Source organism: Anaeromassilibacillus sp. Marseille-P3371, from assembly GCF_900169665.1.
Taxonomy (GTDB): Bacteria; Bacillota; Clostridia; order Oscillospirales; family Acutalibacteraceae; genus Anaeromassilibacillus.
The window spans coordinates 1883049-1938495 of the sequence record NZ_LT835157.1; the positions used below are offsets into that span (position 1 = coordinate 1883049).

General features: G+C 49.4%; 65 protein-coding genes and 3 pseudogenes (1 of these 68 running past the window's edge). 15 read left to right on the forward strand and 53 right to left on the reverse strand.

Features of this window, described 5'->3' with window-relative positions; translation table 11 throughout:
- Positions 1 to 957: 957 nt before the first annotated feature.
- On the reverse strand, positions 958 to 1470 hold the full coding sequence (locus B9Y59_RS07450) for a GNAT family N-acetyltransferase (RefSeq protein ID WP_054323305.1): 513 nt from the start codon (positions 1468 to 1470) through the stop codon (positions 958 to 960).
- Between the two features lie 510 nt (positions 1471 to 1980).
- On the opposite strand from B9Y59_RS07450, the gene B9Y59_RS07455 reads away from it, so the two are divergent.
- Positions 1981 to 2754, forward strand: a complete 774-nt coding sequence (locus tag B9Y59_RS07455; protein ID WP_085532686.1) for a DUF4261 domain-containing protein — start codon at positions 1981 to 1983, stop codon at positions 2752 to 2754.
- A 28-nt stretch (positions 2755 to 2782) separates the two neighbouring features.
- Here B9Y59_RS07455 and B9Y59_RS07460 read toward each other — a convergent pair whose 3' ends face one another.
- From B9Y59_RS07460 to B9Y59_RS07490, 7 genes are all read right to left on the reverse strand, one after another.
- Positions 2783 to 2992 (reverse strand): hypothetical protein, encoded by a 210-nt coding sequence (locus B9Y59_RS07460; RefSeq protein WP_143255264.1) that lies wholly within the window; start codon positions 2990 to 2992, stop codon positions 2783 to 2785.
- Between the two features lie 77 nt (positions 2993 to 3069).
- A complete protein-coding gene (locus tag B9Y59_RS07465) occupies positions 3070 to 3279 on the reverse strand; it encodes a hypothetical protein (protein WP_085532690.1) in 210 nt (69 codons plus the stop codon).
- 167 nt (positions 3280 to 3446) lie between these two features.
- A complete protein-coding gene (locus B9Y59_RS07470; RefSeq protein WP_085532692.1) occupies positions 3447 to 6833 on the reverse strand; it encodes a glycoside hydrolase family 2 protein in 3387 nt (1128 codons plus the stop codon).
- A 22-nt stretch (positions 6834 to 6855) separates the two neighbouring features.
- Positions 6856 to 7149, reverse strand: coding sequence for a hypothetical protein (locus B9Y59_RS07475; protein ID WP_054323310.1), 294 nt, complete (start codon positions 7147 to 7149; stop codon positions 6856 to 6858).
- Between the two features lie 14 nt (positions 7150 to 7163).
- A complete protein-coding gene (locus tag B9Y59_RS07480) occupies positions 7164 to 7451 on the reverse strand; it encodes a hypothetical protein (RefSeq protein WP_085532694.1) in 288 nt (95 codons plus the stop codon).
- Between the two features lie 14 nt (positions 7452 to 7465).
- Positions 7466 to 8263 (reverse strand): N-acetylmuramoyl-L-alanine amidase, encoded by a 798-nt coding sequence (locus B9Y59_RS07485; protein ID WP_158088978.1) that lies wholly within the window; start codon positions 8261 to 8263, stop codon positions 7466 to 7468.
- 67 nt (positions 8264 to 8330) lie between these two features.
- Positions 8331 to 8882 carry a hypothetical protein gene (locus B9Y59_RS07490; protein WP_085532698.1) on the reverse strand — a complete coding sequence of 184 codons (552 nt, stop codon included), beginning with the start codon at positions 8880 to 8882 and terminating at the stop codon, positions 8331 to 8333.
- Between the two features lie 83 nt (positions 8883 to 8965).
- On the opposite strand from B9Y59_RS07490, the gene B9Y59_RS07495 reads away from it, so the two are divergent.
- Positions 8966 to 9430, forward strand: a complete 465-nt coding sequence (locus B9Y59_RS07495; RefSeq protein ID WP_085532700.1) for a TspO/MBR family protein — start codon at positions 8966 to 8968, stop codon at positions 9428 to 9430.
- A gap of 106 nt (positions 9431 to 9536) precedes the next feature.
- Here B9Y59_RS07495 and B9Y59_RS07500 read toward each other — a convergent pair whose 3' ends face one another.
- The 9 genes from B9Y59_RS07500 to B9Y59_RS07555 all read right to left on the reverse strand — a co-directional run bounded on the left by B9Y59_RS07500 (position 9537) and on the right by B9Y59_RS07555 (position 20310).
- Entirely contained in the window at positions 9537 to 9923 is a 387-nt protein-coding gene (locus tag B9Y59_RS07500) for a hypothetical protein (RefSeq protein WP_085532702.1), read from the reverse strand.
- On the reverse strand, positions 9920 to 10261 hold the full coding sequence (locus B9Y59_RS07505; RefSeq protein WP_242967270.1) for a helix-turn-helix domain-containing protein: 342 nt from the start codon (positions 10259 to 10261) through the stop codon (positions 9920 to 9922). The genes B9Y59_RS07500 and B9Y59_RS07505 overlap by 4 nt, the downstream gene beginning before the upstream one ends.
- Before the next feature lie 514 nt (positions 10262 to 10775).
- Positions 10776 to 13418, reverse strand: coding sequence for a translation factor GTPase family protein (locus tag B9Y59_RS07515; protein ID WP_085532706.1), 2643 nt, complete (start codon positions 13416 to 13418; stop codon positions 10776 to 10778).
- Between the two features lie 850 nt (positions 13419 to 14268).
- A complete protein-coding gene (locus B9Y59_RS07530; RefSeq protein WP_054323318.1) occupies positions 14269 to 15828 on the reverse strand; it encodes an ABC transporter permease/substrate-binding protein in 1560 nt (519 codons plus the stop codon).
- Positions 15825 to 16961 (reverse strand): betaine/proline/choline family ABC transporter ATP-binding protein, encoded by a 1137-nt coding sequence (locus B9Y59_RS07535; RefSeq protein WP_054323319.1) that lies wholly within the window; start codon positions 16959 to 16961, stop codon positions 15825 to 15827. Before B9Y59_RS07535 ends, B9Y59_RS07530 begins: the two co-directional genes overlap by 4 nt.
- Positions 16962 to 17369: 408 nt before the next feature.
- Entirely contained in the window at positions 17370 to 18050 is a 681-nt protein-coding gene (locus B9Y59_RS07540; protein ID WP_054323320.1) for a YczE/YyaS/YitT family protein, read from the reverse strand.
- Positions 18047 to 18475 carry a MarR family winged helix-turn-helix transcriptional regulator gene (locus tag B9Y59_RS07545; RefSeq protein ID WP_054323321.1) on the reverse strand — a complete coding sequence of 143 codons (429 nt, stop codon included), beginning with the start codon at positions 18473 to 18475 and terminating at the stop codon, positions 18047 to 18049. The genes B9Y59_RS07540 and B9Y59_RS07545 overlap by 4 nt, the downstream gene beginning before the upstream one ends.
- A gap of 179 nt (positions 18476 to 18654) precedes the next feature.
- Positions 18655 to 19077 carry a cupin domain-containing protein gene (locus tag B9Y59_RS07550; RefSeq protein ID WP_054323322.1) on the reverse strand — a complete coding sequence of 141 codons (423 nt, stop codon included), beginning with the start codon at positions 19075 to 19077 and terminating at the stop codon, positions 18655 to 18657.
- Between the two features lie 672 nt (positions 19078 to 19749).
- A complete protein-coding gene (locus B9Y59_RS07555) occupies positions 19750 to 20310 on the reverse strand; it encodes a flavin reductase family protein (protein ID WP_085532712.1) in 561 nt (186 codons plus the stop codon).
- A gap of 614 nt (positions 20311 to 20924) precedes the next feature.
- Between B9Y59_RS07555 and B9Y59_RS07560 the strand changes: the two genes are divergently transcribed.
- Complete coding sequence (locus B9Y59_RS07560) at positions 20925 to 21341, forward strand: DUF3788 domain-containing protein (protein WP_085532714.1); 417 nt, start codon at positions 20925 to 20927, stop codon at positions 21339 to 21341.
- A gap of 73 nt (positions 21342 to 21414) precedes the next feature.
- On the forward strand, positions 21415 to 21777 hold the full coding sequence (locus B9Y59_RS07565; RefSeq protein ID WP_085532716.1) for a VOC family protein: 363 nt from the start codon (positions 21415 to 21417) through the stop codon (positions 21775 to 21777).
- A gap of 198 nt (positions 21778 to 21975) precedes the next feature.
- On the opposite strand, the gene B9Y59_RS07570 is transcribed toward B9Y59_RS07565, so the two are convergent.
- The 8 genes from B9Y59_RS07570 to B9Y59_RS07600 form a co-directional block, all read right to left on the reverse strand.
- The gene (locus B9Y59_RS07570) at positions 21976 to 23001 is read right to left on the reverse strand and encodes an LCP family protein (protein ID WP_054323328.1); all 1026 of its coding nucleotides are present in this window, start codon (positions 22999 to 23001) and stop codon (positions 21976 to 21978) included.
- Positions 22998 to 23801, reverse strand: coding sequence for a tyrosine-protein phosphatase (locus B9Y59_RS07575; protein ID WP_085532718.1), 804 nt, complete (start codon positions 23799 to 23801; stop codon positions 22998 to 23000). Before B9Y59_RS07575 ends, B9Y59_RS07570 begins: the two co-directional genes overlap by 4 nt.
- A gap of 36 nt (positions 23802 to 23837) precedes the next feature.
- On the reverse strand, positions 23838 to 24335 hold the full coding sequence (locus B9Y59_RS07580; RefSeq protein ID WP_143255265.1) for a tyrosine-protein kinase family protein: 498 nt from the start codon (positions 24333 to 24335) through the stop codon (positions 23838 to 23840).
- A 57-nt stretch (positions 24336 to 24392) separates the two neighbouring features.
- Entirely contained in the window at positions 24393 to 24527 is a 135-nt protein-coding gene (locus tag B9Y59_RS16415; RefSeq protein WP_143255266.1) for a P-loop NTPase family protein, read from the reverse strand.
- Positions 24528 to 24626: 99 nt separating this feature from the next.
- Positions 24627 to 25307 (reverse strand): hypothetical protein, encoded by a 681-nt coding sequence (locus B9Y59_RS07585; RefSeq protein WP_085532723.1) that lies wholly within the window; start codon positions 25305 to 25307, stop codon positions 24627 to 24629.
- Positions 25308 to 25618: 311 nt separating this feature from the next.
- Positions 25619 to 26224 (reverse strand): GNAT family N-acetyltransferase, encoded by a 606-nt coding sequence (locus B9Y59_RS07590; RefSeq protein ID WP_158088979.1) that lies wholly within the window; start codon positions 26222 to 26224, stop codon positions 25619 to 25621.
- 55 nt (positions 26225 to 26279) lie between these two features.
- Positions 26280 to 26681: a MerR family transcriptional regulator gene (locus B9Y59_RS07595; protein ID WP_054323334.1), complete on the reverse strand. Its 402-nt coding sequence runs from the start codon at positions 26679 to 26681 to the stop codon at positions 26280 to 26282.
- Between the two features lie 214 nt (positions 26682 to 26895).
- Positions 26896 to 27714: a carboxymuconolactone decarboxylase family protein gene (locus tag B9Y59_RS07600; protein ID WP_085532727.1), complete on the reverse strand. Its 819-nt coding sequence runs from the start codon at positions 27712 to 27714 to the stop codon at positions 26896 to 26898.
- A 360-nt stretch (positions 27715 to 28074) separates the two neighbouring features.
- Between B9Y59_RS07600 and B9Y59_RS07605 the strand changes: the two genes are divergently transcribed.
- A complete protein-coding gene (locus B9Y59_RS07605; protein ID WP_054323337.1) occupies positions 28075 to 28305 on the forward strand; it encodes a helix-turn-helix domain-containing protein in 231 nt (76 codons plus the stop codon).
- A gap of 596 nt (positions 28306 to 28901) precedes the next feature.
- On the opposite strand, the gene B9Y59_RS07610 is transcribed toward B9Y59_RS07605, so the two are convergent.
- The 3 genes from B9Y59_RS07610 to B9Y59_RS16765 form a co-directional block, all read right to left on the reverse strand.
- Positions 28902 to 29657 carry a class I SAM-dependent methyltransferase gene (locus tag B9Y59_RS07610; protein ID WP_085532730.1) on the reverse strand — a complete coding sequence of 252 codons (756 nt, stop codon included), beginning with the start codon at positions 29655 to 29657 and terminating at the stop codon, positions 28902 to 28904.
- Positions 29658 to 29789: 132 nt separating this feature from the next.
- Entirely contained in the window at positions 29790 to 30377 is a 588-nt protein-coding gene (locus tag B9Y59_RS07615; RefSeq protein ID WP_054323338.1) for a GNAT family N-acetyltransferase, read from the reverse strand.
- An 81-nt stretch (positions 30378 to 30458) separates the two neighbouring features.
- Positions 30459 to 30716 carry a phosphotransferase gene (locus tag B9Y59_RS16765; protein WP_198945600.1) on the reverse strand — a complete coding sequence of 86 codons (258 nt, stop codon included), beginning with the start codon at positions 30714 to 30716 and terminating at the stop codon, positions 30459 to 30461.
- A 436-nt stretch (positions 30717 to 31152) separates the two neighbouring features.
- On the opposite strand from B9Y59_RS16765, the gene B9Y59_RS07625 reads away from it, so the two are divergent.
- The 9 genes and pseudogenes from B9Y59_RS07625 to B9Y59_RS07660 all read left to right on the forward strand — a co-directional run bounded on the left by B9Y59_RS07625 (position 31153) and on the right by B9Y59_RS07660 (position 37385).
- Positions 31153 to 31707, forward strand: a complete 555-nt coding sequence (locus B9Y59_RS07625; RefSeq protein WP_085532734.1) for an RNA polymerase sigma factor — start codon at positions 31153 to 31155, stop codon at positions 31705 to 31707.
- A 314-nt stretch (positions 31708 to 32021) separates the two neighbouring features.
- Positions 32022 to 32402: pseudogene (locus tag B9Y59_RS16175) on the forward strand (DUF4367 domain-containing protein); the annotation flags it as partial.
- Between the two features lie 15 nt (positions 32403 to 32417).
- Positions 32418 to 33425 (forward strand): annotated as a pseudogene (locus B9Y59_RS16180) (ATP-binding cassette domain-containing protein); the annotation flags it as partial.
- 159 nt (positions 33426 to 33584) lie between these two features.
- Complete coding sequence (locus B9Y59_RS07635; protein WP_054324302.1) at positions 33585 to 34139, forward strand: RNA polymerase sigma factor; 555 nt, start codon at positions 33585 to 33587, stop codon at positions 34137 to 34139.
- Positions 34136 to 34846 carry a DUF4367 domain-containing protein gene (locus B9Y59_RS07640; RefSeq protein WP_085532736.1) on the forward strand — a complete coding sequence of 237 codons (711 nt, stop codon included), beginning with the start codon at positions 34136 to 34138 and terminating at the stop codon, positions 34844 to 34846. The genes B9Y59_RS07635 and B9Y59_RS07640 overlap by 4 nt, the downstream gene beginning before the upstream one ends.
- Before the next feature lie 98 nt (positions 34847 to 34944).
- A complete protein-coding gene (locus B9Y59_RS07645; RefSeq protein WP_085532738.1) occupies positions 34945 to 35175 on the forward strand; it encodes a helix-turn-helix domain-containing protein in 231 nt (76 codons plus the stop codon).
- Between the two features lie 137 nt (positions 35176 to 35312).
- Positions 35313 to 36551: a DNA polymerase IV gene (gene dinB / locus B9Y59_RS07650; RefSeq protein ID WP_442856179.1), complete on the forward strand. Its 1239-nt coding sequence runs from the start codon at positions 35313 to 35315 to the stop codon at positions 36549 to 36551.
- Between the two features lie 11 nt (positions 36552 to 36562).
- Positions 36563 to 36811: a hypothetical protein gene (locus B9Y59_RS07655; protein WP_198945601.1), complete on the forward strand. Its 249-nt coding sequence runs from the start codon at positions 36563 to 36565 to the stop codon at positions 36809 to 36811.
- Between the two features lie 10 nt (positions 36812 to 36821).
- A complete protein-coding gene (locus tag B9Y59_RS07660; protein ID WP_085532742.1) occupies positions 36822 to 37385 on the forward strand; it encodes an SOS response-associated peptidase in 564 nt (187 codons plus the stop codon).
- Positions 37386 to 37422: 37 nt separating this feature from the next.
- Here B9Y59_RS07660 and B9Y59_RS07665 read toward each other — a convergent pair.
- From B9Y59_RS07665 to B9Y59_RS16005, 24 genes and pseudogenes are all read right to left on the reverse strand, one after another.
- Positions 37423 to 37539, reverse strand: a pseudogene (locus B9Y59_RS07665) (anaerobic ribonucleoside-triphosphate reductase); the annotation flags it as partial.
- A gap of 38 nt (positions 37540 to 37577) precedes the next feature.
- Positions 37578 to 37802, reverse strand: a complete 225-nt coding sequence (locus B9Y59_RS07670) for a hypothetical protein (RefSeq protein ID WP_085532746.1) — start codon at positions 37800 to 37802, stop codon at positions 37578 to 37580.
- Positions 37799 to 38542 carry a leucine-rich repeat domain-containing protein gene (locus B9Y59_RS07675; protein ID WP_085532748.1) on the reverse strand — a complete coding sequence of 248 codons (744 nt, stop codon included), beginning with the start codon at positions 38540 to 38542 and terminating at the stop codon, positions 37799 to 37801. The genes B9Y59_RS07670 and B9Y59_RS07675 overlap by 4 nt, the downstream gene beginning before the upstream one ends.
- Positions 38542 to 39324 carry a hypothetical protein gene (locus B9Y59_RS07680; RefSeq protein WP_085532750.1) on the reverse strand — a complete coding sequence of 261 codons (783 nt, stop codon included), beginning with the start codon at positions 39322 to 39324 and terminating at the stop codon, positions 38542 to 38544. The genes B9Y59_RS07675 and B9Y59_RS07680 overlap by 1 nt, the downstream gene beginning before the upstream one ends.
- Before the next feature lie 213 nt (positions 39325 to 39537).
- A complete protein-coding gene (locus tag B9Y59_RS07690; protein WP_085532754.1) occupies positions 39538 to 39771 on the reverse strand; it encodes a hypothetical protein in 234 nt (77 codons plus the stop codon).
- A 31-nt stretch (positions 39772 to 39802) separates the two neighbouring features.
- Positions 39803 to 40129 carry a PF13754 domain-containing protein gene (locus tag B9Y59_RS07695; RefSeq protein WP_085532756.1) on the reverse strand — a complete coding sequence of 109 codons (327 nt, stop codon included), beginning with the start codon at positions 40127 to 40129 and terminating at the stop codon, positions 39803 to 39805.
- Positions 40126 to 40806, reverse strand: a complete 681-nt coding sequence (locus B9Y59_RS07700) for an Ig-like domain-containing protein (protein ID WP_330395912.1) — start codon at positions 40804 to 40806, stop codon at positions 40126 to 40128. The genes B9Y59_RS07695 and B9Y59_RS07700 overlap by 4 nt, the downstream gene beginning before the upstream one ends.
- Entirely contained in the window at positions 40748 to 41044 is a 297-nt protein-coding gene (locus B9Y59_RS16185) for a hypothetical protein (protein ID WP_085532768.1), read from the reverse strand. The genes B9Y59_RS07700 and B9Y59_RS16185 overlap by 59 nt, the downstream gene beginning before the upstream one ends.
- Positions 41045 to 41047: 3 nt before the next feature.
- Positions 41048 to 41335 (reverse strand): hypothetical protein, encoded by a 288-nt coding sequence (locus B9Y59_RS07705; protein ID WP_085532758.1) that lies wholly within the window; start codon positions 41333 to 41335, stop codon positions 41048 to 41050.
- A gap of 13 nt (positions 41336 to 41348) precedes the next feature.
- Positions 41349 to 41636, reverse strand: coding sequence for a hypothetical protein (locus B9Y59_RS07710; RefSeq protein ID WP_085532760.1), 288 nt, complete (start codon positions 41634 to 41636; stop codon positions 41349 to 41351).
- A gap of 15 nt (positions 41637 to 41651) precedes the next feature.
- Positions 41652 to 42389, reverse strand: a complete 738-nt coding sequence (locus tag B9Y59_RS07715; protein ID WP_085532762.1) for an N-acetylmuramoyl-L-alanine amidase — start codon at positions 42387 to 42389, stop codon at positions 41652 to 41654.
- Between the two features lie 122 nt (positions 42390 to 42511).
- Positions 42512 to 42934, reverse strand: a complete 423-nt coding sequence (locus tag B9Y59_RS07720) for a carbohydrate-binding protein (protein WP_085532764.1) — start codon at positions 42932 to 42934, stop codon at positions 42512 to 42514.
- 417 nt (positions 42935 to 43351) lie between these two features.
- Positions 43352 to 43648 carry a hypothetical protein gene (locus B9Y59_RS07730; protein WP_085532768.1) on the reverse strand — a complete coding sequence of 99 codons (297 nt, stop codon included), beginning with the start codon at positions 43646 to 43648 and terminating at the stop codon, positions 43352 to 43354.
- 3 nt (positions 43649 to 43651) lie between these two features.
- On the reverse strand, positions 43652 to 43939 hold the full coding sequence (locus tag B9Y59_RS07735; RefSeq protein ID WP_085532758.1) for a hypothetical protein: 288 nt from the start codon (positions 43937 to 43939) through the stop codon (positions 43652 to 43654).
- A 13-nt stretch (positions 43940 to 43952) separates the two neighbouring features.
- Positions 43953 to 44240, reverse strand: coding sequence for a hypothetical protein (locus tag B9Y59_RS07740; protein WP_085532760.1), 288 nt, complete (start codon positions 44238 to 44240; stop codon positions 43953 to 43955).
- Between the two features lie 15 nt (positions 44241 to 44255).
- A complete protein-coding gene (locus tag B9Y59_RS07745) occupies positions 44256 to 44993 on the reverse strand; it encodes an N-acetylmuramoyl-L-alanine amidase (protein WP_085532762.1) in 738 nt (245 codons plus the stop codon).
- Positions 44994 to 45115: 122 nt separating this feature from the next.
- On the reverse strand, positions 45116 to 45538 hold the full coding sequence (locus tag B9Y59_RS07750; protein WP_085532764.1) for a carbohydrate-binding protein: 423 nt from the start codon (positions 45536 to 45538) through the stop codon (positions 45116 to 45118).
- Positions 45531 to 45887 (reverse strand): hypothetical protein, encoded by a 357-nt coding sequence (locus B9Y59_RS07755; RefSeq protein ID WP_085532770.1) that lies wholly within the window; start codon positions 45885 to 45887, stop codon positions 45531 to 45533. Before B9Y59_RS07755 ends, B9Y59_RS07750 begins: the two co-directional genes overlap by 8 nt.
- Positions 45888 to 45900: 13 nt before the next feature.
- The gene (locus B9Y59_RS07760) at positions 45901 to 46566 is read right to left on the reverse strand and encodes a hypothetical protein (RefSeq protein ID WP_085532772.1); all 666 of its coding nucleotides are present in this window, start codon (positions 46564 to 46566) and stop codon (positions 45901 to 45903) included.
- Between the two features lie 12 nt (positions 46567 to 46578).
- A complete protein-coding gene (locus tag B9Y59_RS07765; protein ID WP_085532774.1) occupies positions 46579 to 47979 on the reverse strand; it encodes a hypothetical protein in 1401 nt (466 codons plus the stop codon).
- The gene (locus B9Y59_RS07770) at positions 47979 to 49124 is read right to left on the reverse strand and encodes a siphovirus ReqiPepy6 Gp37-like family protein (RefSeq protein ID WP_085532776.1); all 1146 of its coding nucleotides are present in this window, start codon (positions 49122 to 49124) and stop codon (positions 47979 to 47981) included. Before B9Y59_RS07770 ends, B9Y59_RS07765 begins: the two co-directional genes overlap by 1 nt.
- Positions 49124 to 49993, reverse strand: coding sequence for a phage distal tail protein (locus B9Y59_RS07775; RefSeq protein WP_085532778.1), 870 nt, complete (start codon positions 49991 to 49993; stop codon positions 49124 to 49126). The genes B9Y59_RS07770 and B9Y59_RS07775 overlap by 1 nt, the downstream gene beginning before the upstream one ends.
- Positions 49994 to 50814: 821 nt before the next feature.
- Entirely contained in the window at positions 50815 to 51537 is a 723-nt protein-coding gene (locus B9Y59_RS07780; RefSeq protein WP_085532780.1) for a Rha family transcriptional regulator, read from the reverse strand.
- 115 nt (positions 51538 to 51652) lie between these two features.
- Entirely contained in the window at positions 51653 to 51829 is a 177-nt protein-coding gene (locus B9Y59_RS16005; protein WP_198945602.1) for a hypothetical protein, read from the reverse strand.
- 152 nt (positions 51830 to 51981) lie between these two features.
- On the opposite strand from B9Y59_RS16005, the gene B9Y59_RS07785 reads away from it, so the two are divergent.
- Positions 51982 to 52446, forward strand: coding sequence for a zinc finger Ran-binding domain-containing protein (locus tag B9Y59_RS07785; RefSeq protein ID WP_085532782.1), 465 nt, complete (start codon positions 51982 to 51984; stop codon positions 52444 to 52446).
- Position 52447: 1 nt separating this feature from the next.
- On the opposite strand, the gene B9Y59_RS07790 is transcribed toward B9Y59_RS07785, so the two are convergent.
- Positions 52448 to 55447, reverse strand: partial view of a tape measure protein gene (locus B9Y59_RS07790; protein ID WP_085532784.1) — the 3' portion only. The gene runs 1005 nt beyond the window's last position; only the last 3000 of its 4005 coding nucleotides appear in the window; its start codon lies beyond the right edge, outside the window — the gene reads right to left on this strand; it ends in the stop codon at positions 52448 to 52450.

The window sequence follows — 55447 nt, forward strand, 5'->3', positions numbered from 1 at the left end:
GTGCGCCCCGCCGTTCCCATTGGAACGCATCGAGGAAATGACCGAACTTATGGCGGGGAGCGGAACCATGGGCTTTTGAACAACGTTCTATGCTTGCCGGGCTGCCGGAGGACTTCCGGCGGCAATGCGGCCGGTTGAGGGAGCGAACCCCCTTGTCCCCCGCGGAGTTGCTGCTGTACAACACGTTAGACGTTCGGGTAGCCTCTCTTCTTGGGGTGTTGCTGTTTGCGGGTTGCAGCTTTCGTTTTCCTATCAAACCCATTTAAAAGTCTTTCGTCAAACAATAACCAGCCGGGCGGTTTCCACATAGGGGACCGCCCGGTTTTTACATCGCAGTCTGTCTTTTAAAAATTTAACAAAAGCGCTTTTATTCGTTTTTAACGTCCCGCAAGGCCCGCCACTTGCAGCGTCCCAAAGGCCGGGCTTCCCCCGGCCCTTCTCAATTGACGCGCCGCAGTCCACCCGATGGCGCTCAAAGCCCGAATTCCTTCGCATTGGATTGAGCGATGCAGTCCCTCGAAACCACTTGAAAAATCACTTGAAACACCCGCAAGGCCCGCCGTTCGTAACGTCCCAAAAGCCGGGCTTCCCCCGGCCCTTTTCAATTGACACGCCGCAGCCCGCCCGATGGCGCTCAAAGCTCGAATTCCTTCACATTGGATTGAGAGATACAATCCCTCGAAATCACTTGAAAAACCACTTGAAACACCCGCAAGGCCCGCCGCTTGTAGCATCCCAAAGGCCGGGCTTCCCCCGGCCCTTTTCAATTGACACGCCGCAGCCCGCCCGATGGCGCTCAAAGCCCAATTCCTTCGCATTGGATTGAGCGATGCAGTCCCTCGAAATCACTTGAAAACCACTTGAAACACCCGCAAGGCCCGCCGTTCGTAACGTCCCAAAGGCCGGGCTTCCCCCGGCCCTTCTCAATTGACGCGCCGCAGTCCGCCCCGATGGCGCTCAAAGCCCGAATTCCTTCGCATAGACTACGGCTCCATGGAGCACTGGAGCGTCCTCGCGCAACTTAACTGCCAAAAAATTTGCCGGGGGCATCCCGTTTGGGACTTCTACACCGAACGAATTGGCTGGAATATAGCCCAAACGCGGATAATACGTTTCACTTCCCAACACCAGTGAATACGAGTACCCCAGTTTTCTGGCGATCCGGTGCCCTTCCAGGACCAAGGCAGTTCCAATCCCCTGTCGTTGGAAGCGGGGCAGAACGGAGAGCGGGGCCAGCGCGAGTACCGTCTCAAAGCCGACCATCGCCTCTGTAAATAGAATATGGCCGGCGATTTCGCCGTCCCTCTCCGCTACCAAAGAGAGTTCTGGCACAAACGCTCGGCTCTTGCGCAGGGCGGCAACCAAATCCTGTTCATTTCCGTCACAATGTTCCGCCTGCGCAAACGCTTGTTTCACAAGGGCATAAACGATTTCGTAATCCTCTTTTGTCTCCTGTCGAATCCATGCCATGGGCTATTCTCCTTTTCCTACTCATGCTCTGTATTCTGTATAGACGAACAATGTTTCCCCCATATACAGATATCCGAACCAACGTCAAGCATGTCCCTTTCGATTTTCCTGCCCTCTGCCTCTATGGTAGGAGCCAATGGGACTATGCTATCACAGCCTGACCCTATTTACAAGGTAGCGTATCCTTTGAGGTCCTTTAAATTGGCTTTACCAGGATATTTTGCCCCCTACAGCACCCAAAAAGTGAACGATTTCATGCGTTTTCGTGACTTTTCTTGCAACCTGTGGTATGCTGATGAAAAAGTCTGTCGGGAAAAAACGCTGTGGGGCAGGCGTCCATCGGGACGAGGCGCCGCAGGGCGCGCGGATTAGGAAAGCCGCCGTTCCACGATCGATCGTTCCATTGGGAAGGACCGGTACAGGTAAGGGGACGATTCTCGCTGTGCGAACGCCAACAGGCACGGCGCCGTGCGCCTGTTTTACCGGACGGCAATTTGGAGGGAAAATGGAATGGAAAATGAACAGCAAATCGGCCCATTTGCGGCATTTGTACTGTTGAGCAGTGCCACTTGGGATGTAGAAAAGTGCCGGACAAATCTCGCTGAGGACTGGGGGATCGCATTTTCCGACGATGCTTGCGATCGTTCACGAGGCAACCTGGTCTTTGACGTGGATGGTATGACCGTAGTAATCGGCCTAATGACCACACCGGTGCCTGGCGGCGAGGCAGAACACAATGCAGCGACCAACTATCTGTGGCCCGATGCGGTAGAGACGACGAAGAAGCACCGTGCTCACCTCTTGGTGGCGGTGTTGGGCGGTGGTCACAAGGCTTTGGAGATTGGGACCCTTTGGGTCAAAATTGTTGCGGCCTGTTGTAAGCAGGACAACGCCCTGGGGGTCTATGCCTGTGGAACCGTCTTTGAACCAAAGTATTATCTTGCCGCCTCACAAGCCATCCGGCAAGGGGAACTTCCGATTTACAACTGGGTTTATTTTGGACTTTACACGACCGACGCGGGTACCAGTGCCTACACCTATGGATTGAAACCCTTTGGCAAGGACGAGATGGAGGTGTTGAATACCCAAGCGCGCCCCAGTGACCTGCGGGATTATCTCTTCGACCTGGCGTACTATGTACTTTCCGAGGATGTCCGCCTAAACGAAGGCGAAACGATCGGCTTTTCGGAAGAGCAGAAGTTGCCGATCATCCGCAGCGAGAGCGCCGTGATGGACGGTATGACATTGAAAATTGGCTATCCAGAGGATTACAGTTCCCATTAAGGGGTTCAGGGAAGTTCTCACGCAGGATTCAAATTGTTTCGCTCTCCGGCGGGAAAGTCCCCACTCCTGCAAATGCCGCGTCTCGCCGGAAATTCCCGGAAGTGCAAAGAGCCGTGCCGCGCTCTGCGCTGGAAAGCGCGCCCGGTATGCGTGCCTCACCGCTTTCCAGCTTCCCGGGCTGTGCCCTTGCAGTGCGAACCACTTTCTGCGCGGCCTCTGTCGTACATCGTGCGTCCACTGGGAAAGCCCTTCCCCAGCTCTGCGGCCGTTTCGCCTTTTCTCCGGAATTTCGCGGGTGCTTCTTCACACTTTCCATTAAGGAATGGATTTATTCCTTTTCTGGACTCCCACTCCTGCAAACGTCGCGTCTCGCCGGAAATTCCCGGAAGTGCAAAGAGCCGTGCCGCGCTCTGCGCTGGAAAGCGCGCCCGGTATGCGTGCCTCACCGCTTTCCAGCTTCCCGGGCTGTGCCCTTGCAGCGCGAACCACTTTCTGCGCGGCCTCTGTCGCACATCGTGCATCCACGGGGAAAGCCCCTTCCCCAGCTCTGCGGCCGTTTCGCCTTTTCTCCGGAATTTCGCGGGTGCTTCTTCACACTTTCGGTACAGCACATAAAAACGCCTTTGGAACAGGCAAGCTCTGCCCGTCCCAAAGGCGTTTTTGCAAGGGTTCTTTTTTCCCACAATTTCCTTTTAAAGCTTTTCGATCCAGAATTTCGAAAGGGTCGCATGCAGCAAACGGGTCTTGTCCGGACGATTCATCAGGTAAACTTTCCGGACCTCCTGAAATGGCTTGAGCGCCAGCATGTCAAATGGCGTATCGGTTGCAGATCCGCCCTGCTTCGCAACCAATACTTCGCTCAACACAATGGAGCCGTTGTCGTTTACCACCGTTCCGTTAAATAGTGCTGTAGCAGCATCGTTGCATGTGATGTCCATAGACATATGGGTCATGTTGAGCATGTACTGGTAATCGTTGTATAGGCCGCCGTGGTCGCTGTCGCGCTCTATGCGCAGTTGCGCAGCCGTAGGACTGTTGTAGTAGCAGTCCAGGGTGACGGTCCCTTCCCCGTCCACCGTTTGGAAAAAACGCGAGCGATCCCATGTGCTGGCAAATTCGGAATACTCCAAGTGCATTCGGAACCCATTTGGGCAGTCGCCCAGATCAAAGCCCTGGATGGTCACCAACTCTTCGGATGAGCCGGAGTCGATGGTCTTGAGCCCTCCCTCGACAAATCCGGAGGACGTGTCCCAAGCAAAGCCCTCTAGGGTACACACCGCGTTCCCAACCGAGTCGGTCACCTGCGGATTGTCGTTTGAACCGGCGGTAAAATCGAAATAGCAGAGGTACTCCGGTTCCTTTTCCGCCGTCACCGGGATGTGCAACGCACAGTTGTTCCGGTCGAGCGTGAAGGTGAGTGTGCCATTCCCCTCCTCCGTTGCGGTCACCGTAACCGTTGTTCCCGAAGTGGATACCGTGCCTGCTAGTCCGTCGAGCTGTGCTGTATAGTCCTTCTCCGCATTCGCCGTACTGGGGACATACGAGAGATGGATTTCCTGCGCTTGTCCCACCAGAAGCTCCAATTGGGAGACATCCGCCGTGATGGATTCCGGCACGATCTTCTCCGGCACTGCACGGGTGGAGAATGTGACGGTATCGGAAACCGTTTCTTCGCCGCGCACGCCTTCCACGCGGTACTCCTCGGATGCATCCTCGAATACAACCGCATCAAACTCCCATACACAGCCGCACCTGGTGGGGGCGTCCATGGTCTGAACCGCCTCCCCGTTGCGAAAGAGGGTGAGGGTCTCGCAGTTTGAATAGACTTTCATCCGGATGGAATCCGTCTCCCTCTGGGAGAACCGGCGGCTGGTGATGTAGCAGACAGGAGCCTCTGACCACGCAGCTTGATAGAGATAATAGACGTCCTTTTTGGTCTGCCGGTCGCGGGTTACCAGCCCTTTGTCGTTGAGGTGGGGAGTGCCGCCCTCGTTGCGGTTATCCGATGCAAAGTCGTACAGAGCCCACACGGCGGTGTAGAGCAGCCAGGGGCGCGCCTGTATTTGTTCCAGGTACGCTTCATGGAACAGATTGGCGTATTCCTCATCGTGCCGTGCACCGCCGGAACCGGTCTGTGTGGTCTGCATCGGGTTGTCCGAATGCGTGTGGGGATTGTTGCCTGCGCCATACTCGCCGACCGCCCAAGGAACTTGCGTTCCAGCGCGGTAGGTATCCATCTCCGTCCCGAACTCTTCAAAGACGCCGCCATACCAGCCTTTATATTCATTCATAGCGATGAAATCCGCCTGCCAGTCTCCGGGCTTGGAACCGTCAAAGGTCGGCCCATAGGCGGTAAAGCCCACATAGCGGGTGGGGTCCAGTTCCTTCGCCATCGCGTAAAATGCATTGTTCCATGCGACCGCCTTTTCTGCGGAAAAGCCGCCCTGCGGGCTGCCGCCGGAACTCCAATGCGAACCGTTGAGTTCATTGGAAAGGCCCCAGAATACAATGGACGGATGGTTGTAGTAGTTTCGAATCATACTGCGCAGATTTTGCTCGATGCTGTCGAAGTATGCATCGGAGGCGTCGGGCCCCAGGTGATTGACCCACGGGATTTCCGTCTGTACGATCAACCCCAGCGCGTCGCATCGTTCGAACGCATAGGCATCGTGTGGATAATGGGCGAGGCGCACGAAATTGCATCCCAGCGCCGCAAGGTCGGCGTAGTCGGCGTCGAATTGTTCCTCCGTCAAGGCGGACATCGCGCCGGGATAATCCTGATGCAGCGCCACCCCGCGGAGGGGATAGGGGCGGCCGTTGAGCAGGAACCCCTGCTGTGCATCCATCGAGAAGAAGCGGAATCCAATGCATACGCTCTGTTCGTCCACCCGATCGGGCGCAAAAAGCGCAACCTTGACCGTATAGCGGTAGGGGTCCTGAATGCCGTCCCAAAGGTGCGGTTCGGTGATTTGCCCCGTGTAGGAGACATCCTGAACTGTGTGGGCCGGGACTTCCACCGGGATGGTTTCACCGGCCACAGCGTTCCCCTGCGCGTCGTACACCGCTACGGCGACCGCCGCATGGATGGCACAGCCGGACCGGTTGTTGACCGCTGTATGAACCGTAAAGGCGGCGGCCTGCCGGGAGACCTCCTCCGGGGTCACGTGCATCCGATCGACGCCGTACGCCTGCGGGTCAAGGGAGGCCCGTCCGACGCGGCAGAGAAAGACCTTCTCATGAAGCCCATTGTTAAAATTGAAGTCCGCAGAGACGGGGATTCGCTCTTCGGACGGAGTGTTGTCGCAGACGATCAAAAGTTCGTTGTTTCCTTGGCAAAGGTATGGGCTGATGTCCACAAGATTGGGCGTATAGCCGCCGGGATATACAGAACACAGATGGCCATTGACATAGAGTTCGCTGGCCTGCCCGGCCGCATGGAATCCGAGTACAAAGTCGATGGCTGCTTGTTCCCGGCCGACAAAGAGGGCTTTTCGGTAATAGGTTTTGCCGCGGTACATGGAGCCGCTCATCCCATCGGACGCATTGCAGGTGTGTGGGGCGCTGATGGTCTGCCAGTCGGAACAGTCCTTTGAAAAATCCCATTCCCCGCTGAAGTCCACGATTTCACAGGGCACAGCGCTGCGGCCGAACATTTCCTCTACCGCGTCGCGGATGGCCTCTATGCGGGCTTCATACGCGGCAAACTCCGAGGGAAGCGGCGAGGGAACCGCCTCCGCCGGGCCGATGCTGCATCGGACGCGAAGCAGCAGTTGATCCGATTTTTTGACCCGCCCATCCGGGGCGGCGGCGCGCAGTTGTACGTAGACCGCTCCATCGTCCACAAGATACGCCTGCTGAATGGGGACCCGCAACAGCAGGTCCCCATTGAATGGTTCGGGTTCTACCGCCCAAATATCCTTCTGTTCCTTGCGCTGTACATCCAAAAAAAAGCTCCATCCTTCATACTCTAAGCCGTTCATCCGAATGTACAGCGTGCGGACCCCGTTTTCCCCTGCATAACCGATGTCGCAATCCGCATCTGTCGCAGTAAACGTCCAATCCTCGTTTAAAAGAATCATTTTGTTCCTCCTTTATCGATCATCAGGGCGATTTTTGTCTTTTCATCGAGCGCATTGCATCCACGGCGCCGTTGCTGGCCAAACTGACCAAAGCCGCATTCAGCGGCACCAATGCCCAAACGGTCCAAGGTTGAGCCCATCCACCCGTGGCAGCCGTCGTGACCACCAGCAGAACCACCGCGATGATGTAGCTGAGCCATTGTGTTGGCAGCTTCCCTACGATATTTTTAAGCATCTGTGTGAACAGACCCGTACAGGCGGTTGCGCCCGCAAACGTTGTAAGTGTGCCCCAGCTCCAAAAGCTCTCCAAATCCATACAAACACCTCCTTTCACAAAAGCAGGGTTAAAAAGGCCCCCACAAGGCCTGCCGCCACAGCGCCGATCGCTGCACCCACCAGCTTATCCCACCACTTTCCCGGCCGTTTGGTCAGAGCGCTGACATTTTGCTTGATTTCCCGGATGTCCGCTTGTACGCCGGTGACCTCCTGTTGCGTGGCGGCCATTGCGGTGGCAAGATCGTGTATATCTTTGATGTCACTCTCCAAGCGGTCCAGACGATGATGTGCAGACCGGGCGCTGTCCAACGCTTGGATGGCAAGATTGTTTTCCTGTTCCATGTATGTGCACCTCCTTATACAATTTGGGCGACAAACCGTTTTACGGGGCGCCCGCCGGGCACAGTAGTGTAGATACCGGAGGCGTCGCCGGGCTTGCCGATCGGCACAATCGCCGCCAGCTTGTCCGCGCCGCGATTGATCGGCACGATGGTCACCACGTCGCCCGTACCCGCTGTCACAATGAGCTGGTTTGCATTTGTCCCACTGAACTTTGCGGTGTAAAAGTCCCCCCGTTTGATCGAAACCGTGCCGCTCGTATCGCTCCTGATCTCCACCTGCCGTAACCCCTCTAAGATCGCATCATAGGGGAATTGGGCGCCCGGGCAATTGGGTTTAGTCACCGGATTGATTTCACAGTGTCCTATAATATATTCCCGCGACACGGGAATGGTGACGCCGTAGAGGCGACGGACCTCGGCAATGATGTAGCGGTGCAGTTCAATGCTCGCTGCAAGCTGTTCCGCAGTGAGTTCTCCGCCGCTCACGCAGACGTGTTCAATGCTGATGGTGTAATAATTGGCGTTGGTGCAGCGGTTTCGGACAGTTGCCAGTGCCGATCGGCCATAATAGCGGCTGTCCGACGGCGTTGTGCTGGTCCCATTGGCCCAGGCGGCGCGGTCAAGCGCCACCAGCTGATACACGGTGCCGTCCTTGTCCACAACAAAGTGGGCCGATACTTCCCGCGCAGGGTCGCAGAGCACAGCGAGTGCGCCCGCTGCCGAGCTGCCCGCGGTGATGTGGTTGACAATCCGATCCGGTTTCCAGCCGTACCGGCTCCCGTGATTGGGGCTTGGATGCTGTTGAATGGTCATGCATGTTCCTCCCTGTGTTTGATAACGTTTCGCCGCCCGCAGTGCTGCAAGCAGCTGAATGTATAGATCACTGCGCATTTGGCGCAGTTGTATGGTGCGGCGGTCCTCCTCCCTGCACGCCGCAAGACGGGCATTCAGGGCGGCGATCTCCGCCTGATACTGTGTAATGCTCTCTTCGAAAATAGTCCTCACCTCCAAAGCCGAACTTTAGTTCTTTAAAATCGCGCACGGCCGCGCGTTTTTGCGCCTCTGACAGCTGAACCTGGGCGAGTGCCTGTTCGTGTAACTGGATGGCCTCTTGCTGCGTGGTCTGCAAATATGCAGCGAGCTCCTTCCAGGTTTCTCCCAACAGATAACGCCTGCCCAAGACTATCTGAAGCCGTCTGTCCGGCACGGTCTTGATGGCGTCGACGGCCTCCTGTTTGACCGCAAGCAGCTCGTCAATCTGTCGGTTGATCTCCTCATCCATAGCGCGATAATGGCGTAGCGCCTGGCCGGTCATTCCCTGGATGCGTATGGCACAGGCGCGCCAAATGGACTGGATCTCACACAAGCGGTCGATCCTGCGGTCCACCCGGAGGTAATGCTCCAAAAAAATCCTCTTTTCCTGCATCTCCAATGGTGACTCCTCCCTTTTCTGTCGTTGTCCCGCACATGATTCCACCGTTTTTTTCATACAATACCGTTAAAGGAGTTGATGTAATGAAAATCCGATGGAAAATGCTGATTCTTCAGCTGGTCATCAGCCTGGGCGTTGCCGGACTATCCGCCCTTTCCACCATGAATTCCATGGAACTCTATCAATCGCTCAACCAGCCGCCGCTTTCCCCGCCGGGATGGCTTTTCGGTGTGGTCTGGACGATCCTGTTCACACTGATGGGTATCTCCGCGTATCTGGTATCGGTTTCAGACTCCAAGGATAAAACGCCCGCACTGCGAATCTATGGTATTCAGCTGGCGGTCAACTTTTTCTGGTCCATCCTGTTTTTCTGCTTACAAGCCTATTGGTTTGCATTTGTGTGGCTGATTCTTCTGTGGGTGCTGATTCTCGCCATGATCGTGTCGTTTGCAAAGGTGTCCTTCCCTGCTGCAATGTTACAGATTCCTTATCTGCTCTGGGTCACCTTCGCGGGGTATCTCAGCCTAGCGGTCGCTTTGCTCAATTGACGGCTGTTTTCCCTTTTCAAAAGGCTGCCCGCACTGGCAGGCTTTCGGAAAGGGCAATCCGCCGGCCGGCCGGATTTCATTCAACCGCCTGGCAAAGCCCGATCGGTTATTCGCAGGTATCCGCACTCGTTCCCGCCAGGAAGTCCGCCATGTGCTTTGCACAATAGGCGTGCCGGATCTCGCCGCAAAGCCTTTCCTCCAACCCGCCCTGATCGGTCAACATACTGCGTACCAATGCTGCGCGGTCCCGTCCGGAGAGCTGTTGCCAAAAAAACTGGGCAAAATCCTCCGCACGCGACCCGCTGCACGCATACGCCGTTTCCCATCTGGCCTGGCAATCCCCGCAGATCTCCTGCCCGCCCGTTTCTCGCAGGGAGTCCTCCGGCACAACGCGCCGGCATACGTCGCATCTCCCCCAGCCGATTGGCAGATAGCGCTCCGGTCCTTCGCACCGGTCGCGCTGCTGCTGGGCGGTTGCAAGCCCCCAGATCATGAATCCCTCCCGAGCAGCCAGTCCACAGATACATACAGCGCATCCGCCAGCGCCACCAGTTCAAAATCCAGAACCTGCCGCGTCTGCCGCTCCATATTGCACAGGCATGTGGGATGCATCTCCACACCGCTCGCGTGGACACGCTCCAATACCTCCTGCCTGCGCATTCCCTGTGCAATCCGAGCCAGTTTGATTCGTTTTCCCGCTAGATTGTTGATCCGTTTCATCCCGAATCCCCCCTGATCTTCCAATGTATTCGGCTGTGCATGGGCGGCGCTCTCCTGACCGGTCGAGTTTCGTTTTGCGGACAAAAGGCGCCTTTCGCACGGTCCAGTCATATTTTCCTTCTGCGCATTGCTTTTGCGTAAAAGAAATCTTATTAGTACGCTACCAGTATAGTACGTTTGTTCGCAAATTGCAAGAGGAAATCGAAAATTTGTTCCTAATTTTTTGTGAAAAAAACTGGCCTGCTATATGCGGCCAGTTTCTTTCTTTTCTATTGTGGGAATGAGGCGCGGCTTCTTTGGCGATAGCCGCCCCTTTTTCTGAAGATCTGTGCAGGGCGATAGCGGGCGGACGCCGGCCGCAAGGTTGCGGCAAAAGGGGAAACGCACGGCTATTCCCCTCCTTTCAGACAGCACCTGCCCACCGGATATCGCCTGCCCCCTAACTTCCCAAAAGTCTGCTGCTGTAACGGAACGGGGACTTTCAACGGCTGTCGCTCTTGCGCGCCCCTATACCCATCGGGTTCCAAAGCGCCAAACTCCCTATTAAAACGCCCGGCGTGTTGCCTTTTACCGCCTGCGCCCATCGGGTTCCACACACCGGAACCCAGCGCCAGGGCCTTTCGCTTTACGTCTTTTCCAAAGCCTTGTCCATAGCGGCCTTGACCGTCAAAGTGCGGCGGTGACGGTTGTTTTCGGTCAATATCTCCCGAATCTGCCGGTTCGTAAAGCCGATCTCTTCCTGGAACGCCCGGGCAGAAACGCGCAGCGCCCCATGCCCCAAGATGATGAGCTGTTCCGCTGCATCGGAGGTAGCCACCCGGACGCGGTATTTCTTCGCAATCTCATAGGTAGCTTTTTCGATATAGGCGTCCGCGGTCTCGGCCTCTTTGGTATATACCACATAGATGTTGTGGTAGCGGCTGACTTCGCCCAAACCGCCCGGAACCTTGTAGGCGTCAAATACCAATATCACCTCGCATTTGTGAAAACCCTGGTAATTGCTGAGCAAGTCCATCAAGACCTGGCGGGCTGCATCGAGGTTATCCTTTGCGAGATCCTTGAGTTCGTCCCAGGCAAAGATGATGTTGTATCCATCCACCAGCAAAAACTCCGGCCGTTCGTCCCGCGGGGGAACCGGCCAGAGCTCGGCTGCACCCGCTGCTTCACGTTCTGAGCGAGGGCGGATGGACCGCGGCTTGATGGCTCCATAGGTGCGTTCAAAGATGGTTTGCAGTTCTTTGTCCTGCTCCAAACCTCCTGAATACACCACCGCCTGTGGAATATGAGCGGCAGACGCCTGCGTCTGTCCCGGCGCGTTCCAATCGAACCCCTCCAGATGCATGTGCTCGCGCACCTGGTCCCACTTCACCACAAAGCCCGCGCCATGGCTGCAAAAGACCGAATCCGCGGGGTTGTCCAGATCCTGCTCGCTGTTGTAACCAATGGCCTCGATGACCTCGTCGGGGTTGTGGCACACTTCATAGCCTTTGAGCGTACAGAAAAGCCGCCCCTGCCCGCGGGTGTATGCGGCGACCTCCGCCGCATAGTCGCGCATATTTGCCACCGGCGCCGAGCCGGTCAACACCACGTCACTCCCCGCCGTCTCCGGCGGAGAAACCGTCCCCGCCATGCGCTGTACATCCGACATCGCGCGGCCCACATAGGCAGCGGGCATTTCCAGCCGGAAATCATACCATGGTTCCAACAAAAGGCTTTTTGCACACATCAATCCCTGCCGCACCGCTCGATAGGTGGCCTGCCGGAAATCTCCGCCCTCCGTGTGCTTTTCATGGGCGCGGCCAGCTATGAGCGTGACCTTCATGTCTGTAATGGGGGAACCGGTCAGTACGCCCCGGTGCACCCGTTCCTCCAAATGGGTAAGAACCAGCCTCTGCCAGTTGCGGTCCAGCATGTCCTCGCTGCAATCCGTGCCGAATTGCAGGCCGCTGCCCCGCTCGCCGGGTTCCAGCAGCAGATGAACCTCTGCATAATGGCGCAGCGGCTCAAAATGGCCCACCCCTTCCACCGGCGCGGCGATCGTCTCGCGGTACACAATGTTCCCGGCGCCGAAGTTTACATCCAAGCCGAAGCGTTCCCGGATGATCCTCTGCAAGACCTCCATCTGCACGGCGCCCATGAGTTGAATATGGATTTCACGCAACTGTCCATTCCAGACGATATGCAGCTGAGGGTCCTCCTCCTCAAGCTGGCTCAACTTCTGCATAGCGGTGTGCGGGTCATATCCATAGGGCAGCAACACCTGATAAGTCAAAACCGGCTCCAAGATGGGCGAATCCGAGGAAAACTCTGTGCCCAGGCCTTCTCCGGGATAGGTCCGGCCGAGCCCCGTCACTGCACAGACCGTCCCTGCGGGGACCTCATCCACCGCCTGAAATTTCGCGCCGGAATAGATGCGAATTTGATTGACCTTTTCCTCCCAGATCTTTTCCTCCGGCAAACTCGCCCGGCGGTTGCTCAAAAGCGCCCGCACTTTTAGGCTTCCACCAGTCACCTTTAAATACGTCAGGCGGTTGCCCTGCGGGTCCCAGGCAACCTTATAAACTTTCGCGCCAAACGCCTCTGGATACGCAGGGCAGCGCGCATACCGCGCCAAGCCCTGCAAAAAGGCGTCTATGCCGTCCAGTTTGAGCGCCGAACCGAAAAAGCACGGAAACAGCCTGCGCCGCGCGATCAACCCGGCAATCTCCTTGTCTGCAATTCGCCCATTTTCCAGATATTGATTGAGCGCGTCCTCATCGCACATGGCGACGCTCTCCCAAAATCCTTCCCCGTATGCCCCGCTGAAGTCCACACAGCTGCTGTCCAGGCGCTCCTGCAACTCGGTCAACAGTGCGTTGCGGTCCGCTCCATCGAGGTCCATTTTGTTGACAAATAGGAACGTTGGAATCCGATACCGCTTGAGCAGATGCCAGAGCGTCAGGGTGTGCCCCTGCACGCCGTCAGTCCCACTGACGACCAGGATTGCATAGTCCAGCACCTGCAATGTCCGTTCCATCTCGCTGGAAAAGTCCACGTGCCCGGGTGTGTCAAGCAGTGTAATCTCCCAATCCTCCAACGGCAGGATTGCCTGCTTGGAAAAAATGGTAATTCCTCGCTCCCGTTCCAGGGTATCCGTGTCCAAAAAGGCGTCCTGATGGTCCACCCGCCCGAGCTTTTTCAAACATCCGCAGCGATAGAGCATCCCTTCCGAGAGGGTGGTTTTTCCTGCGTCCACATGTGCCAGAATCCCAACGGCCAATTTTCTCATGAATCCATTCTCCAATATGATTTAATCTTGCCGGCTATACACAGGCGACGCCCTGCCGTATGCGCATAGCCGGGAAATTTCCGCGCGACCGCTATGGTGGGGAACACCCGCCAAGCTCCGTCTTACAGAGTTGCCATTCAAGGATGCAAACTTCTTGAGCCATCCAAAAAGCCCCCGCCTCAGCCCCAAAATCAGAACCGAAGGCGTTCTGTCCTCCTTCAAACGTAGAACCGCGCGGCTTTGCAGAGCATGTTGCCGCGCCCCATCCATTCTGCCGTCGGGAATGGCAGACTTTTGCCGTCCCGCTTTCGTTTCCAATGTAAAATGATTATAACACATTTCGTCCCCGGAGAAAATGCAGTAGAGCTCTGATGAAGAAAAATTGCTAATGGCGTTCTCCCGCGCCCGGTAAGACGCCGTCACCCCTCTGGAGCAACCGGATGCATAAGAAGGCCCCCTAAAAGCCCATTACCGGCAGGCGTTTCCAAACGCGTGGAACTGGATTCCCTGGCATCCCTTGCCCCACAGCCCGTAAGCGGGCAACCGCCGTTCAAACGGCAACCTTCCATCATCGAAAGATGGTTGTGGGCAACTCGCTTCATTCGATGCTTGAAGCAAAAGCTTTTTTGCGGGATACCTCCACCGGCAGAACGGGTAAATTTCCTAACCAAAAACGCCATACAGAAGGCCGCAGAAAGGCTGCCTTCCGTATGGCGTCTCTTTAGGGATACCACCCGTTGAAGATCGGTTGTGATGGGAGGGGTTCGACATACTTCACGCGGAATGGCTCCTTAAAATGTCGAATCACGGGAAACCCTTTCCTCAGCAACGGATGTTCTTCACACAGCCTTTAAAAGCCGTGCGCCTTTAAGAATTCCTGAGCTACTTCCCGTTCGGTTCTTTGCAGCTCGTCAATCTGATAATTCATCTCCTGCATGGCCTCTTCTGTGAGCAGGGGTCCGAGTTCGTCAAACACCGCCTTGAGTTCCGGATACATCTCATAGATTTCCTCCCGAATCACCGGCACCGGATAATACGGCGGGAAGAAGTCCTGGTCGTCCTCCAAAACCGTCAGGTCGAACTTCCGGAGCAGGCCGTCTGTGGAAAAGGCGTCGATCACGTCGCTCTCCCCGCTCATAATCGCCGTATAGCGCGGAGAGCCATCGATTCCGATCTCCTCTGCAAATTGGAGCCCATATGCTTTTTTCAAACCTGGAAGCCCATCCTCGCGGTTCATGAACTCCAAAGTCGGGGAGATGCGCGCCTGACCGTTGATCTTGGTCAGGTCGCTGATGGTCTGAAGCTGGTGCGCCTGCGCATAGGCGGGCAACACGGCAAGGGTGTAGGTATTGTTGAAGGCCATCTGGTCCAACACGACCAAATGGTATTGATCCTGGAATTCCTCCCGGACGGTTTCGAACACAGTCTCCACATCCGAAACCGGCGGATGCCCCAATGTCTCTGTATAGGCGGTTCCGGTGTACTCGATATAGGCATCCACTTCCCCGCTCTTCATGGCGTTGAACAAAACCTGGGTTCCGCCGAGGTTGGATTTTCTCTGGACGGTGAGATCGGTTTTGGCTTCGATGGCCTGGGAGGCAAGTTCGCAAAGCAAGCGTTGTTCGGTGTAGTTTTTCCCGCCCACAACAATGGTGTCCCCGGTGGGCGTTCCCACCATGCTGCGAATACCCGAAAATGCGAGCAGGCCGGCCAACAGGACCCCACAGGCTGCCAGGAGAATCTTTTGATGGGTGCGGCGCTTTTTGCTGTCCGCGTTGCGCTGGCTGACCGGGGTGACAAATTTTTCCACTTGACCGAGTAGAAAATCCACCAGCAGCGCCAGCAGGCAAGCCGGGATGGCTCCAGCAAGGATTTGAGCATTGTTGACCGTGCTGATGCCGGAGAACACCAGGTAGCCCAGGCCGCCGCCGCCGATAAAGGCCGCCATCGTCATCAAGCCGACTGCGGTCACCGCAGAGATGCGGATACCCGCCATCATCACCGGAAGCGCCAGCGGAATTTGTACTTTAAAGAGGATTTCCGGCTTTGTCAGCCCGATTCCCTTCGCCGACTCCATCAATTCGGGGGAAATCCCCTGTATGCCGGTGAATGTATTCTTCACGATCGGCAACAGGGAATATAGCACCACCACAATGACGGACGGCAGAACGCCGATCCCAAGAAACGGGATGGCAAAACCGAGCAGCGCCATACTGGGCACCGCCTGAATCACGCTTGCAATGCCCAACACCAGCTTGTTCAACCCCTTTGTATAGCTGATGAGCAGGCCGAGCGGTACCCCGATCACAATCGCCAGCCCAACGGCCAGGCAGGTCAACTGGATGTGGTCCAGCAACAGGGAAAGAATCTGTTCCCGATTCTGAACGATGTACGTGAAAAAATCAGTCATATGTGCAGAGCCCCCTCTCCATCCGTATCCAGGAATTGCGTGCTCATGGTGGAGACCAGGCTGCTTTTGGTAATCAAGCCCTCCAATTTTCCATCCGCATCGACGACCGGCATATTGGAGGTCGTCGCGTTTTGCAAGGCCTTTAGGACGCTGATGATGTCGGAATCTGGGCTGGTGGAAAGCAGCGGCGGATGCATAATGTCTTTGACATAGCCGTAGTTGTTTTCCCTCTGGCGGACGTCCTTGGACTGTACCACGCCGAGCAATGTGCGGTTGCGGTCGACCACCATGAGGCTGTCCACCTTATTGGAACGCATCTTTTCCACAGCGCGCACCAACGGGAGGTTTGGCGGGCAACTGACCGGTTCGGTAATCATAATATCCCGCACCTTGATAAAATTGGGCGATTCCCAGATGCGGTGTTTTCCGACAAAGTTGCTCACGTAGTCGTTGCACGGATGTTTTAAGATTTCCTCCGGCAGGCCGTACTGTAAGATCTCCCCCTGGTACATCATGCAGATCTTGTCCGCAATTTTGATGGCCTCCCCCATATCGTGCGTGACAAAAACGATGGTCTTTTTAAAATCCTCTTGGAGGGTGACAAGCTCATCCTGTAGCTGGGACCGCGTCAAGGGGTCTAACGCACTGAACGGCTCGTCCATGAGAATGATCTCCGGGTCTGTTGCAAATGCGCGCGCCACGCCGATGCGCTGTTTCTGCCCACCGGATAGTTCCGTGGGGTAACAATCCAGATACGCCGGGTCCATATTGACCATTTTCATCAGTTCCAGGGTACGCGCAGCAATCTGTGCGCCGTCGCGTTTCTCCAAACGTTCAATCAGCTCGATATTTTGGCGGATGGTCATGTGAGGAAACAAACCGGTGGACTGGATGACATACCCCATGCTCCGCCGGAGGCGAATCACGTTTTCCTCCATAATATCCCGCCCATTGATGAGAATCCTCCCCGTGGTGGGTTCCAAAAGCCGGTTAATCATCTTGAGCGTTGTAGTCTTTCCGCAACCGCTCTCCCCGATCAAAGTGACCAGCTCTCCGGATTCGATGGTAAAATTCAGCTCTTTTAAAATGGGGCGGTTCTCAAACGATTTTGTGACATGTTCAAATTGAATCATAAAGTACCTCCTTTGGATGGGCTATCCATGATTCTATAGGACATATACATAAAGAATTGTATCATACGCTCCATGAAAAACGTGTTAGAATTCCCCGGCTTTTATTAAGACGCTATAAAGGCGGGGGCCAAAAGGGCCTGCATCACAGGAATGGGAACCGTACTGTGCATTTTTTGAGGCCATTCTCAGCAAAAAGAGGGTGTCCCAAAACTACGAATTTTTCGATTCGTAGGAAGGGGCGCCCTCTTTGTGTTTGGAAAAATATCTGCGTTTCTAAAAAAACGAGGGTATCCCTTCCGTCATTTTATGACTTTTGGGACACCCTCCTTCCCCAGTTGTGGGAATGGACCAAAACTTTCAGCCGTCCGTCCTCCCCGAGCCAGCCCCTCCGGTTACCGGCTGAAACCGTCACTGTCCAACTGCCGCTTCCGCAGTACGGTCCGGAACAGCAAGCGCGCGAATCTTTTGTACGGCCTTGACATGTCGGTTGATCCAATTGACGCATTTGCCAACAGCGACAGCGGAGACGACGGTGCCAACCCCCACGCCGTTCAATTTGTGAAAGAAGGCCAACGACAATAAGGCGGCAATCGCGATCAAGGATACATCGAAATAGACCTTGACCGTGCCAAACGTTCGCCGTGTTTTCTTTGAAAGAGCGCGGACAACCCCCTCCCCCGGCACAACCAGGACGTCCGGCGCCACCTCGATGCAGATTCCGAACGCAAGAATCAGGCAACCGATTCCCAAGCTGAGCAGCCGGAGCCAGAGGGCCTGCGGTTGAAAAAAGGACAGCGCCCCCATGCTCAGATCGATCAGACCGCTGAACAGCAGGTTGACCAGAATCTGGAGGAACTGTACTGGGTGGAAATCCCGTTTGAGCAGCAGCACTTGGAGCAAAATAAAGAGCAGGTTGAACAAAAAGGTACACATCCCAAAGCTGATGCCCGGAAATTGCAGGCTGAGTACATAGGGCACGCTGGAAATCTGCGAAGTGCCCAGTGCACTTTTGGTTATAAATGCAATCCCAAAGGAATTGACGGCGACCCCTAGGACAAAATACAGATAACGCAGTGCCAAGCGTTTCATCGGGTCCCCTCCTCCAAATTGGAAAGAATCGTCCGCAGGGTTTGCAGGAACGTTTCCTGCCTGTCGCGAGAAATCCCCCGAAAAGCCGCTTCATCGGTTTGCGCACAGATCTCTTTGACCTTCACCGCCAGCGCCTGCCCTTCCTCCGTGAGATGGATATGGGAGGCGCGCTTATCCAGGGGATGCTCCTTTTTATAGAGCAAATTCTGCCGCTCCATGCGAAGGAGCAGATTGGCAATCGTGGATTTATCGATCACGCATCCCTCGCCGATCTCTTTCGCAATCGCGCCGTCGTGTTCCAGCAGGTATTCCAAAATCTTTGGCTGCCCTGGATACAGCCCCAACGCCAATACCTTTTGGGAGATGGCCTTATTGCTGTAGTGAAACCCGCGCAGGAGTAAAAAATGCAACTCTGCTTCCAACATAATTACGGTTCGTCTCCTATATTTTTTCCAATTCTATCCTTCATTTTCTTCTATTAGTTTTAATTCAAACTATATAACAGTATAAATACATTCAACGGATTTTGCAATACTCTCTGCAAATTTTCTCGAAAACGGACAAACCGGGCTGTTGGGATAACCCAACAACCCGGTTTTCTGCTTTAAGGAAGCTTGTCATATTCCTCCGGGGCGAGAAATTCCAACCATTCGTTGGACGCCCCTTCCGCCGGAATCTCCACCGCCAAGTGCTGAAACCAGCTGTCCCTGGCTGCTCCGTGCCAGTGCTTGACCTCTGGAGGGATGTTCACAACGTCGCCGGGGTGCAGTTCCCGCGCGGGCTTTCCCTCTTCCTGATACCATCCCCTGCCACCGGTCACCAGCAAAATCTGGCCGCCCTTGTGGTGGATGTGGTATGCATTGATGGTCCCCGGCGCAAAGGTTACATTCCCAATGGACACCCCCTGCGTGGTCAATCGGTTTAGATAACATTCGCCGGTAAAGTACGGCGCAAACGCCCGGTTCTCCTCGCCAATGGGAAATACGGCGCCCCCGCCCAACTCCTGTTTCATCCGTTCTTCTTGCATCGTCCTATTCTCCCTTCCGCGGATTTCTTTGGCGAATGCATGCATTCGCTTTTTCTAATAAATAGCATACTCCTTGGAGTAAACTCTAAGTCAAGCCCCTCTTTGCAAATTTTATGCAGACACAAAGGAGCTTCCCGCCTGGGAATGTCCAGATGCAGTTGCGCGGCGAATATAGAGGGACAAACCGTTCCAGCTTCATAACCCCTGCCCATATTCCATAGGTTCCGGCCAGAACCGACAAAACGCCCTGTCTCCGGCCAAATAACCGGGTACAGGGCGTTTGGGGTGATTCGGGAACCCTCCGCAGGGTCAGTGAAGGAACCCCGTAAAAGGCGTTCACTTCCAGCATTGCGCGAAGCGAACGGTTCACAACAATCCTTCAATGATAGAAGGCCGCCGTTAGAATGGTGACTGCCCGTTTACGGGCTGTGGGGCAAGTGATGCAAGCGGAATAAAATCCCGTAGATCGGGAGACGCTTGCCAACAATCGGTCCTTATAGGGCTCCTTACACCTCCGGCTTGGCCGGTGGGATGGGCCCAATAATAAGGGATTCGTACCGTTCGCCTGGATGCCCTTTTTCTAAAAATCCGGTTCGCTGTTCGGAACGTTCCCTTTTGAAAAAGCTGTCTCATATGCCCGCCAAATGGACAGCTGGACGAGTCAAATCGCGCTTACTTCAGCCGGGCGCCATCTTTAAACGCATTGCCTACCTTTTCTCCCAGTTTGAGATATGCATAGTTGACCGGGTCAAACGAAATCGGGCACAGCTTAGACGGGTCGATCTTTCCCTCGTCGTTGAGTATGGATTCCTCCGCGCACACATTGACAATCTCTCCAATCAACAGCTCGGATTCCTCATCGAAGCGCACCAGCTTACACTCCAAAGCCATCGGTAGCTCATCAATCAGGGGCGCATCCACGAATTCGCTCTTGGTTGTGTGAAGTCCTGCCCGGGCGAGCTTGTCCGGCACATTGTTGCCCGAAACGATTCCAACATAGTCCGCCTCCACAACGTGTGCGGCGTCGGCCATGCTGACGGTAAACGCTTTGCGGGCAAGGATATTTTTCACTGTCTTGTGGGCAGCGCTCAGATAGAGCGCAATCTGCTTGGTGTCGGCGATGCCTCCCCAGGCGGCGTTCATTGCGTCGGGGGTACCGTCCTCCCCATATGTGGCGATGATGAGAACGGGTTGCGGGTACAGAAACGGCTTTGCGCCAAAATTCTTTCTCATGGAAAACCTCCTGTTATCAAATACATTTCCTATAGTATACAATTTGTCCGCAAAAAAATCGAGGGGATTCTGGTATTTCTTTCTCCACCGGGCGAAAATTTGCCGGTACCGCGGTCCAGCCGTTTCATCTAACGCCCCAGGGGCCTGCAACAAGAGAGTCCTTCAAAAGCGCCCTTTTGTCCTCCCTTGCGTGTGTCCCGAATTCCTCTATTTCTTCCATGAAGACGGTCAAAAAATGGAGGACATCCGTATAAATAGAACATTTACCCGTAAAATATCCAAAGAAAAGGAACCCATTTCCAATAAAATTGCAACCAGTAAAAGAGCCATATTAACGGCTTACACAAGGGAATAGAATCATATGGAAAAAAGGCACTTGAAATAAAGTGCTTTTTTCTATGGTGAAACAGCATCGTGTTCCATTTCGGCATGATTCCCCAAAACGTATGAGCGTATGATTTGTCAAGGGGGCGTTGCGGAAACAATGCTTTCGTACCCTTTCCAAAGCATAGGCGGATCAGTAGCTTTTCAAAAACAGAAAAGAAATGACGGTATTGAACGATCATGATATAATGTGCATAAAGATAAATAGGGGTTTACGGAGGGAGAAAACGATGCTTGATAAAATACCCAATGCAGAGGAAATGACTGCTTTGGTCGGGCAACCATTATATGATGCATGGAATAAGTTGTGCGCTTTCATTGATGAAAAATATGAGATGGAATGCCTGTGGAATAAGGGCGGTAAAGCATGGACCTATGAGTATAAATACCGTCGAGGTGGTAAAACACTTTGTGCATTATATGCCAGAAAAAATTGTGTGGGTTTTATGATGATCTTGGGAAAAGATGAGAGGGCAAAGTTTGAAGCCGAACGAAATCATTATTCTAAACAAGTCCAAGAAATCTACGATGCAGCAAACACTTACCATGATGGTAAATGGGTAATGTTTGAACCGATCGACCCAGCAATGTTTCCGGATTTTATGAAATTATTAAGCATTAAAAGAAAGCCCAACAGAAAGGCATGACTTTCTGTTGGAATGAGAAGGTAAAACCCAAGTTTATAAAACTTGATAATTTAAATTTGGTGGGATAACGACAATGAAATTAAAGAACATTTTGATTGTTGTAAAAGATATTGAAGCATCCAAACAATTTTATCACGACTTGTTTGGTCTTAATCTGGTACTTGATAATGATGGCAATATGATTTTGACAGAAGGTCTTGTACTCCAGGATGAAAAGATATGGAGAAAGTTTCTGGGAAAAGATGTTATTCCAAAAAGCAATTCATGTGAGCTGTATTTTGAAGAACAGGATATAGACGCATTTATTGAAAGGTTGGAAAAAATGTATCCCTCAATTCAATACGTCAATCGGCTTATGACACATAGCTGGGGACAAAAGGTAACCCGTTTTTACGATTTAGATGGCAATCTGATTGAAGTGGGAACACCTATGTAATGCGACCATTCCCCGTTTGTGTGGCGAATGATTCATAAGAACTTGTTCATTTCCACTGACAAATACGATGTAAGGTAAAACAATACCAGCAGCAAGCTTCATTTCGCTAGAAAGAAGGGCGATCCGCCTACAGCGGTAGCCCTTCTTTTGCCGTGTGCTTGCCTACAACCTTATTGGAATGTTCCCCGCTCCTTCTGACTAATGAAGCGCTTCCTTTCTCCCGGAAGCGTGGAGAGGAAGATATTCCTCCTGCAAAAGGCTCCGAATCTTCGGAAGGTCCGGCACCAACACATACATTCCTCGAATCATGGCGCTGTAGTATGTCTGGTCGGCGGGAATGCGGTACGAGGAGAGTTCCATGGAGCGGAATACGGGGAACATCTGAAACAGCAGGGAAAAAATCTGCGCATCCGTCAAATCTGTGGTGAGGGATGGTAAAATCGCATTGGCGAGGTCCTTCATCTCTGAAAGGCTCAAATGTTTAATCTTTCGAAAGGCCGCTTCCAGGATGTTTCTCTGCCGTTCCGTCCGTTGAAAATCGCTGTCAATCTTCCGAATTCTGGCATATTCCAGCGCCATTTTCCCATCCAGATGATTCATCCCCGCAAAGGTTCCTCTGCCCAAATGTTCCGCCTCAGCAGCAGTCAGAACAATATCCACGCCGCCCAGCACGTCGATCACCTTTTCGAAGCGCTCAAAATCCACCTCGATGTTGCCGTCGATCGTAATGCCAAAATTTTCATAGATGGTGTCATCCAGGAGGGGGAAGCCCCCAAAGGCGTAAGCCGCGTTGAGGCGGTTGTCCGAATATCCACCGGGGATTCGGACATAGAGATCCCGCATGAAGGAAATCAGAGAAACCTGTTTTGTGTCCGGATTGATGCTGCACAGGATCATGGTATCGGAGCGTTGGCGCCCCTCCCCCTCCCGGCGGTCCTGCCCCACCAACATCAGGTTGACCAGCGCATCGTCCTCAATTTGCTCAATCTCCTCCCATTCGACGGCCTCGGGGTCCAAAACAATCTGCGAGCTGGCTTCCGGCGCAGTGGGCGGGTCCACCTCGAAGTCCTCATCCTTCGGGGCAACCGTAGACAGGGTGGATTCGTCCACCCGGTTGATTTTATTCAGGTAATGCTTGGCAATCAGTCCTCCCGAACCGACCAGAAGAAGCAGTACCAAGAGAATGCTGCCGGCAATCCACATGGTTTTCTTTGGGAGCTTCAATATTCCCACACCCTTTCCTTTTCTCGGCCCCTGCCACGGGCCTTTTTAACGCCAATCAAACGGGATGGGGCCTCCCATAGGACCCCTTTGTCCTGTAAGATTCGCAGGGGATTTCGTTCCAGTAGGAGCGGCGTACAGCCCTCGCCATCCTTCCAGTCCAACGTCCGGCGCAGTTCCATCAGGTCCGGGGTACGGTAGAGGGACCCATGCGCATCCGAAGCGATGACAGCGGCCAGACGATGCCGTAAAATGGCATCCGCTGTCCGCTGGATGTGCTTTCCAAACCGTCCCAAAATGCTGCCCTTGTTGATTTGGATAACAATGCCCATCCGATACCAGTCGTATATACAGGAACGATCCTGCATCACGCAATGGTAACGCTCTGGATGCGCTAGGATGGGCTTATACCCGGCGTTCAATAGGCGGTCCATCTGCCGGTAGATTTCCATTGCATCCACCTCAAAGGCAAACTCCACCAACGGGTATCGAGTGTGATTGAGACAGATCAATTGCCCGGAATTCAATCGTTCCAGTACATCGTCTGTCGCAAAAATCTCCATCTCCTCGACCACGCGAAGCGGGATGTCCTGTTCCTCCAAAAGTTCCCGCAGGTGTTGAATCCTGCGCCGGTAACGTGCATCCCAGATGGTTTCAAAGAAGCCGGGCATATTGCTGTGCGGTGTCGCTGCAATGGCAAAAGTGCCGCTGTGCACCGCCATACTTGCCATCCGAAGGGCTTCGCTCCATGTCTGTGCGCCGTCGTCCAGCCCCGGCAGAAGATGTATGTGTAAATCGATCATATCCTATTTCTCCAGGCGCCCGGCGCCCTTTTGTTCTCAGGTCTCACGGTCTTTCCCTGTGGGGCGCTTTTCTTCGCCGTAGACCTTATAATGGCCATACGTTCTATATTTCCCATATCTACCATATTTTCCGTAGCTATAAGGAGAAAATACGCCGGAAACACCATTGAATACATATCCAATGATTGGAAGGTCCCCTGCCTCCAATTCAGCGACAGCCTCTAAAATTTGTCCCTGGCTGGCGTGGTCCTGTTTGACGACAAACAATACCCCATCCGCATATTCCTCCATCAAGAACACATCTTCGAAGGCGCCGCAGGGCGGTGCATCCATTACGATGTAATCCACCTGGAACTCAAGCTGGGCCAGCATCGCCGGCATCTTTTGGCTCAGAACCTTGGCAGGATTTTTAACCGCTTGATTCCCTCCCAAAAAGAATACATGCGTCTGTTGGTCAAAACAGAGCAGATCATCAATCGCACATGTTCCCTGTAGGGCGTCGTCCAAACCATGCTGTGTGCGGAGCTGTTTCATGTAAGTGCGTAAGTCCTGCTTCCGGAGGCCGGCGTCGATCAAAAGGACCTTTTTCCCCTAACGCGCCAGTTCCGCCGCCAGATTCAGGGCCACAACGGATTTTCCTTCGCCCGGCACAGCGTTTGTCGCCAAAAGCGTCTTACCGCCCAAATCCTCCAGCGCTTTTGTGACGCGCAGTTGCAACGTCTCCATATTCTCTGACGCTTCGATTCCAGATCGGGGAAGGGGCCGTATGTTTTTTCCGAACCTTCTGCACGACCACCGGTAGCTCGGCCAGGCAGGGAAGGTTCATCATTCGTTGCAGTTCCCCGGCCTTATGAACGGCATGCCCATCAAAAGGGAAGAGATTAACAGCGGCCGTTTGTTTCTCTTCTTTTTCAACACTTCGCGTAGGGAATGGGTTTTTCGCTCATAGGGGATGCTCCCCAAGATAGTTCCATCCAGTTGTTTTTTGGCCAGCCCACGCTTTTTCACCGTGAACCGCAGGTAGGAGGTCAACACGATCAAAGCAGCTACCACTCCTGCCGCTGCCAGTGCCCCCATCCGGCGTAGTTTGGACATCTGCAGCGGATTGGGCGGACTATAAGGAATGGTTGGGCTTTTCAGCGTATCCAGCCGCGCATTGGAAAACAGGTAGTCCGATACGCGGTTGTACTTATCCAGAGCCGATTGAGCCATTTGGTAAGCGTGGCGCGGGGAATCCGAAGTCACGGTCAAAAGCATCAGGTTCGTCTCTGAAACCAGTTCGATCGAAATGGTCCCTTCGACCGATGCGACTCCCATATCCTCCGCGATGAGCTTTCGCAGTGCGTCGCTCTGAAAAACCTCACCAAACACCGCCGCCATCTCCTTCGCGGTATTCAGCGAGGTGTAAGAGCCCCCATTATCCCACACCCCTATACAAAATAGATTGACATTATTATACTTGCATATAAAGTCGTTGTAATAGACGAGAAAAGTAATCTTTACCAATCTCTTCCTTTTAATGAATACTATATATAACACAAAATAAAAGTGATAAACCAGTAAATAGAATTCATTTCATCGCTTATAGATCTGTGAAATTCGCCTCCTGAATGAAGTGGCTATTTCCGACTTTTCCAATCCTTGCAACTTCTCTCTATTTTTCAAGTAAACAGAATATCTCTTATCTTCTAAAAGAAAAAATCTCTCTACTATGAATTTCATAGTAGAGAGATTTTTTAAAAAGGAAATGGTCATTCATGCTATATCCAAAAACTGTCCCTAAAAAAGCTCCTGAACAAAAACATTGCTCTCACATTTCATGAAAAAGCGGTTTCATATACACCATAGAGAAAGACCCAAAAAGGCCGATCTTTCTTGTAAGGGTTCTCATGTGCTTGTTGTGCAAGACAACGCAAACCATGCGTATCATAAAACCGATAATTGCAGCCAGTATCCGTATAGAGAAAAAAAGAGCGACTGTTGAAATACGCCCGAGCACGTTCAAATAGAGCCGAACCAATTCCTCTTCCTTGCCATTTGGGCGCGACTGCAAACAGCGTAATCTCCCCGTCAAATGTATAGCCACTTTTCTCCAAAAGTGCTGTGCACAGGCCGTCGTACTCTTCCATCCGACGCCGCATGGAAAGGATCTCCATACCTTGTTGCTCTTCTTCCGAGGCCATATTCGGAAGCAAAAGGTATGGACTTGTTGTCTCTCTATATGCGAGAAATCCAGCTACTTCTCCATCCCATATGGCCACTTGCGCCCCTGTGGAATGGCCCAACGTCTTCCAAAGATATTCCCGAGACATGAACCGTCCCGCCTTCTTCCCACCACACAGAGCATCCATATTCCACACACGCTCGACGATCTGCGCCATTGTGTCCAGATCACTGTCCTGCATTGCACGAAACTGCAACATCGTATTCCTCCTGATGCGAATTCTTCCAGCCCTTACAGATAGCAGTTGAAAGTTGTTATCCCTTTTGTTTTTCCTCATGAATGCGCCGAAGCTGCTGCTCCTTGGTCATCAGCCCCTGCTCATAACGCTCAATTTTCATATTCAACCGATCTAAAGACCTCTGCATGTCTGCCATACGGACAAGCAATTGCTCCCTCTGTTCTATCAACAGCGCTTTGCGTGCATCAAGGGTATCGTCCCCTTGTTGGAACAAATCTACATATTCTATGAGTGCTTCAATCTGGACCCCGGCTGCACGCATACATTTCATGAGTTCAATCCAGCCACAGGATTCCTCGTCATAATCTCGGAGGCCCCCCTTTGTGCGGGGGACGGGCGGAATCAATCCAATCCGTTCATAATACCGTAAGGTATCGGCAGATATATCGAACTTTTTGCTCACTTCCGCGATGGTCATAACCATTTCCTTTCCATCAAATCATTTCCAAGCAATCTGAATGTTCTCAGGTTTCGATGTGCAGCGGTTTTTGCCAAACCGGCAGGAGGCCTGTTCCATCAACAACCCAACACAGTCAACCTGAGACCATTCAAAGAAACATAACGACTCCACAGCGAGTTTTCCGTGGTTGTACACTTCTAAATTGGGTGTAGCCCACAGCCACTTTTCGTTTTCAAGTAGATTTTGAGAACGACTCCTCTGACGGCAAAGAGGCGTCTTTTTTAAAGTCCTTCTCCTCGACCTTATCCGCTGCCTCATAAATACACCGTATCGCGTTGAGGCTACGCGGATAACCAATATATGGTAAGCACTGGGAAACTACTTTGATTAAAAACCTCTTATCGTTTCCTATACGCAGATTGGCAACCGCATGGCTGACCAGTTGGGATTCACAGCCTCCCTGTGCAAGCAGGAAACAGAAGGTAATCATTTCACGTTGTTTATAATCCAATCCTTTACGGGTGTAGTAATCTCCAAAACAATTCTCCGCAAGCCAACGGTTGATATGACGGCTCTCCTCCGGACCACGATTTTGGAAACCACGCATATCCTCACCAAAAATATCTACCTGCGCTTGATTTCCCGCCTCCAAACGAGTTTGCCACGTGGTGGTGGACAAATTCTCTAGAGGAAGCGGCGTATCGTCAACAATTAAGCGTTCATTTACAACACATAAGAATGGATAAACACGGCCCATCCCAAGATACGCCACCGCCTGATAGACGATCTCCTTTATTTCCACCGGCGTGACACCAAACTTTCGTGCTACAGGCAGGTAATCGCGGAAGGCATCCAAGCTTTGACTCCCCAGCAACGTAGCCAAAATGGCCATAAGCCGGCTGTGGACATCTAAATCGCTCTGATAAAGTACCTCATGAAAGGCAAAGTGGCAAAACCGTTCAAAGAATTCTGGGTCGGTTTTTTGTAAACTGGCAAACGGTTCAGCAAATATCCTCTCTTGATCCTGTTTCAAATCCACTGGATGTGCCATTGTAGGCATCTCCCTTCATTTGTTTATATCGGTCATAGAGAGCCTTTCCAACAGAAGACTCTCTTCCCTACTAAAACTTTATCACTTGGAGTGCACTCCATGTCAAGATAAAATTTATATCCATTGGATCTGAAAAAACCTTGACCGAAAAGCCGCTCTTGAGCGGATTTTTGGAACCCCCGCAAGCCCCCTGCAATCGCTATTCAATGTTTAAACCAATGGCCCAAAGAATCCATCTATATGTACCATATATTGAGTATATCGTATTACAACATCCACTTATATACTATATAATAAATAAAGTATAATATAGATTCTATTTAGAAATTAAAATATTCTTCTTAAAAAGGAGGAATATTTATGTCGTTTAGAACACACTTTGGGCATGACATCTATCACATTCGCATGGACAAGCTAAAATGGACACAACAACAGATTGCCGATGCTGTATTCATATCTCTCCGTGAATATCAGAAGATCGAAAAAGGAGAGATTTCACCTGGCTCTGAAATCTTTCTTCGTCTGGTCTTTTTCTTGAACGTAAATATCGAGAATTACCGGCAGGACCTATTCAATTGGTCTCCTCTGTAATAAATCCATAGAATGAGCCTCGCATCATACTCCCACACAGTTTCAGGGCTTAAAAACGCTCTTCATACCGTGCGCACGCGGAAATCCCCACAAAAGCGGCCTCCCGACCGTCAGAGACCCGCCAGAAAAAATTTCCCATCATCGGTGTACTTCTGGTCCTCAGCGGCAAGAAAACGGGAACCCAAGCACAATACTTTAGCCAATGATATCTTCTAACGTTTTTGAAAAAGACCCTCTTTTTACCATATGACTTTGTGAAACAAACTATCATATGGTTCGCTTTTTGCCCAGGCATTGTCCTAAAAATGCTGTTGTTGCTGGAAAAGTTAGACATTTGGGGTAGCGGAAAAACAGGACTGTGACTGTGTAACAAGGAGCAGCGGGCATCGAGTCGGTTGTATCAGCAAGCAGGATGGCTACGCGGATATCCGCCCCCATCCACTCACCCGTTGGCGGGAAAAGGATTCCGAAGTTTTGAATACATTCCTGAAAAACAACAGGGCATCGGGCAATCCTCCAGGCCGATTGATCCGGTATTTGTCGCATGCTGGCCATTGCGGTGGGGCCAACTTATCTATTCCCCATTTATAAGTTCGTTAGCTTACAGTACACTCAAATAAAAACATCTCGCATTCGTCGTTGATAGCTTGTTCTTTTTTGAAAGAGGAATATGTTCGAATAGCCGTAAACCCGATTTCAGTTAAAAGTTGTTCCATCTCTCCGAATTTGTAAAGATGTGTTTGAAAATCCATCAACTCGCTTTTTAATAATCTCGCGCCATCGTATAATTCATAAATACCCGGAGAAAATTGCGTCTGACCTGATTCATCATAATAATTTTTGCTTCTTAATGTCAAATCAAGCCCTTCTTTTGTTTTTACTGCAATAGAAAGCTTGTAGTCGCTATCATCAGGACATCTGTTGGCCACAGTATCAACTGCAAAAACCAATTTGCCTTTCTGGGCTAACATTCCTTTTAACTTCTTCAAAATTTTTTTGCACAAGTGAATATCCGTAAATAACGAAACTGAGCCAGACGATATAAAAATATAATCAAACGGCTCGTCGGGTGAATACTCTAAAATATCCGCCTGAACTACATTTGCATTAGGCGCTTTTTGCTTTAATTTGTCCAACATTTCACCGGACAAATCTACCCCGCTAATATCAAATCCCTGCTTCATAAATGGAACAAGAAAACGTCCGCTACCGCAAAGAGCCTCTAAAATCTTCTGCTCTTTTTTCGCATAGGAAACGTAAAAATCCAATTCCTCTTTTGGTGCTTGTCTATGTAAAATTTCGTACATTTCGGTACATAAGCTGCCATAATAATTTTGCTTTCGCTCTTTCATCGTACTACCTCGAATATGAAATATTAACGTCCTGAATGGACAGAGCTAGAAAACCTTAACTTGTGGGTCATTCATTCTAGCCATCGATGGGCTCGGCTAACCCTGCTGTTTAATGGACCATATAGGTTGATCTTATATATCCATTTCCACAAAATGTACAGCAGATGTGTCCCAATATTTTTTGTAAACCCGTTCTAGATTTCCATCAAGATTTAGCTGATACATTCTGAATGTGACTAGTAGATCCTTTGGTTGCCATTGTTCCTCATATGAATATTGATATTTCATTCCTACATTTCTCATCACGCCGCCACTCCGGGGGTTGTTTCTGTCATGGGTAGCTGTGATATAAGGAAGTCCGTCTTTTTGTACCCGCTCTATAACGGCTTTTCCGGCTTCTGTAACGATGCCTTGATGCCAAAATTCCTTCCGCAGTCCATAGCCGAAATCATGGTGTTCTTCCATATCCACTTTTATGTAACCAATCGGATCATTATCTGTTTTTAGACAGATCGCATACGCATATGCCTGTGGCTTGGCATATTTCACAGCATACTGTTCCTTAAAGAACGGATACGCTTCTTCAATGCTATTTAGTGGAAACCAGGGCAAAAACCTATTCACTTCTTTATCGCTATAAATCTTAAACAGGGCTTCCATATCATTTTCTGTAAATTTTCTTAATATCAGCCGTTCCGTTTCGAGTGTAGGTGTATTCATATCCTTCCCTCCATAATTAACGCTTCTATCATATTCTTCAAATATGTATCGGGCGTTATCAGATGTTCTTTTATTTGTGTCCTAGTAAGTAATCAGGGTTTTCCATAACGCCCATCCCCTTGCCCGGTCAATTGTTTTTCTATCCAACCTCTTTAAAAAATCATTACGACTGCTATGATCGAAAAAGATCCATGCCATCGCATAGTCACAGGCAGGATCGCCGATTCCCATCATTCCAAAGTCAATGACGCCGCAAAGATGGCCGTCCTTTCCCAGAAGGTTCCCCGGCGCAATATCTCCATGAAGCTCGGGTGGTATTTGTTTTCCTCCATATCTCACGTGAAGCTGCAATAGTCATTTAAGTCCTGTCCTTGTATAAGCGCTATCTCGCCTACATGAACCTCTATATTGCCGATCGCTTTTCAGAGTTCTCATGCGCTGTCCACCCGAAACGCGAGCGAAAGCAAAAGAAAAATCCGAACCTGAAACGCAATATATGTCCAGGTTCAGCCAGTGTGACTGTAACAAAATAGATATCCAGTAAAAAATCGATTATACCGAAAAAAGCCGTATTTTGATTTCTCAAAATACGGCTTTTAACTTGGCGGAGAAGGAGGGATTTGAACCCTCATACTAGCCGATAAAGACCGCATTTACGTTAGCTTATTTATTTTTGTGTTGCATTTCGTGTTGCATACTGTGTAATAATTGCCAATGACAAATTCCTACTATTATAGTATGCTTTTTGTATCATTTATAGTAAGGAGGAATCCGTGTGTGGATTTTACTCACCGGCCCCAGTGATGAGCAAAACCCATATACAAACAAAGTTAGGGACGCATATCACAAATATATGGGTCTCGCTACACTGGCTGCAAATAGGATATTACATAATTTGGAGGATGCCAGGGATGCAGCAATGCAGGCTTTTGTCCGCGTTTTAGAGCACCCCGAAAAAGTGTTTGATGGCCGATCTGATGAGCATATTAAAAACTACATCGTGATTATTGCGCGTAACACCGCTCTTAATATGGCAAAGCATAACCATGTTATCCCGACTGCGCCTCTTGAGGACGATGCTAAAACCGACAGCTCATCAACCGACGCAAAACTTGAGGCTAAAGCATTAGCACGCAATATCATTGCAAGTCTCTCCGAGACAGAGAGACGAATATTATCCTTAGAGATTATATATGGCGAGTCAATACAGGAGATAGCAGACGATTTACAAAAGACCCCTTGGGCCGTCCGCAAGCAAAGGAGTCGTACAATTAAACGCATAAAGGACTACTGCTATCACCAAAATATAAATCCTCTTGAGTATATATAGATAAAGGAGGGTTTACATTGCAAAAAATATCTAATAGGAATATTATACGTTTTCTTAAAAAATATCAAGACATTATTATACAAGCCGAATTAGCCGATTTACCTACAGCAGAGGATTTATCGCATATCTATATCCCAGCCGAATTCGATCGACGCATGGAAGAACTCATTGTCAAATATATTCAACCGCAAAAGCTGTCTCATCACACAGGCCGCCGGATAGCTGTAGCGCTATTAGCTGCTCTTATCGCTGCTACGGTTACAGTTATGTCGGTAAGTGCGGCGCGTGAATGGTTCTTTAAGGTTATTTCGCAGATGTTCCCAACGCATACGGAACTCCAATATGGACCAACTGAAGAATCGCAAGAGGATGAACCTTTTGTAGCATATGCACCAAGCTATATACCGGAAGGCTATGAATTAAAAGACGGACCGCGTGTGAGGGAACAGGCGCGCTTAGTGCAAATTGGATACAAAGGCTCTGGCAGCAAAACTATCCGATACACGCAATCTTTTAACGGGGGATCGAGCATCGATACAGAGGGTTCTCATACAGAAACGGTCGAACTGAATGGCCGTGATGCTCTGTATATTCAGAAAGAAGATACAAAAATGCTATACGGACAAATTGACAACGCTATGTTTTGGTTATATGTCCGCGACCCCGACTTGGCAAAAGACGATGTACTGAAAATCGCAGATAGTATCGNTGGAAAAAAACTGCGAATTGTAGGGGCGGCTCAAAATAACCTAAAGAATGTAACCGTAGATATTCCCTTGGGAAAATTTGTTTGTGTGACAGGGGTATCCGGGTCCGGCAAGTCCTCTTTAATCAATGAGATTTTATATAAGTATTTGGCTTCTAATTTGAACGGCGCGAAGTGCCGTCCGGGTGTCTTTAAGCAGATTAAGGGGATAGAGGCGCTGGACAAGGTTATAGAGATCAATCAGGCTCCGATTGGACGTACACCGCGCTCTAATCCGGCGACCTATACGGGGGTATTCACCGATATAAGGGAGCTTTATGCGTCGACGCAGGATGCCAAACTGCGCGGCTTCACGTCCGGCCGTTTTTCGTTTAATGTCAAAGGCGGCCGTTGCGAAGCATGCCAGGGCGATGGTATTATTAAGATTGAAATGCATTTTCTGCCGGATGTATATGTTCCCTGTGACGTATGCAAAGGGAAACGTTATAACCGTGAGACTTTGGAGATTAAGTATAAGGGCAAAAGTATTTACGATGTATTGGAGATGACGGTGGAAGAAGGCTTGGAATTTTTCTCCAGTCTTCCTCGGATTGCACGAAAACTCCAAACGTTGCAAGACGTTGGCTTGGGGTACATCAAAATCGGTCAACCGGCAACAACGCTGTCGGGTGGTGAAGCACAGCGCGTCAAGCTGGCAACAGAACTGAGCAGGCGTTCCACCGGACGGACGATTTATATCCTGGACGAACCGACTACCGGCCTTCACATTGCAGATGTTCACAAACTGATTGATGTACTGCAAAAATTGGTGGATGCTGGAAATACGGTTGTTGTGATTGAACACAATCTTGATCTTATTAAGACTGCGGATCACATTATCGATTTGGGGCCTGAAGGAGGAGACAATGGAGGAACCATTGTTGCCACAGGAACACCGGAGGAAGTCGCAAAGATTGAAAGCTCTTACACGGGGCAATACCTCAAGAAAGTATTGGATAGGCGTTCGTTCTGATTGTTTTAAAAGGCATCCGGACTCTTTTTCTGAGTCCGGATGCCTTTTTATACTCTTTTTAAGGGCTTTATAGAGGAAGAATGTAGAAATTTGTCTTTTTTCAAGGAGATTATGGTATAATTAGTGCAAGAAAAGAGGAACCAATGGGAGGGGGATTTTATGCTTGCGACGCTGTTGTTGCTAATTGATTCGGAGGAAGACCAACGAAAATTTGAAGAACTGTACCATCAATACAAACAGCTGATGTTTTATGTGGCCAGGGATTATTTTCACAAGGAATCTGCCATAGAAGATGCGGTTCAAGAAGCTTTTATCCGCATTATTAAAAATTTTTCGAAAATAGGAGAAATAAATTGTCCCCAAACGAAACATTTTATCGTTATAGTTATTAGAAGCACTTGTATCGACCTATTACGAACAGGAAAAAGAGAGGGGGCGGCAATTCCTTGGGAAGAGGTTCCCGAGACAGAGGAACCGGAAGATCGCAGACCGGGTGTTCAGTTAGAGGAGAAAGAAGCGTATGAACAGCTCTTGGAGACGCTTCGTTCTTTACCACAGACATATCGAGATGTTATGACTTTGCGGCATATACAGAAATTGTCGCTCGATCAAATTTCCAGCATTACGGGTTTTTCCGTTGATTATGTAAAGAAGATTTTACAAAGAGGAAAGAAAAAACTGGCTAAGGCGCTGGAGGAAAAGGAGGTTATATGACTGGTTTAAGCGACGAGCTTTTAGAACGTGCTTTGATGGACCTTGCACGTGAGGAGCTAGATCATTTGCCATCGGACAAAGAACTACAAAATCAGTACCAGATTTCGAAGCGTTTTGACAGAAAAATTGTTCACCTGATCCGTGATGAACGCCGCGCACCGTGGATGCGTAGTCTTGTGCGTTATGCAAAGCGCGCCGCTGTATTCTTCCTCGCTCTGTTGATTGCTGCGGGAACAACGATTATGACAGTAAGTGCGGCGCGTGAATGGTTCTTTAAGGTTATTTCGCAGATGTTCCCAACACATACGGAACTCCAATATGGACCAACTGAAGAATCGCAAGAGGATGAACCTTTTGTAGCATATGCACCAAGCTATATACCGGAAGGCTATGAATTAAAAGACGGACCGCGTGTGAGGGAACAGACGCGCTTAGTGCAAATTGGATACAAAGGCTCTGGAAGCAGAACGATCCGATACACGCAATCTTTTGACGGGGGATCGAGCATTGATACAGAGGGTTCTCATACAGAAACGGTCGAACTGAATGGCCGTGATGCTCTGTATATTCAGAAAGAAGATACAAAAATGCTATACGGACAAATTGACAACGCTATGTTTTGGTTATATGTCCGCGACCCCGACTTGGCAAAAGACGATGTACTGAAAATTGCAGATAGTATCGTTCCCCTGGAGGAACAAAATTAACTATCTTTTGACATTTTTAACATTTTTCACAATATGAACAATTATCCGTAGAATGATCGTACATATTCGAATATTCTTCTTTTAAAGGAGGAATATTCATGTCATTTAAAATGCACTTTGGACACGACATCTATCACGTTCGCACAGACAAGCGCAAACTGACACAGCAGCAGGTTGCAGATGCCACATTCATCTCTCTACGAGAATATCAAAAGATCGAGAAGGGAGAAATCGTACCCGGCTCTGAAATTTTTCTGCGTCTTGTCTTTTTCTTGAATGTAAATATTGAGAATTACCGACAGGACGTACTTAATCGTCCCCCTTTATAACAAAAGCCCGTAGGACCTCTGTAGTTAGGGGTCCTACGGGCTTTATTGGTTCCAACATTTACCGCTTGCATTCGACCGAACAGACATTCTATAATAAAAATACAAACAATCGTTCGGAGGCGGTTCATTTGGAGCGTGTGATCTTACATTGTGATATGAACAACTTCTATGCAAGCGTAGAATGCCTCTATAACCCTAAATTGCGTGGGAAACCGGTCGCGGTAGCTGGAGATGTTGAGCAGCGACATGGGATTGTACTCGCTAAAAATTACGAAGCTAAACGCTATGGCGTGTCCACGGGGCAACCGCTTTGGAAAGCAAGGCAGCTTTGTCCGGAGATTGTATTCGTCCCTCCCCACTTTGACCGCTATCTTCATTTTTCTGCGCTTGCCAGGGAAATCTATGAGGAATACACTTGCCAGGTGGAAAGCTTTGGTCTGGACGAATGTTGGCTTGATGTTACAGGCAGTCAAAAACTTTTTGGCTCCGGCCAAGCGATTGCGGACGAACTTCGGCGGCGTATCCAATATGAACTGGGAATTACGGCTTCCGTGGGGGTCTCATTTAACAAAGTTTTTGCAAAGCTCGGCAGCGATTTGAAAAAGCCCGATGCAACAACTGTCATTACACGGGAAAACTATCGCGATGTCGTTTGGCCGCTACCCGTGTCCGACCTGCTATATGTAGGCCCCGCAACTACACAAAAATTACATCGCTATGCCATTCACACCATTGGTGATTTGGCAAATTCTCACACAGATTTTTTAAATGGATTATTGGGAAAAATCGGCCTCATGCTTTTGGGGTTTGCAAACGGTTGGGACCATTCTCCGGTCACTGACGCAGGGGTTTATCCAGCGGTTAAATCCATAGGAAATTGCACAACGGCGCCAAAAGATCTGGTCACGGAGGATGCTATAAAAATCACCCTGTTCCTCCTTTGTGAAAGTGTGGCAGAGCGGCTTCGGGAACAAAATTTTCAATGTAATACCGTACAGATTTCCATTCGTTACGCAGACTTATGGTCTTGTGATCGTCAAAAAAAGTTGGATTTTCCCGTTTATAATTCAGAAAGTATCTATCAGGCAGCCTATACGCTTTATCAAAGGCATCACCTGCCGGATAAAGCCATACGCAGCCTGGGAGTGCGCGCCTGCAATCTTTCGTTGGCAGAGCACATCCAGATTTCTTTTTTGCCCGAAATAGCCCGTGCGCAGAAGCAGGAAAACCTGGAACATGCCATCGATGATATTCGGCGGCGATTTGGACATTTTAGTATTCAAAGAGGCTTGGCTTTGACGGACCGGGAACTGTCTGCGCTCGATCCAAAGGCGGAGCATATCATCCATCCGATTGGGTTCTTACACCGTGGATAGAGGGATATACGATGGAAACACGAAAGATATATGTGGAAGTGGATGCGCATTTTGATGTTAATGGACAGCTTTTCCCTACTGCAATCACATGGGAAGACGGAAGGCAATTCGCAATTGACCGTGTTTTAGATGCGAGACGGGCTGCAAGCTTAAAAGCAGGCGGCATTGGCGTGCGGTATCGGGTGCGTATTCTCGGTAAGGAGCGATATTTGTGGTATGAGGGGCCCGGTTGGTTTGTAGAGGCTCCCGCCTCATGTTAGGAGGATTACTATGTGCGGACGATATACGTTGTTTACGGACGAGGAATACCAGGACATTCGGAAAATCATCGATGAAATAGAGCGCAAGCATGGAAGTGGCTGTGTCAAAGTAGGAGAAATCTTTCCCACCAATTCCGCTCCTATCCTGCTGGATACCGGCGCGGGCGTGACGCCCGATGTGGCCAAATGGGGGTTTCCCTCCTTCCGTGGCAAAGGCTCAATCATCAACGCGCGGTCGGAAACTGCCGCGGAAAAACGTTCCTTCCGCGAAAGCTTGATGATACGACGTTGTGTTGTACCAAGCACCGGTTTTTATGAGTGGGATTCACAAAAGCAAAAGCACCGATTCCAACTCCCCGGTTCCGGCTCTCTATACATGGCGGGACTTTATAACGACTATCAAGATGGCCGCCGCTACGTCATCATGACCACCGCAGCCAACAAATCCATTATTAACGTCCACGATCGGATGCCCGTAATTGTACCAAGCGATAAAATATACGACTGGATTACAAATACGGATGTGGCCTTCGGAATAATGAGAGGAGCCCAACCAATACTACAAATAATGTAAAAAGGTGCAGCTATCCAATTCGGATAGCTGCACCTTTTCATTTTCCGATTCCATGCTTCACCCGATCATGCTCTTCCGCGCGCTTTGCATCGTTGAAACGGTCAGTTGTCCCCACCAAATAACCGGTGATCCAGCGGATACGCTCGAAGGACACGCCCTGGCCCACGAGACCGGATTTATCTGCTTTTGGTGTCATATCTGTGTCTCCTGTCCGGTGACGATGTTGTAGGCGGCGCGGTACACATCCTCTTCTTCGGTTTCGATCGGGATGTCGGTTTCTGTGTACGTCCGCCCACTGTTAATCAAATCGATTGCATCTGCATAGCGCGCCCCGCCTCGCTCGATGTAACAGCCGATGTCAGAGTATGTGTGCATAAATTGTTTGCCTCTGATGGTAATCGCCTCTGTTTTAATCATGCTGCAACCTCCATAGTAGCTATGATATTGACAATATCTGGATAATCCTCAATCGCCCGAAATTGATCGGCATATTTTGTCCAGTTTGTTGCAGATTTATATGTGTCAACAAGCATTTTGGGGACATAAAAATATCCCTCTCCAGAATATAGAGGCCCATTATAAAAGACGGTTGTTGATGCAAGACTGCATACATTTTCCGATCTGATAATAAAAGTCTTTAACACACTACATCCCTGGAATGCGTTATTGCTAATTTCGCTCGCCGCACCAAGATCGACTATCGTTAGATTTTTGCAATTTCTATAAGCGCTGTTCCCTATTTCTGTAGCCGATGGCAAGCTTATAGATGTTATCTTTCCGCATTCGTAAAACGCGTTATTCCTTATATTTGTCGCTTTTGGCAAAATTATCGACAGCAAATTTTCCGCATACTGAAATGCAAATTTTCCTATCGTTAATGCATTAGGCAAATTTATGGATTCTAAAGATTCTGAGTGGTAAAAAGCATAATCTCGGACTTTTGTTACATTTCCGGTGTAGTTTACGAGCGTCCCCTCCACTATTTCTACGGATTTATCTTCTCCACCGCTTCCTCCACTCTCAATCTGTGCTATTTTCCCCGCATAGCTGGAAAACGGATCGCTGTCCGATACGGTTACGCCCTTTGCGGTAATCGCCGACTTTATGGCGCTCTTTGTCTCCATAAGCTTGCTGAGCTTGTCTGCAATGCTCCCCATCAGACCACCTCCCCGTTGATCTCATCAAGCAAGGCGCTGATGTTCCCGACTTCTTCCTCCGAAGCCGCTCCAATCGCTTTCCGCACGTCTTCTGGAGCTGTCCAGTACGGTGCGCCGCTGGTCCCTTGCCGTAAAAACGATCCGGCGGTTGTGGGAAATGCGAGCTGTGACAATGTAGTAGTTCCTGACGGATAGATCAGCCGATATGATGACCAACTTGTTTTTCCAGTTCCGCCTTTTGACACGCTAACGGAACTACTCAAATCAGAAGTATAGGGTTTATTCGCGCCAACTGCAATCCAATATGTACCATCATACTGCAAAAGCTGTGGGTCTCCCGAAGATAACCATGTAGTTGTATATCCGGATACTACTGAGCTGTTTGTGTAACTATAGCGGCGCCGAATACCTTTTGCACCCAATCCATTGATATTTAGCGTAGGTGTGGAACTCGAGCTCACCCTATGCGGGATAATTGTAATTAGCATACCAATAGTTAGTTCTGTGATGCCATCTATCGTGGCCGTAAATGCACTTCCAGTCCCCGCTGTTGTAACAATAGGGATTGCCGCGCCCGCCTGCATAGTCCCTGTCACAAGCCCGTCTTTGGTAATCGCCTTTTTCCCCTCCGCAATGTCTGCGGCGGTCGCATCCGCTTGTGCCTGCGCGGTCTGCCATCCCTCTATAGCAGCATCTACTTCCGCGCCTGTGTGCGTCAGTAGATATGTCCCTGTGTTCTCTTGTCCGCCGGGACCCGCTGCCCGTGTCATATTGTTTTCCAAGATAATAAACCTCCTATCGCTTGATCGATCTCCCTACCAGTATATGGGATTGTATAGTCTCGTTTGTCCGCTGTGTGGAGTTCTAAGCCGGCTTTATCACAAAGAGTCGCCCCGGAAGACTCTTGCAATACTCCGTATTCCTCTATGCCAATCAAAACCAAATACCCCTGACCGGTTGATACAGGATTTGGAGTGATCTGCGCAGACGTAATCTTAACGGACATCCAGTATCACCCTTACCTTCCGTGTCTCTGGCGGTATCTCATAGGTGATTTCCAGCGTATAAGCCCCTGTTTCTTGTGGCTCTACTAAAACGCTTATACGCCCTTTCTCTACCTCACAGGTCCCTTCCTGTTCAGGCTTTCCCTTCAAATTCTTTGTAAGCGTCCATTCTGCGTGCGGGATAACCACGGGTCCAGGCTGTCCGCTTCGGACTTCCAAGTCCACATACTTGTCCTCCCCCAATATCCAGTTGCGTTTATACACTGGTAGCACAACAACACCCCTTTTTGATCGTGACTAGATACCTTTCATCCATTAGTTCTGCCTGCACCCGTTCTGACAATAAAATTACCCTATAGGGGTCTTCTTCCAGACAGACGCACACTAAGCGGCTGTTCTGCATATACAGGACGCCGGACCAATAGGTTTGTTCCGCCGCGGCGTTTTCTGCCCAAAACTCACACGCGTATTGCCCGTCGGTCAGGTCGGCGGGAACCGACGCTTGCCAGTCCCCGCCCTCCACTTGCCTCAAGATCAGGTTGTATTGGTCGGCGTGTCCCCACACCTTTACTGCACTACTCATACAACCGTTACTCTGATTGTATACGTTGCACCTGCATCCACTGGATTCGGTGCAATTTCTACTTTGGTAATCTTCGGCGCGGTTGTGTTGAGTGTAACCGTCCGTGTAATCGCAGTTGTTTTTCCTGCACGATCGGTTGCCGTTACAACAATGGTATTCTCTCCCTCTTGTAGGGTAACCGTCTTGCTCCAGGTGCCGGAACTCTCAACCGTAACCGCTCCTTGGTCAACTTGATTGAGTTTAATCGTAATGATTACCGGCCCGCTGGTTACGTCGCTGGTCGTACCGGACACGGTAAGGGCCGTCTTGTTGGTGACAAGATTATCCTGCGGGCTGGTTACATCCAAAGTTGGCGGCGTAGTGTCAACCGTAATACTGCGAATAACCGTATTCGCCGCATTGCCGTCGTTATCCGACACATTGACTGTGATCGTATGCGCGCCATCTCCCAGGGCTTTCTGTGGCGTGTATGTTATATCGTAGCCGTTTTCCGCCTCTTGTACAGACATCCCCGGCGAAGTGTTCCCCACGGTTGCCCCACTGTCGATTTTTAGCGACAACGATGTAATGTCGATTCCGCTGTCATCGTCGCGGATCTGCGCTTTGATTACCGGTGTATTATTGGTGATTAACGCATCCGCCCCCCGGGGCAGTAATTGTAATTGTGGGCTTGTTATGTTCCTTTACAACCAGCCGCAATGCTTCGCCAATTTCCCCTTCGGTCGATGCACTTGCCTCCCCGGTATTTCCTGCGTCGTCCGTCGCTTTCACCGTCACATCGTAATAGTGGCCGTCCTCATTATATGACGATTTATCTGGTGCAACCAGCGAAGCGGTCCATTTCCTGGAATCCCCATCATATGTAAGGCTATGCTCCTGCCCGCCGATCATTACTTTTACTGTTTGGACAGCCATGCTTTAGCCACCTTTCTTTGTCCGTACGATCGCCTGATACGCGCCGTTGCTTGCCAGGCTGACCAAGGCCGCATTCAGCGGCACCAGCGCCCAGACCGTCCAGGGCTGTATCCAGCCGCCCGTGGCTGCCGTTGTGATTACCAGCAGCACCACAGCGATGATGTAAGACAGCCACTGCGTCGGTAGCTTAGCCGTCACACTCTTCAGCATTTGGGTAAGCAGGCCCGTACAGGCTGCTACACCCGCGAAGGTCGCCAGAATTTCCCAACTCAGAAAGCTATTGAAATCCATATGTAATCCTCCTTTAAAGTATCTGGGCCAAAATTGCCGTTACGATTCCTGTTGCTGCCGCGCCGATCGCCGCCGCAGCCAGCTTGTCCCACCAGGTTCCGGGGCGAGCGGTCAATTTTGATACGCTTTGCTTGATCTCCCGGATGTCCGCCTGTACGCCGGTGATTTCCTGCCTGGTTGCAGCCATCGCCGCGGCGAGGTCGTGGATGTCCTTGACTTCATCTTCTAGGCGGTCCAAGCGGTGATGCGCCGATTTTGCACTGTCCAATGCCTGGACTGCGATGGTGTTGTCTTGATCCATTGTGGTATCGCCCCCTTATACAACCTGCGCAACAAACTGCTTAACCGGCTGCCCACCTGGTACTGTGGTGTAGATACCTGTCATATCTCCGGGTTTTCCAATCGGCACAATCGCTGCCAGCTTGTCCTCACCGCGATTGATTGGCACTATGGTCACTACGTCGCCTGTGCCCGCTGTCACAATGAGCTGGTTTGCATTCGTACCACTGAACTTCGCCGTGTAGTACCCTCCACGTTTGATTTTTACCGTTCCGCTGGTATCACTTGTAATAGCCACGTTTTGTAATCCCTCCAAAATTTTATTGTACGGAAAATCCTTGCCCGGGCAATTGGGTTTAGTCACCGGATTGATTTCACAGTGTCCTATAATATATTCTCGCGACACGGGAATGGTGACGCCGTAGAGGCGACGGACCTCGGCAATGATGTAGCGGTGCAGTTCAATGCTCGCTACAAGCTGTTCCGCAGTGAGTTCTCCGCCGCTCACGCAGACGTGTTCAATGCTGATGGTGTAATAATTGGCGTTAGTACAGCGGTTTCGGACAGCTGCCAATGCCGATCGGCCATAATAGCGGCTGTCCGACGGCGTTGTGCTGGTCCCATTGGCCCAGGCGGCGCGGTCAAGCGCCACCAGCTGATACACGGTGCCGTCCTTGTCCACAACAAAGTGGGCCGAAGCCTCTCTTGCAGGATTACAAAGCGTAGCAAGTGCGCCGGATGCTGTACTTCCTGCGGTGATGTGGTTGACGATCATGTCCGGTTTCCAGCCGTTGCGGCTTCCGTAATTCGGGCTAGGATGTTGTTTGATGTTCGTTTTGCATTCCCCTTTCTGATATACAAGCTCTTACGTTCCCAATTTTGCTTATAAAGCCAAATTTACGATTCCTTTTGTTCTGTCCATTGCGTAGGCGGTTCCCAAACATTGGCGTCTACGTTGCTAATCCAGTGTTTCCCGTTGTGGCTAACCTTTGCACCCTTTGGATATGCGTCTGTACTTCCGGTTGGTTGTCTCCATTCCGGCCACTCAATTGCCGGATCATCAATCCTAACCCACAAAGACGGTGCTGCATCTGGTTTCCAACTTCCTTGCGACGTGTGTTCCGTCAAACAGCGATATAGCAGCCCCTCATACTGGACGCGATCTCCGATAGAATATGTATGACTGTTACTGTCCCAAAGAGGGAACATCCATGCCCGGTCATATGCCTGCTCATCGGATAAGGCCACCGCCGCTTCTTCGATCTGCGCCCGCTTGGCTTTTGCTTCGGCAATCAGTTTATTTCTGTCAAATTCAGCCATTGTTTGTTCCTCCCATTAAAATAGAAATTGCTTTCTGTTGTGCTGCAACTTGCTCCTGCAACTCTGTAATTTGTGTATCCACGTTTTTCGCCATAGTCACTTTGATCTGGCCGCCCTCATATACGGTTCTCACCAAAACCGTATATCCTTCAATGGGAGCGCCATCATCAATGGTCATCGTCTGTGCCTTTTCGGTGTTACAAAAGCTCTCGCGCAGTTGGGGGTCTTGGTAGGTTTCCGCATTAAAGCAAAACCGGATAGCCTTACAACGCTGCCCGTCAATATATTCCTCCGTTCCCTGCGCGCCTAACAAGGCGAGTGTCGTTTGANGTTGCCCCACTGTCGATTTTTAGCGACAACGATGTAATGTCGATTCCGCTGTCATCGTCGCGGATCTGCGCTTTGATTACCGGTGTATTATTGGTGATTAACGCATCCGCCCCCCGGGGCAGTAATTGTAATTGTGGGCTTGTTATGTTCCTTTACAACCAGCCGCAATGCTTCGCCAATTTCCCCTTCGGTCGATGCACTTGCCTCCCCGGTATTTCCTGCGTCGTCCGTCGCTTTCACCGTCACATCGTAATAGTGGCCGTCCTCATTATATGACGATTTATCTGGTGCAACCAGCGAAGCGGTCCATTTCCTGGAATCCCCATCATATGTAAGGCTATGCTCCTGCCCGCCGATCATTACTTTTACTGTTTGGACAGCCATGCTTTAGCCACCTTTCTTTGTCCGTACGATCGCCTGATACGCGCCGTTGCTTGCCAGGCTGACCAAGGCCGCATTCAGCGGCACCAGCGCCCAGACCGTCCAGGGCTGTATCCAGCCGCCCGTGGCTGCCGTTGTGATTACCAGCAGCACCACAGCGATGATGTAAGACAGCCACTGCGTCGGTAGCTTAGCCGTCACACTCTTCAGCATTTGGGTAAGCAGGCCCGTACAGGCTGCTACACCCGCGAAGGTCGCCAGAATTTCCCAACTCAGAAAGCTATTGAAATCCATATGTAATCCTCCTTTAAAGTATCTGGGCCAAAATTGCCGTTACGATTCCTGTTGCTGCCGCGCCGATCGCCGCCGCAGCCAGCTTGTCCCACCAGGTTCCGGGGCGAGCGGTCAATTTTGATACGCTTTGCTTGATCTCCCGGATGTCCGCCTGTACGCCGGTGATTTCCTGCCTGGTTGCAGCCATCGCCGCGGCGAGGTCGTGGATGTCCTTGACTTCATCTTCTAGGCGGTCCAAGCGGTGATGCGCCGATTTTGCACTGTCCAATGCCTGGACTGCGATGGTGTTGTCTTGATCCATTGTGGTATCGCCCCCTTATACAACCTGCGCAACAAACTGCTTAACCGGCTGCCCACCTGGTACTGTGGTGTAGATACCTGTCATATCTCCGGGTTTTCCAATCGGCACAATCGCTGCCAGCTTGTCCTCACCGCGATTGATTGGCACTATGGTCACTACGTCGCCTGTGCCCGCTGTCACAATGAGCTGGTTTGCATTCGTACCACTGAACTTCGCCGTGTAGTACCCTCCACGTTTGATTTTTACCGTTCCGCTGGTATCACTTGTAATAGCCACGTTTTGTAATCCCTCCAAAATTTTATTGTACGGAAAATCCTTGCCCGGGCAATTGGGTTTAGTCACCGGATTGATTTCACAGTGTCCTATAATATATTCTCGCGACACGGGAATGGTGACGCCGTAGAGGCGACGGACCTCGGCAATGATGTAGCGGTGCAGTTCAATGCTCGCTACAAGCTGTTCCGCAGTGAGTTCTCCGCCGCTCACGCAGACGTGTTCAATGCTGATGGTGTAATAATTGGCGTTAGTACAGCGGTTTCGGACAGCTGCCAATGCCGATCGGCCATAATAGCGGCTGTCCGACGGCGTTGTGCTGGTCCCATTGGCCCAGGCGGCGCGGTCAAGCGCCACCAGCTGATACACGGTGCCGTCCTTGTCCACAACAAAGTGGGCCGAAGCCTCTCTTGCAGGATTACAAAGCGTAGCAAGTGCGCCGGATGCTGTACTTCCTGCGGTGATGTGGTTGACGATCATGTCCGGTTTCCAGCCGTTGCGGCTTCCGTAATTCGGGCTAGGATGTTGTTTGATGTTCGTTTTGCATTCCCCTTTCTGATATACAAGCTCTTACGTTCCCAATTTTGCTTATAAAGCCAAATTTACGATTCCTTTTGTTCTGTCCATTGCGTAGGCGGTTCCCAAACATTGGCGTCTACGTTGCTAATCCAGTGTTTCCCGTTGTGGCTAACCTTTGCACCCTTTGGATATGCGTCTGTACTTCCGGTTGGTTGTCTCCATTCCGGCCACTCAATTGCCGGATCATCAATCCTAACCCACAAAGACGGTGCTGCATCTGGTTTCCAACTTCCTTGCGACGTGTGTTCCGTCAAACAGCGATATAGCAGCCCCTCATACTGGACGCGATCTCCGATAGAATATGTATGACTGTTACTGTCCCAAAGAGGGAACATCCATGCCCGGTCATATGCCTGCTCATCGGATAAGGCCACCGCCGCTTCTTCGATCTGCGCCCGCTTGGCTTTTGCTTCGGCAATCAGTTTATTTCTGTCAAATTCAGCCATTGTTTGTTCCTCCCATTAAAATAGAAATTGCTTTCTGTTGTGCTGCAACTTGCTCCTGCAACTCTGTAATTTGTGTATCCACGTTTTTCGCCATAGTCACTTTGATCTGGCCGCCCTCATATACGGTTCTCACCAAAACCGTATATCCTTCAATGGGAGCGCCATCATCAATGGTCATCGTCTGTGCCTTTTCGGTGTTACAAAAGCTCTCGCGCAGTTGGGGGTCTTGGTAGGTTTCCGCATTAAAGCAAAACCGGATAGCCTTACAACGCTGCCCGTCAATATATTCCTCCGTTCCCTGCGCGCCTAACAAGGCGAGTGTCGTTTGATCGGTAAAAGTTAATGTCATGGTTTCCTCCTATTCAAGCCACCCATACAATTGGATGTTTAGCAAGCATATTATCTTTTAAAGTATCTGTGAATTTCACCCACATCGTAGAGTTGCGATGAGCGGTAGTCATTATTCCTTTTAGGCGGAGTTGTGATACTTCCATATCATGGTCTAAAATTACTTTAAAGTTTCGTGTAAATCCAGTCCATGTTTTACCTGAAGGAAAATCATCTGATGTGACCGTTACTTCTCCAATTGTTATCCCGCCAATATCAAAAGTAAAAAACACCTCAAATGAACTGTTGCTTCCCTGTTTCTCAAAGGATAATCGTACATTGTTGAATATTAATTCATTTCCTTTATGAGCGGAAATCGGGGGATCAATGTCTAAAAATAAATAACCGGCCTCGTCGTAAACGTGTGTCGAACCTTTAGAGGAAGTTCTTAATACCCATTGATGTACATTTTGTATAGCTGGATCTTTCTCCCACACTGAAACCATATTTTTATCTACCGAGACCCGATCAAAAGTCAAGTTTACAGGTTCTTTTATGTTTTCATACACCAACCGACTTACTTTATCTTCCCCCGTATGCCACCCCTCTGCTATTTCCCGTACCACATTGTCCGGTGTGGTAACCATAATCGGGCTTAATTCCTTCAAAACGTTGCTGCTGTCCGGAACATAAATCGGCATTTATATCCCCCCTTATGCCTCATATACGAATGTAATACGTCCAGCCGGTGCGCTGGTTGGTTCCTTATCGGCTACCGCAAATGTAAAGCCGTTGACACTACCGACATCCGATGGAATAAACGATTGATTACCAAGAGTTGACACATTTCCAGCTTCTAGTTTTGCCGCAGAGATAGTGACACTCTTTCCTTCTTTTGCTTGTATCCCTAATATTGTGCCTGATCTATCAGCGCTTAACTTAAATGTACATTTATATAAATTTCCGCCTTGATTGCGGGCGACTGCTACACCTGTACAATATACCTGATCCACGTTTCCCGGATTTGCTACCCAAAAAGAAAGTGTATAAGTATCTCTGGGTAAATAATCCATCACCTGCTCGAATTTAGTGTATGTACCGCCTGTCCCTCCGTTCAGTGTGAGGCCTTCGTTATTTTCAAGCTGGATGTATTGTCCAGACCGATCGCTATCCAATTTCCAATGGTCTATCGTATATCCGTTGGAAGTATATTTTGTTTTTCCCTGTGTATTTGTTGGTACTCCAAAATACCAGTTTTTCAACAGATTTGGGTTGCATGCTCCTACATCTTGTGCAGTTGGCATTTGTACAAGGTCCCCATTTATATCCAAGCCTGCAAAACCATTCGGCTGATTTTTACTGCTTTTAATTTCGTAAATGAGATTTAATAGTTCCCCTGCTGCATCTTCGCTAATAACACTTTGGGCCGTCTCAAACCATTCATCGAAATCTTCAGAACTATTCTTTATAAAGCTATCCCATTGACTATTCATGGAGGATCGGAGGTTTGTGTAATCCTCCCAAATGCCTTTTGTGTCCACGCCTGGAATGCTTTTCATCAGCCCTGCTAAAGGTTCTCCGTCTGTCGGGTGCTTATTGGTATTTAATCTTTGATCGGTAATCATAGATGCTGTAACTGCGGTGGCTTTTTCTGGCACAACAACTGTCGCCAATGCTAATTCATAGTTTAGCGATTCATGGGACAAACTGTTTTCCAAGGATGCGCTTCCTTCTCGTTGCTTTGCCGCTACATAAATTTCAGGCTTTTCGCTCTGTAAGTCCATACGAAGAACAATATCGGTTGTTTCCCCCGCCGTCACTGTCAGTTGGATTGGAAGGCTAGATATATACCCTCTCCCTTTAATCATTGCAACACCAGGCGATACAATAATTTGTAACCCTGATCCTGTCGTCACAGCTAAACTTGATCCGATATAATCCTCTGGATTGTCATCCGTACTTGATACTGCCATTTCAGGTGCAATCCCTGTTGTATATAGGCACTCAAAAAAACTTGCCAAGTCTTGCGCTGCATATTGGTAGTATGCAAGCTCATCTTCTGTGAGATCACCTGATGGTTTATCCCAAAAAAAGGATTTTTCCCCTAACGCCATTACTTGCCTCCTGTTCTGATTTGCCGCTCTAAAAGCTGCAAATTTGATTTCCGTGGTTTCCCAAAAGTTCCCGTTATTTTGTATCCAATCCCTTGCCAGGTGTGCGTTACACTAATTAACTGTACATTATCCTGCCTCCTTAATACCCGGTCTCGTATCGTCACAAAATCGCCCAGGTAATAGTCTTTGTTGTAGATATAATTGCCGTTTAGCTCAACGGTAAAGGTATCGTCTTTCTCAAAATTGGTTGCTTCCTTGCGGGCAAGATTCCTCATTTCTTCCACAACATCAACCGCTGTATCGTCTACACTTACGTCGATCTGTGTTTCATACCGGTTTCTCCCTTCTGGCTCGGCCTCGTTTTCTCTGCATACAAGGATTGTCGTTGCCTCTGCTTCTGATCGTGCACCATTTTTGGTTGTATAAAACGCATTGCGGTAATTTTCGACGTCACTTACAAACCGACTGTCTATGGCGGTCGATAGGTCAACGTCAAATATGATTCGCGGTCGGTTGGATTGTTTAGCTGATCGGTCCACCCCCTGTACTACATCAAATACCATCGTATCCGATGCTATATCCATGTTGACCTGATACCCGATTTCCTGTGCGGCTCCTACCTCTTGTAGCAATTCTGTGAGAGGATTAAACCGCGCCATATATTTATCGTCTGGCACTCCACGCTTTTGATCGGGTGCTATGACAAATTTCGGTATCTTCCGTTTTGCGTTTGATGGGGATACAATATTGTTGGTAACATAATGCTTCATGACCGTTTCTGTGCTGCCTTGTACCGTATCATATCCCTCTAAATCGCCGCCGGACATAGGGTATAAACAAATCCGCTGTTTTAAATAACCTTTAAGATCATCCCCACTGCGGATTATGGGGGCCGCCGTAGAAGTCCGTTCGTCGTCTATGCCTCTGATAATCCCCCATAGATACACATTGCTTGCCCTTACGCTGATGATGTTATCCTGCTGTAGAGTTTCCGCATAAGTATCTAGTGCAGATAGATTCATGGACCATGTGCCCGGTTCGTACAAATTTTCCGTCCATGTTATCGCATAGGGGTTGATCTTACCAAGTTGTCCATTTTCAAGTGTCGATACATCTGACAACGGTTTAAATACTCTTATGTCCACTACACGCCTCCATACTGCTTTTGCCAGAACATGTATCCCAATGGATGGTTTGTCTGCCCGCCTCCATCTAAGCTGATAACATTCCGGCCCCTTTGCAAATACCAATAGTCACTGTTCAATGTGAGATAATGGCTAGCATTTTCGATCACTTGCCCAGTGGCCGCAGACTTAATAACTGCTGTACCTTTTTCTGTGTCTACCTCTAACTGTTGATCGGCGTCGATTGATCGATTAAACTGCATATATTCCCCGGAACTTTCATTTGTGATTGTTACGCTTTCCGCCGTCCCAATTACAACAATCCGTACGGGGAGATTATCGTACGTATCGTTTATTACAACAAATGTCGTCGTATAGGTCCCAAATTCAAACACCGGGTCTATTACCAGCGGGAAAGATAGCCCGCCAATGACTGCCCCCATCCGTACCACTCGTTCGTTTCGTTCCTTCCATTTTGGTTGTTCTGTGGATTGGAAAGTCAGGCTGAACTTTTCATTGCTTCCAATACGGTCAAAACCCACTGGTATCTCGGTAAATCTTCCCCGCAACGAATAAGCGCCCGTATCGTTTTCATACACCAGAGTCCCTTGATAATTCAGGTCAATGGTATTTGCCAGCTTGATCTTCATTTGCTGCAATCCTCCAAGATCGAACCAGCCCTTCCTCTCCCCTCCCAATATTGCAATTTCCATCGGAACACTCCTCTGATCGTATCCAGACATGTAGGTGTTATATATCCCTCCAATGGACATATCGCTATCCTCTATGCTGCCTACGCCCATTGTGTCTATGCTGGATAATAAATAAGGGCCGATCTCGTCAAAAACGAGAAACAGCCCATTGTCCGATATATAGGTGACTTTTTCCATATATTCCACCTTCTTATTTTGCACACAAGAAAACCGCGCTCCTGATGGAGTGCGGTTCTTGTCACTATCTGTCTTTTATGCTATTATGTGTGTAAGGTGTTATCAAGACGCTGGGCGGTTGCCCCTCCATTCCCGGAGGGGGAATTCGTTTCTTTTCCCCTCGTATTGAGAGGGGGTGAGGCCATGATTACATATTCAGAACTCTTTCAGTTCTGTTTGGTTCTTCTTGGCGTTGCAACGTTCGTTTGGACCGTTGCTTCTCACGATAAAAAGAAATAGCCGCCCAACCCTCGCAAAGTTAGCGGCTATTTCTTAGTCCAACTTTAGGGGCAACCGTCTACTGGTAGCACCTTACGCTTTTATTATATCCTCCTTTTTTTATGATGTCAATCCACTCGCCCCGTGAGGGGCAAGACAACAGTGGAAAAGCAGATCATGCAGCCAAAAGCAATTTCAATCCACTTGCCCCGTGAGGGGCAAGACCTTATGAGGCATTAAAGCTTGCTTGTCAATCAAGATTTCAATCCACTTGCCCCTTACGGGGCAAGACGCAGGAAAGCTAGGAAAAGCTCAAAGATTTGCGTATTTCAACCCACTCGCCCCGTGAGGGGCAAGACTTATTTTATCGGAAAAGCAAACGTCTATACAGTATATTTCAACCCATTTGCCCCTTACGGGGCAAGACGAAAACCCAGTGGTTAAATGAGAAAATTGACGAAATTTCAATCCACTTGCCCCGTGAGGGGCAAGACAGCAAATAGTAACAACTCTATAGTGTCATACTTGTACAACGCTACTGATTATCTGTCTCTTCCCTCCTTTCACAAACGGATATTTAGCGCGGTATTACCAACCGTCACATTGATTTCTCCGCGTGTTCTGTCAGTTAAATATGTTTGCTTGGACTTCGCACATTTGATTCCTTTTTGTGGATCTACTAATGCCATGATCTCTTTGCAGAGTTCTGGCTCTACACCATACAGCCGTAATGCGATTTCTACACCACTACGATACATGTACATTAACGTTTCACCATCATAATGCCGTCTATATTTTTGTTCAAATTCCGCTTTCAAGTCTAACCCCATTCCATTAAAATCCCAAGCAGGACGGAAATAGGCATGATGATATAACCATCTTTTCTGGCGCTTTTCTGGCGAAAGTAGTCGCAGGAAATCCTCTTCCGGTAAGATTGGTTGACCGTTGTAATACATGACTTGACCGGGTATAAAATCCTTCAAGATTTCTTCCATTTCATAGAATCGGTTAATATATGCCGCTGTGAATAAAATTCCTTTTTTGCCTGTGAGTTTGTGGGCTATCAACTCGCAACCTTTTTTAGTGACTTGGTAACAAGGTAACACTCGCCCGGTAGAGTCTTTATAGGCGCTCTCTCGAAAAAAGTCACTCAATCCAAAATTGGATTCAGTGAGAATTGCCCTATAGGAATCAATGTCACGCAATAAATGCCCATGAGTTTTCCCTATCATCTGCGCTACCTCTCGACTATCAAGCACTGGCGTTGATTCTGATAGATTCCACATAATATATACCTCCTTCATTTGACGGAGGTTACACTATCTGATATAATAAATTTATCAGATGGGTAACCTCTGGTTGATAGCAATAACGTTTGTGCTTGGTCGTGCGGCGTTATTGCTATTTTTTTTGTGCTTTTGCGTACATTAAATTAATGCCTTGCCTAATTACTTCCGCTTTCGGCTGCTTTAAGGTCGTCGCTGCATAATCGAGTTTTTGCATATCTGTGTCAGATAGTCTAACTTTGTACTGGTTATGCTTTGGATCGTCTGTGGGGCGTCCAGTTCTTGGTGACATTTTCAACCTCCTTTCTTTTGGGTGTACATATATAATAAATTATAGACACCCAAAAATCAAGAGGTTTTTAAAAAATTTTCTTTTTCTCTTGCAGAATTTGTCGAAAAGCATTATAATGTGAACAAATAATGAATTATTTTGGAGGGGATTTTATGAATGAGTATAGAAATAGTAATATTGCTATGGTCCTAAAAGCTTGTGGGATTATTGTGGGACTTTGCGGATTTATTGGCGGAGTCGCGGCTGGATTTGCAATACCTATTATCAAGGTAACATCAGGGCTGTTTTCGGACTATCACGAAGAACAGTATAACTATCTACTCATGTTGCTGTGTTGGGTGTCAGGAATTATATCTGCTGCCATCCTTTATGGTTTTGGAGAGTTAATAACGATTCAGAATGACAATAGACAATTGTTGGAGCAAATTGGCAGTAAATTGGCATCTCTATCATCTACGCAAACTACGAATCAACTAGAGTCGAGTGATGACTCTGATAAAATCGAAGAGACTGAAAGTACCGATGAGGGGTCATGGGTATGTTCTTGCGGTACATATAACTACCCCCATGAGAAGATTTGTTCGCGCTGTGGTACTCCAAGGCATCCCGAGAATTAAATTATCTCCTTCCATATAGCAATCTTTCCGCCTGCCTGTCCATCAGTCGGGTAACCTGCCCCTCGGTGAGGCCGCGCGTAATGTGGTTTGTAATCGTCATACTGCGATTGTCGCTATTGCTGTAAGCAATACTAACCCCTTCACGGTATGCCCTTTTAGTACGCTCAATGGCGCTGGACAGGCGTGCGACTGCATCTTGTACCTTTGCAACCATTTCGTCAATTGTTGCCTGCGCCTGTGCTTTTATGGTGTCAAAGCCTGTTTTTAATGCTTCGTTGGTTACGTTTGCAAAGCGCTGGCCGATGGAAAGCGTCTCCTGATTGATAAAACCGTAAGCCTGATACAATCCGGCTTGTAAAGCATTAAATGAGTCATCAAGAATCTTTAACGTTTGGTCCCTGGCTTCCTCTGCGGCGGCCAGGGCCTTTTTGCGTTTCTCTTCCAGATGCTTTTCTTCCGCTTCATATTCTTCTTCCAGATTGGACAGTCGTTCTTCATGCCTCTGCTTTTCCGCTTCCAGCTCATTGACCTCTTTTTCAACGGTGAGGTCTTTTAGCTCTTCTTGTTGACGCTTTAACTCTTTTTCAAGTTCCGCTTTTTCTTCTGGCGACCGTGCATATTGGATTTGTGTCTGTAAGGTTTGGATTCGGTCCTGTGCAAAAGATAGATCGTCATTTAGCTTTTCTTCTTCGCGGGCGCGCTTTTTGGCGTCGATCTCACGCTGCAACTCGTCAATAATGCCGTCAACACGCTCTTTTTCAGCTTCATAGTCCTTCTTTGCGCGTTCTAATCGAGCATCATATTCCTTGTTGATCGCGTCAATCTCCGCTTCTGCCTGTTCCTCGACCAATTCCTTTTGCTTATCATAGTAATCTTTTGCAAGGTCTAACTGCGAGTCAAAAGCGTTTTTCAAAGCTTCTTCTTTGTCTTTCTCCATTTGCTTTTGCAGTTTATAGACTTCCTGGCTGTATTTTCGATAATTTTCTTCGTCTTTACCATAGTAACTATCACGGATTTTAATAAGCCCGTCAAGATATTCCTGTTCGCCAATGATCTCCATTTCCCGCTTATATTTCAGTTCATCGTATAGCTTTTCCTGCCACGTTTTTTCTTTTTCTGCGCTGTCCTTTTTGGCTTTTTCTGTTTTTTTGGTTGCGGCGTCAAAATCTGCAAGGTTGAGTTCGAACGTCGCCCCCTCTAAATCCGTTAATGGTTCCAGCAGATTTATCATGTTTTGAAGCTCCGCTTTGTCCTTTGCAATGTCCCAATCCTCCCAAAAAGAGCCATGTCCATTTGTGCGCTGTTTTGGACCTTGTGCCTCTTTGTTAAGCTCCGACAACTGCTGCTGCATCGCCTTAACGGTCTTTGTGGCATTACCTCCTACTTGTTGGTAATACTTTTGCCACTCTGCTGAGAGCTGTGTGATAAGGTCTGTCTCGATGTCTCCTTTTGCCTGGGCAAGCGTGTGCCAATTGCCTCTATCGCCCCGATAATTATTCTCCAATTCCGCAAACAATTCTGCATTATTGTCCCTAAGATTCGCAAAGAACTCTTCGTTGTCTTTGTATTTCTCCATAATGCTTGCGGCATATTGTGCGCTTTCTTGCTGATAGAGTGCGGGGAATTGGGCAATAAGCTCTTTCTCGTCAATCAGCCCCGCCATGTAATCCTCGATATATGGCATAAGCTGTGAGTAATTCTCGCCAAGTGACTGGATGGTACTGATTGATAATTTTCCGCCGTCTGCGGCCTCTTTTTGCGCAGCAGCTAAAGATTTGAGTCGTTTTTCGCTGTTCTCTAAGTTAGCAAATAATTCATCTGTGCTCATTAAGGAATCTGTTACATCCCCTATAGACGTCTGCACATCTTCTGCAGCATTACTCAGCTGGTCATAAGCTTCTGACATCTTTTGTATGCTATTTGCATATTCCCTGTCTAGCTTTTTCCCCTCTTCTATTTCACTATTTAGATCATTTATTTGTTTTGTAATGTCATCTAATGGTGCCTTTATCTGTGCGTCGGTTGCCCAATCGCTATTATTGGCTAATTTTTCGTTTACTTCCGCCTCTATTTTAGCTCTTTCTTCTTTCAGTTTAATTAACTCTTGTTCGTTTCCAATTAACTCCAATTGATTATCCGCTTGTTCTTGATATAAATTCTTTAAGGAAGTGTTTGCTGCTTCTGCTAGCGCTCTTTTTTTCATTACTTCTATGTTTTCATCAATTGCGTCGGTATTATCTTTTAGCTCTCCTGTTACGCTGTTGATGGATAAGGCCTCTTCCCCAAGCGATTCATTTACTTGGTCCACCATATTTTTTAAAAGAGCTTTTTTCCCTTCAACATATTCCGCCGCATCTCCTTCTGCTTTCAGTTCAGCATTGATTTCCCTAATCCTTGGAAGCAATTCATTTGATATATAGACTAGGTCAGAATATGTACTGCTATAATCAGACAAATACTCAATTACGTTCCCCCGTAACTTTTCGAGCTCTTCTCTTTGCGATTCCATCTCTTCTACATTTTGGTTTATTGCTTGTGAAAGAGCTACAATTCCTCCAACTACGGCGGTAAGTGCTCCTGCTAGTGCAACCAACGGGTTTGTTTTAGTCACAGCGTTTAGCGCTGCTTGTGCAGCAGTTGCCCCCTCCGTTGCAGTCATAAAGGCCTTATAAGCAGTGGTTGCAGCAGTTATCTGTTGTACAACTTTCCAGGCACCGTATACTGTCACCAATGCGCCTACCGCATTTTTATGTTTGACAAGCCCCTCGACTGATCCTAAAACCAATTTAGTGAGCATACCAAATACTGCCCCCCATTGCTTGGACAGTTCGGACAAATCGCCATTTTCTTTCATTGTCTCAAACTCGCTTGATATATCTTCAAGCGAGCTTTTTGTTTCTTCAAACGCCTCTTCGCCCATATCACGGGCAAACTGTCCCATATTGTCTTTTAAGGTACTCCAACGGCCTAAGAGAGTTTGGGATTGTTTTTCCATCATCCC

Excerpts from the sequence above, each read along its gene's own strand:
- B9Y59_RS07450 (WP_054323305.1), bottom strand. The coding sequence starts at position 1,470 with ATGGCATGGATTCGACAGGAGACAAAAGAGGATTACGAAATCGTTTAT.
- B9Y59_RS07455 (WP_085532686.1), top strand. The coding sequence starts at position 1,981 with ATGGAAAATGAACAGCAAATCGGCCCATTTGCGGCATTTGTACTGTTG.
- B9Y59_RS07470 (WP_085532692.1), bottom strand. The coding sequence starts at position 6,833 with ATGATTCTTTTAAACGAGGATTGGACGTTTACTGCGACAGATGCGGAT.
- B9Y59_RS07475 (WP_054323310.1), bottom strand. The coding sequence starts at position 7,149 with ATGGATTTGGAGAGCTTTTGGAGCTGGGGCACACTTACAACGTTTGCG.
- B9Y59_RS07480 (WP_085532694.1), bottom strand. The coding sequence starts at position 7,451 with ATGGAACAGGAAAACAATCTTGCCATCCAAGCGTTGGACAGCGCCCGG.
- B9Y59_RS07485 (WP_158088978.1), bottom strand. The coding sequence starts at position 8,263 with ATGACCATTCAACAGCATCCAAGCCCCAATCACGGGAGCCGGTACGGC.
- B9Y59_RS07495 (WP_085532700.1), top strand. The coding sequence starts at position 8,966 with ATGAAAATCCGATGGAAAATGCTGATTCTTCAGCTGGTCATCAGCCTG.
- B9Y59_RS07500 (WP_085532702.1), bottom strand. The coding sequence starts at position 9,923 with ATGATCTGGGGGCTTGCAACCGCCCAGCAGCAGCGCGACCGGTGCGAA.
- B9Y59_RS07505 (WP_242967270.1), bottom strand. The coding sequence starts at position 10,261 with ATGACTGGACCGTGCGAAAGGCGCCTTTTGTCCGCAAAACGAAACTCG.
- B9Y59_RS07515 (WP_085532706.1), bottom strand. The coding sequence starts at position 13,418 with ATGAGAAAATTGGCCGTTGGGATTCTGGCACATGTGGACGCAGGAAAA.
- B9Y59_RS07530 (WP_054323318.1), bottom strand. The coding sequence starts at position 15,828 with ATGACTGATTTTTTCACGTACATCGTTCAGAATCGGGAACAGATTCTT.
- B9Y59_RS07535 (WP_054323319.1), bottom strand. The coding sequence starts at position 16,961 with ATGATTCAATTTGAACATGTCACAAAATCGTTTGAGAACCGCCCCATT.
- B9Y59_RS07540 (WP_054323320.1), bottom strand. The coding sequence starts at position 18,050 with ATGAAACGCTTGGCACTGCGTTATCTGTATTTTGTCCTAGGGGTCGCC.
- B9Y59_RS07545 (WP_054323321.1), bottom strand. The coding sequence starts at position 18,475 with ATGTTGGAAGCAGAGTTGCATTTTTTACTCCTGCGCGGGTTTCACTAC.
- B9Y59_RS07550 (WP_054323322.1), bottom strand. The coding sequence starts at position 19,077 with ATGCAAGAAGAACGGATGAAACAGGAGTTGGGCGGGGGCGCCGTATTT.
- B9Y59_RS07555 (WP_085532712.1), bottom strand. The coding sequence starts at position 20,310 with ATGAGAAAGAATTTTGGCGCAAAGCCGTTTCTGTACCCGCAACCCGTT.
- B9Y59_RS07560 (WP_085532714.1), top strand. The coding sequence starts at position 20,925 with ATGCTTGATAAAATACCCAATGCAGAGGAAATGACTGCTTTGGTCGGG.
- B9Y59_RS07565 (WP_085532716.1), top strand. The coding sequence starts at position 21,415 with ATGAAATTAAAGAACATTTTGATTGTTGTAAAAGATATTGAAGCATCC.
- B9Y59_RS07575 (WP_085532718.1), bottom strand. The coding sequence starts at position 23,801 with ATGATCGATTTACACATACATCTTCTGCCGGGGCTGGACGACGGCGCA.
- B9Y59_RS07580 (WP_143255265.1), bottom strand. The coding sequence starts at position 24,335 with ATGAAACAGCTCCGCACACAGCATGGTTTGGACGACGCCCTACAGGGA.
- B9Y59_RS16415 (WP_143255266.1), bottom strand. The coding sequence starts at position 24,527 with ATGGAGACGTTGCAACTGCGCGTCACAAAAGCGCTGGAGGATTTGGGC.
- B9Y59_RS07590 (WP_158088979.1), bottom strand. The coding sequence starts at position 26,224 with ATGTTGCAGTTTCGTGCAATGCAGGACAGTGATCTGGACACAATGGCG.
- B9Y59_RS07595 (WP_054323334.1), bottom strand. The coding sequence starts at position 26,681 with ATGACCATCGCGGAAGTGAGCAAAAAGTTCGATATATCTGCCGATACC.
- B9Y59_RS07600 (WP_085532727.1), bottom strand. The coding sequence starts at position 27,714 with ATGGCACATCCAGTGGATTTGAAACAGGATCAAGAGAGGATATTTGCT.
- B9Y59_RS07605 (WP_054323337.1), top strand. The coding sequence starts at position 28,075 with ATGTCGTTTAGAACACACTTTGGGCATGACATCTATCACATTCGCATG.
- B9Y59_RS07610 (WP_085532730.1), bottom strand. The coding sequence starts at position 29,657 with ATGAAAGAGCGAAAGCAAAATTATTATGGCAGCTTATGTACCGAAATG.
- B9Y59_RS07615 (WP_054323338.1), bottom strand. The coding sequence starts at position 30,377 with ATGAATACACCTACACTCGAAACGGAACGGCTGATATTAAGAAAATTT.
- B9Y59_RS07635 (WP_054324302.1), top strand. The coding sequence starts at position 33,585 with ATGCTTGCGACGCTGTTGTTGCTAATTGATTCGGAGGAAGACCAACGA.
- B9Y59_RS07640 (WP_085532736.1), top strand. The coding sequence starts at position 34,136 with ATGACTGGTTTAAGCGACGAGCTTTTAGAACGTGCTTTGATGGACCTT.
- B9Y59_RS07645 (WP_085532738.1), top strand. The coding sequence starts at position 34,945 with ATGTCATTTAAAATGCACTTTGGACACGACATCTATCACGTTCGCACA.
- B9Y59_RS07655 (WP_198945601.1), top strand. The coding sequence starts at position 36,563 with ATGGAAACACGAAAGATATATGTGGAAGTGGATGCGCATTTTGATGTT.
- B9Y59_RS07660 (WP_085532742.1), top strand. The coding sequence starts at position 36,822 with ATGTGCGGACGATATACGTTGTTTACGGACGAGGAATACCAGGACATT.
- B9Y59_RS07670 (WP_085532746.1), bottom strand. The coding sequence starts at position 37,802 with ATGATTAAAACAGAGGCGATTACCATCAGAGGCAAACAATTTATGCAC.
- B9Y59_RS07675 (WP_085532748.1), bottom strand. The coding sequence starts at position 38,542 with ATGGGGAGCATTGCAGACAAGCTCAGCAAGCTTATGGAGACAAAGAGC.
- B9Y59_RS07695 (WP_085532756.1), bottom strand. The coding sequence starts at position 40,129 with ATGAGTAGTGCAGTAAAGGTGTGGGGACACGCCGACCAATACAACCTG.
- B9Y59_RS16185 (WP_085532768.1), bottom strand. The coding sequence starts at position 41,044 with ATGGCTGTCCAAACAGTAAAAGTAATGATCGGCGGGCAGGAGCATAGC.
- B9Y59_RS07705 (WP_085532758.1), bottom strand. The coding sequence starts at position 41,335 with ATGGATTTCAATAGCTTTCTGAGTTGGGAAATTCTGGCGACCTTCGCG.
- B9Y59_RS07710 (WP_085532760.1), bottom strand. The coding sequence starts at position 41,636 with ATGGATCAAGACAACACCATCGCAGTCCAGGCATTGGACAGTGCAAAA.
- B9Y59_RS07715 (WP_085532762.1), bottom strand. The coding sequence starts at position 42,389 with ATGATCGTCAACCACATCACCGCAGGAAGTACAGCATCCGGCGCACTT.
- B9Y59_RS07720 (WP_085532764.1), bottom strand. The coding sequence starts at position 42,934 with ATGGCTGAATTTGACAGAAATAAACTGATTGCCGAAGCAAAAGCCAAG.
- B9Y59_RS07730 (WP_085532768.1), bottom strand. The coding sequence starts at position 43,648 with ATGGCTGTCCAAACAGTAAAAGTAATGATCGGCGGGCAGGAGCATAGC.
- B9Y59_RS07735 (WP_085532758.1), bottom strand. The coding sequence starts at position 43,939 with ATGGATTTCAATAGCTTTCTGAGTTGGGAAATTCTGGCGACCTTCGCG.
- B9Y59_RS07740 (WP_085532760.1), bottom strand. The coding sequence starts at position 44,240 with ATGGATCAAGACAACACCATCGCAGTCCAGGCATTGGACAGTGCAAAA.
- B9Y59_RS07745 (WP_085532762.1), bottom strand. The coding sequence starts at position 44,993 with ATGATCGTCAACCACATCACCGCAGGAAGTACAGCATCCGGCGCACTT.
- B9Y59_RS07750 (WP_085532764.1), bottom strand. The coding sequence starts at position 45,538 with ATGGCTGAATTTGACAGAAATAAACTGATTGCCGAAGCAAAAGCCAAG.
- B9Y59_RS07755 (WP_085532770.1), bottom strand. The coding sequence starts at position 45,887 with ATGACATTAACTTTTACCGATCAAACGACACTCGCCTTGTTAGGCGCG.
- B9Y59_RS07760 (WP_085532772.1), bottom strand. The coding sequence starts at position 46,566 with ATGCCGATTTATGTTCCGGACAGCAGCAACGTTTTGAAGGAATTAAGC.
- B9Y59_RS07765 (WP_085532774.1), bottom strand. The coding sequence starts at position 47,979 with ATGGCGTTAGGGGAAAAATCCTTTTTTTGGGATAAACCATCAGGTGAT.
- B9Y59_RS07775 (WP_085532778.1), bottom strand. The coding sequence starts at position 49,993 with ATGGAAAAAGTCACCTATATATCGGACAATGGGCTGTTTCTCGTTTTT.
- B9Y59_RS07780 (WP_085532780.1), bottom strand. The coding sequence starts at position 51,537 with ATGTGGAATCTATCAGAATCAACGCCAGTGCTTGATAGTCGAGAGGTA.
- B9Y59_RS16005 (WP_198945602.1), bottom strand. The coding sequence starts at position 51,829 with ATGTCACCAAGAACTGGACGCCCCACAGACGATCCAAAGCATAACCAG.
- B9Y59_RS07785 (WP_085532782.1), top strand. The coding sequence starts at position 51,982 with ATGAATGAGTATAGAAATAGTAATATTGCTATGGTCCTAAAAGCTTGT.